This is a genomic window from Pseudoflavonifractor hominis (assembly GCF_014288125.1).
Classification (GTDB): domain Bacteria; phylum Bacillota; class Clostridia; order Oscillospirales; family Oscillospiraceae; genus Pseudoflavonifractor_A; species Pseudoflavonifractor_A gallinarum.
The window spans coordinates 56477-113136 of the sequence record NZ_JACOPR010000003.1 but is presented as its reverse complement, the minus strand read 5'-3'; the positions used below and the strand labels follow the sequence as shown (position 1 = coordinate 113136).

The following is a 56660-nucleotide window of genomic DNA, read 5'->3' as shown; positions in this document are numbered from 1 at the left end:
GGGGGGACAGGGAGGAAGAGAATGCGCCGTAAGAGCCGGAGCCATCCCGCAGATAGCCCGTATTCTGCGCGTCGGTAAAGGCGCTGACCGCCTGGGAGGCCGCCGAGGTCAATCCGCCTCCGTTGCCCCGCAGGTCCATGACCCAGACCCTGGCCTCATCCTGGTAGGCGGAGATCCCCTCCTGGATGTGGGGATAGGTGTCCGTGCCGAAGGTGGTGCACTCCAGATAGCCCACACGTCCCTCCACCAGGCGGGAGGTGGTGGTGGGGACCGTGATGGCGGCCCGCGTCAGGGTGACCGTGTGCTTCTCCTCTCCGCGCTGGTAGGTAACCGTGACCTGAGTGCCGGCCTCTCCCTGGATCCAGGAGGACACCTGTGCGGCATCCACGCCCAGGGTGGAGCGGCCGTCCACCGCCACGATCCGGTCACCCTCCCGCAGCCCGGCAGCCTGGGCGGGAGAGCCCTCCAGCACGGAGGTGATGGTCATTCCGTCGGTGCCGGCGATGGAGACCACGCCGATCCCCACCAGACTGGCATCCTCCATGGAGGAGAGAAAGGCCTGGTATTCTTCTGCCGTAAAATACTGGGTATAGGGGTCCCCCAGCTGTTCCAGCATGGCGGAGATGGAGGTCTGGTCCAATACCTCCTGGGGTACGGGGTCAATATAGGCGTCTGTGAGCAGGGTGCGGGCCTGCTCCAGGGTGAGAGCTTGTGCGGGGAGCGCCAGCAGGGAAGCGAGAAACATACCCGACAGGATACGGGCGCAGCGGCGTCGATTCATCAAAAAGGGCCTCCTTGATTATGTTAACGCTATTTTACAACAAAATGGGAATGAGGACAATGCCTCATTCCCATTTTTTACAGCTTACCTATATTTGGAACTCAGGGGACAAAGTACAGGTTGTGCACGCCCAGAATCTGCTCCACCGGGGCAAAGGAGACGCCGGAGGCGGCATAGGCCTCCTCGCCGTCCAGGGCGAGGGTGTAGAGGGTCTGTCCGTCCTGGCTGACGGTCACCTGGTCCGGGGACTGGGCGTCCCAGGAGACGGTGCAGCCCAGCTCTTCAGCCACTGCGCGGACGGGGAGCATGAGCTTGCCCTCCTGGAGCTGAGGCAGTTCCTGCTCGGAGAGCTCCAGCTCCGCTCCGTTGAGGGAGACCGACTGGAGATCGGCGTGGATCCAGCCGGCATTGCCGCCGTCCAGAAGAATCAGGGTCTCGGGGGTGGTCTGGGCGGGGTAGGACTCGGCTACCATGTCGTACCAGCCCACCACATAGTCGCCGGGGATCAGCTCGTCCAGAGAGAGGCCGGAGACCTTGGTCTCGTCCGAGAGGTGGTAGACCAGATCCTCCGTGCCGATGGAGACCGAATCGCCGTCCCGGGTGACCGAGGTCACCCGGCGGGCCATGGGCACTCCGTAGTCGGCGGGGATGGAGGCCAGGATCAGGGTGGCGCCCGCCTGGGCGGGCTCACTCAGCGTCATGACCGGGGTGGAGTAGATGTAGAGAGACTCCCCATCCCGGAGCTGATCGGCGGTCATGGACTCGCCGGTGACCGCATTGAGGATGACCGTCTGGTCGGAGATGTGATAGAGGATATCCTGCTCGGTCTCGCCGCCGGCGTGGAGGAGCACAGAGTCTCCGGAGAGCTCAGAGGCGGTCCCCCAGCGGTAGATCCAGCCCAGCTGCTCGGGCAGCTGATAGGAGGCGGTCCCGGTAGGGGCCTGGGAAGAAACGCCGCTTTCCGGCTCGGCGGCCAGGGCGGGGGTGAGCAGCAGCGCGCAGCTCAGCGCGGCACAGACGAGAGTTTTCATAGAAATGGCTCCTTTCCTTACTTGGGATGATGTGCTTTAGACGGAAGGAGCGCCGGAAAGGTTCCGCCCAGACGGAGATTTTTTGGGAAAAAGATACGGACCGCCCTCACTCTTCGCCCACGATGCGCACGGCGGTGCCGTAGGAGGTGAGCTCCGCGGCACTCTGCATGAGGGAGGAGCTGGCATAGCGGATGTTGATGACGGCGTCGGCCTCCATCCGCTCGGCCTCGTCCACCATGCGCTTGGTGGCGATCTGGCGGGCCTCATTGAGCAGCTGGGTGTAGCTCTCAATCTCGCCGCCTACCAGGGTCTTCATCCCGGCCATAAAGTCCTTGCCGAAGTTTTTGGACTGGACGACCGAGCCCTTGACCAGGCCCAGGGCCTGGATCTTTTTGCCGGGGATGTAATCAATATTGAGAAGCAGAGAAGCAGCATCTTCTTCTCCTCCTTTGATTTGTTGAATGCGCTGGAACAGTGCCAGCAGTACGCCAATGATAAATACCATGGGGATGGCGGCCAGGATCACGATGAGCCACAGGGGAGGGGCCTCCTCCGGGCTGATGGTAAAGCCCCAGACGATCAGCGCCATGACCCCGGCCATCAGCAGGATAAAGACCAGAGCGGCGGCCACCGGGCCCACGTAGCGGATGCGGGTGTCGTTTTTCCGGATGTTCATAAAACGGGTCCCCTCCTGTTCCATCTGCTCCATTTCGGCAAGCCAGGCCTCGGCGTCCAGGGTGGCAAGCTGGGCCTGGGCGTCGGCCAGGCGCTGGCAGAGCGCACCCATGGTGGCGAGGTTGTGCTCCTCCCGCCGCAGCTGGATCACATGGCGGCGGAGCACGTCGTCCAGCGTCAGAGAGCCGTGCTGGAGCCGGCGGATCTCCTCCAGAGGAACATCCAGCTTGCGCAGGAGCTTGATCTTGCGCAGGACCTCCACCTCCTCCTCGCCGTAATCCCGGTAGCCGTTGTCGCTGTTGCGCTGGGGGGTGAGCAGTCCCTCCTTTTCATAGAAGCGGATGTTGCGCTTGGTGATGCCCACCCGCTCCTCCACTTCATTGATCTTCATGTCCGATCCCTCCTCTGATGAGCGTATGATACACCATACACCGGGTAGAAGGTCAAGTGTTTTTTCCTGGAAAGAAGCGCCCGGAGAACGGAAGCTTGTCTCCGGGCGGAAAGCCTGCTATAATGAGGCAAATCTCAGGATGGGGCGGACCGTGCGCCGATCTGCGCAGGCCAGGATACCCGTCGGAGGAGGGTTTTTGTGCATAAGCCAACCTTACATCGGGTGTATTCGCCTTCCCAGGGGGAGGATCGAGCCCTCTCCCGGATCGGCTGGGCGCTGCTGGCCTATCTGCTCACCGGCATTCTGGTCCAGGCCGGTGTGCTGCTGGCAGCCAGAGTGTGGCTGCCCTGGCTGGCCCGGGATCCGCTCTTTCAGTGGCTGCTGTCGGTATGCAGCTCCTATGGGGTGTCCTTCCCGGTGTTTGTCTGTGTGCTGGGACGGGGCGGGGATGACCCGGAGCGGCAGGGGGAGGTCCTCTCACCCGGAAGGCTGGGGGAGACCTACTGCATCGCGCTGGCGGTGCTCTATGGCGGGAGCGCGGTGGGGGCGATCCTCCGGGGACTGCTGGGTGCTGTGACCGGATGGTGGGGGACGGACCCGGTGGAGAGCATCCTCTCCTATCCGCTTCCCCTGAGCCTGCTGCTGACCGGCGCTCTGGCGCCCATCTTTGAGGAGCTGATGTTCCGGGGGCTGATCCTGGAGCGGCTGCGCTGGTACGGAGACGGCTTTGCAGTGGCCGCGTCGGCGCTGCTCTTCGGCATGGTGCATGGGAATCTCTTTCAGATGCCCTATGCCTGTGCGGTGGGGGTCGTACTGGGTTGGGTGGCCGTGCACAGCGGGCGCCTGTGGCAGTGTATCCTCCTCCACGCGGGGATCAATCTGCTCTCCAGCGGCGTATTTCCCCTGGCAGAGCGGCTGGGCATCGAGGCTCCGGTCTATGCGGGGACCTGGCTTTTGGTGGGCATCGGGGTATGGCGGCTGATTGCCCGGCGGGGCGAACTGGGGCAGCTGGTCCGGACCATGGGGAGCCCGGGGTGGGGAAGGCTGCTGCGCAGTCCCGGCATGCTGGCCTTCAGCGTCTGGACCGTCCTGTCCTGCCTCTTCTATCTGATCGCATAGAGAAAGGTCTGGCCGCAATGCGGCCAGACCTTTGATTTTAGGCGTATGTTATTTTGCCTGCGCAGCCAGCTCGTGGTTGATATCGTCCTTGTGTACGATAAAGGTGCGCCACCAGAAGATGCAGAAGAAGAGGATGGCGGCCACGATGCCCACGGGGTAGGCAATGGAGGTGGACAGGTGCAGGCACTCGGGGGCCTGGAAGAAGTAGGTGATGGAGACCGCGGACATGAAGGTCGCGGGGATGGCGGCCATCAGGCTGGCGATGGGAGGATAGCCGTACTTGTGGATGAACACGCCGCCAGTCCACAGAACGATCATGGCCAGGGTCTGGTTGGACCAGGAGAAGTATCTCCAGATCATGGAGAAGTCCAGCTGGGACAGGATGGCGCCCACGGCCAGCAGAGGCACGGCCAGGAAGAGACGGGTGGTCATCTTGGACTGATCAATCTTGAACCAGTCAGCGATGGTAAGACGGGCAGAACGGAACGCGGTATCGCCGGAGGTGATGGGGCAGGCGATGACGCCGATCATGGCGAGGACCGCGCCCACAGGGCCCAGCAGACCGTGGCAGATCTGGTAGACGATCTCGCCCTGGTTGTTGTTCACCGCGGCCAGAGCACCGGAGAGACCGGCAGCGCCGTTATAGAAGGAGACACCCGCAGCGGCCCAGATCAGGGCGATGATGCCCTCGGCCACCATGGCGCCGTAGAACACGGTGCGGCCCTCCTTCTCGGAGGTGATGCACCGGGCCATCATGGGAGACTGGGTGGCATGGAAGCCGGAGATGGCGCCGCAGGCCACGCTGACGAACATCATGGCCCAGATGGGCTTTCCGTTGGGGTCTTCGTTGGCGAAGTGATCCCACAGCTCGGGCATCTGGTACCCGCCGAAGATGATGCCGCCGGCGACACCCAGAGCCATGATGATCAGGCAGATGCCGAAGATGGGATAGAGCTTGCCGATGATCTTATCGATGGGCAGGAAGGTGGCGCACAGGTAGTAGAGCAGGATGACCACCAGCCAGAACTTGGCGTTGAGCACGGTGGGAGTCAGGCTGGCCAGCAGGCCGGCCGGGCCGGTGGAGAAGGTGGTGCCCACCAGAACCAGCAGGACCACAGAGAAGATGCGCATAATAAAGGTGATGACACGGCCCATGTACTTTCCGACTACCTCGGAGATGGAGGCGCCGTCCTCGCGCTCACTCATCATACCGGAGAGGAAGTCGTGGACGCCGCCGCCCAGGATGGTGCCGAACACGATCCACAGGTAGACCACGGGGCCCCAGCAGGCACCGGCCAGTGCGCCGTAGATGGGGCCGAGACCGGCGATGTTGAGCAGCTGGATCAGGAAGATCCGCCAAGTTTTCATAGGCATGTAGTCCACGCCGTCCGGATGGACCACGGCCGGGGTCTGCCGGTCGTCGATGTGGAACACATGCTCCATCAGCTTGCTGTACGTGAAGAAGCCCACGATCAGCAGGACCAATGCGACCAAGAATGAGATCATGAAAATCCCTCCTTCAAAAGTTCCCGCAGGAGAGAAGCACACACATTCCGCTCCCCCCGCAGATCCAGATGGGCTGCCCTGTGCGGGCCCAGCCTCCGGAAGCGGTTCCCATTATAATCTTTGTGCATATTATTTCAAGAAGCGAAATAAACAGAAATATTCGGTTGATTCTTGTCAATTTTACAAGACGGACCAGTCCGAAAAAAAGCCCTGGAACTTAGGCTGGAAATGTGATGAAAAGTACGGTAGAATAAGAGAAAAGCCCGGCCCGTCTCCTTGTATAAATATTACAGGAAGATGGGTATCTGACCACTTAGAAGGCAGTAAAATGGGTTGATAGGCCGGTAAGAGATCCCGTAGAGGCCGGCCGTGAAATGGAACGAAGGAGGAATTCCCATGAACGTATTTATCAGCGCCGATATCGAGGGTACCTGCGGCATTACGGACTGGAGCGAGACCGAGCGCAGCACCCCCTATGACTATAACTATTTCCGCAAGCAGATGACCATGGAGGTCCGCGCGGCCTGCGAGGGAGCCGTGGCCGGAGGCGCAGACGAGATCTTTGTGCGGGACGCCCACGACTCGGCCCGCAACATCGATCCCTCCCAGCTCCCCGAGCGGGTGCGCATCATGCGGGGCTGGAGCGGGGATCTGCTGAGCATGATGAGCGGCCTGGACCGGGGCAGCTTTGACGCCGTGCTCTTTACGGGGTACCACGCCTGGGCCGCCTGCGGCGGGAATCCCCTCTCCCACACCATGAACCTCCAGAACGAATTTGTGACCCTCAACGGCGTGCGCATGAGCGAGTTTCTGATGAACGCCTATACGGCGGGCTACTACGGCGTACCCGTGCCCTTCCTCTGCGGGGACAAGGCCCTGTGCGACTTCGCCCAGGAGCTCATTCCGGAGATCACCACCGTGGCGGTCAACGAGGGCATCGGCGGCGCAGTGGTGTCCATGCATCCAGACGCGGCGGTCCGGGCCATTCGGGAGGGCGTCAAAAAGGCGGTCAAGAACGCGAAAAAATGCCCCGTGCCCATGCCGGAGCATTTTGAGGCCAAGATCCGTTTCCGGGAGCACAAGCGTGCCTATTCCAAGCACTTCTATCCCGGCGCCTCCCTGGAGGATGAGAAGAACGTCTCCTTTGCCTCGGACGACTGGTATGAGATGCTCCGCTTCTTCCACTTCGTCCTGAGCGACTGATGGGGGCGGGAGAACTGCGTCTGGCCGTCCTCATCGACGCGGATAATGCCCCTCGCACGGCCATCAAGGACGTGATGGCCGAGGTGGCGGTCTACGGGACCCCCACCATCAAACGGATCTACGGGGACTGGACTTCCCCCAACATGTCCACCTGGAAGCCGCTGCTGCTGGAGAATGCCATCACCCCCATCCAGCAGTACGCCTATACCACCGGAAAGAACGCCACCGACTCGGCCATGATCATCGACGCCATGGATATCCTCTACTCCGGCCGGGTGGATGGATTTGTGCTGGTGTCCAGCGACAGCGATTTTACCCGTCTGGCCACCCGTCTGCGGGAGGCCGGGATGAAGGTCTACGGCATGGGGGAGCGGAAGACGCCGGGTCCCTTCATCGTGGCCTGCGATAAATTCGTCTACATCGAGGTCATCCGGGCGGCGGGCGACCGGGCCCGGGCCGCCGCGAAGGAGGCTGCCCGCCAGGCCGCCGAGGAGGAGAAGGCGGAGCAGGCCCGGCTGGAGCGGGAAAAGAAGGAGCGGGAGAAGGCCGAACAGGCCAGGGCCTCTGAGTCTGCCCGGACCGAGAGCGGCAAGAGCACCTCCAGACGGGGTAAGAAGAAGGCGGAACCCGCCAAGCCCGTGGAGCCGGAGCCGAAACCCGCGCCGGTCCCCGCTTCGGCGGAGGGGAGTGAGCCGGCCAATCGCATCCCGCCAGAAGTGGAGGCCCTGCTGGCCGACTCGGTGGAGGACATCGCCGACGAGGACGGATACGCCTTTATGGGGGATCTGGGTAATCTTCTGGTCAAGAAGCAGCCCGATTTTGACCCCCGTAACTTCGGGTTTTCCAAGCTGACCAAGCTGGTCAAGGCCATGGACCGCTTTGAAATCGACGTCCGCTCTACCAATCTGCCCCACGTCAAGCATATTTTTGTGCGGGACAAGGAGCCGAAATAGATCGGGAAGAAAGAAGACGGGCGCAGCTGTTTTTTCAGGAGAAATACGGCTGCGCCCGTTTTTTGTGCAAAAATTGACGGTTTTTAGGCTGGACAGGCAGAAGTGAGGTGTGGTATAATACTGCTACCAGTTAATATCTGTTCTTTTTTTGTAGGGAATAAACGGAATTATATTCCGGACAACGGAAAATAAACAGAGAATGGAGAGACATTATGGAAATCAAGAATATCTTTGTAGTAGGCGCTGGCTTTATGGGCAGCGGTATCGCCCAGACCGCTATCCAGAGCGGATACAACGTGACCATCCATGACCAGAGCGAGGCCGCTCTGGAGCGGGCCAAGACCAACATTGGCAAGAACATGGACCGCCTGGTGAGCAAGGGCCGCATGACCGAAGAGCAGAAGGCGGCCGCGCTGGCTCTGCTCACGACCTCTTCCAGCATCCACACGGCTGCCAATGCCGACCTGGTCATCGAGGCCATTTTTGAGGACCTCAACGCCAAGCGCGCCATCTTTGAGGAGCTGGACAAGATCTGCCCCAAGGATACCATCTTCGCTTCCAACACTTCCTCCATCTCTCTGACCAGCCTGGCTGCGGCCACCAGCCGTGCCGAGCAGGTTGTGGGCATGCACTTCTTCTCCCCCGTGCCTGTGATGCGTCTGCTGGAGGTGGTGCATGGCCTGCGCACCTCCCAGGAGGCCATTGACGCCGCCATGGAAGTGGGCAAGAAGATGGGCAAGACCATGATCCTGGCCAAGGACAAGCCCGGCTTCATCGTCAACCGCATGCTGCTGCCCATGCTCAACGAGGCCGTTGAGATCCTGGACGAGGACATCGGCACCGTGGCCGACACCGACGAGGGCATGAAGATGGGTTGTAACCACCCCATGGGTCCCCTGGAGCTGGCCGACATGGTGGGCCTGGACATCCTGCTGGAGGTTATGGAGACCTTCTACAACGACCTGGGCGACACCAAGTACCGTCCCGCTCACCTGCTGCGCAAGATGGTGGCCGCGGGCTACCTGGGCCAGAAGTCCGGCATGGGCTTCTACCAGTACGAGAACCGCAAGAAGGTGGGCGTCAACCCCATCTTTGACAAGTAAGAACATACCATAAGAAAAGCCGTCCCGGTCCATTTGGACCGGGACGGCTTTTTGCTTTTTACACGGAAAAGGGAGGAAGATCAGCAGGTAGCGCCGCCCTTGAGATGCTTCTGGGCGGCCAGATTCTCCTCCTTGCGGGAGAGAAGGTCGTCCTGGAGCAGCTGCTCCTGCACGTTCTCAAAGCCCAGACGGGCCACGGTGTCGGCGAAGCGCTCACCGGTAATGCCCTGCTCGCGGAAGAGGAGGATGGCCTTCTCGATGGTGGCGAGGACCTCCTCCCGGCTGGTAAAGACCTTCTCCAGGGCGAGACCCTGGGCCACCTTCTTGCCCCAGCGGCCGCCGATGTAGATCCGGTAGCCGTTGGTGGACTGATCCACCGCGTGGAAGGGGCACTTGCCCACGCAGCGGCCGCAGTGGTTGCAGATGTTCGGGTCGATGACCACCTTGCCGTCTACGACCTTGGCCACATGGATGGGACAGACCTGCTCCACCTGGCAGACCTTACAGCCGCGGCACTTGTCCAGCTCCACCTGAGGTACCCGCTGGCCCACCACGCCCAGATCGTTCAGGTCGGGCTTGACGCAGTTGTTGGGGCAGCCGCCCACGGCGATCTTGAACTTGTGGGGGAGCTTGATGCCGTGGTAGCCCTCATAGAACTTCTCGTGGACCTCCTGGGAGAGATCGAAGGTGTCGATGAGGCCGTACTGGCAGGTGGTACCCTTACAGGAGACCACCGGGCGCACCTGGGAGCCGGTTCCGCCGGTCTCCAGCCCGTGCTGGGCCAGGAATTCCCGCATGGGCTCGATGTTCTCGAAGGGCACGCCCTGGATCTCCAGGGTGAGGCGGGTGGTCATGGTGACCTCGCCGGAGCCGAAGCGCTCAGCGGCCTCAGCGATGACCTTCTGCTCCTCGGCGGTGATCTTGCCGTTGCGGGTGATGACGCGGCCGTTGAACTTGTCGGGGGTGCGCTTATCGAAGAGGAAGCCCAGCGCCTTCACCGCGGTGATCTGCTCAGGAGTGACCGAGGCGGCCACGCCCGCGACCCGGACCTGATTGAAGGTGGTGCCGCCCTCCAGTACCCGGGTGTTGGTATAGCCGAAGTATTTCAGGCGGTTCTGGAGGAAATAGCCGCGCTTGCCCTTGGCGCAGACCAGGAGGAGCTTGGCGTCCTTGTCCAGGCCCTCCAGCGGGCCGTTGACGCTGGCCAGGTCGATGCGCACCGCGCCCTGGATGCTGGGCTGAAGGCCCACGTCCAGCACGGTGTAGTCCTTGGCCTCTCCCGCGGCGTACTGGGCGGGGGTAAAGCTCTCCAACGCGCCGGAGAGCTTGTTGAGCAGGATATACGCCGCCTGCACAAAGGGATGGATGGCGGTGGAGAAGGGCGGGGCATAAGCATAGTCCAGATTGGAGAAGTCCTCCAGCTTGGCCCCCATGGAGAGACCGGTGACGGCGATGTCCACCATCTTGTCCACGGCGCCGGGGCCCAGGACCTGGATACCCAGGAGCTTGTGGGTGGGACGGTCGGCCAGGAGCTTGACGATGAAGGAACCGGCCCCGGGATAGTAGTGGGCCTTGTCATCCACCACGCACAGGGCGGTCTCCACGTCGTAGCCCGCCGCCTTGGCGGCTGCCTCGGTGAGACCGGTGCGTCCGGCGTTGAGACCGGGGAGCTTGACCACACCGGTGCCCAGCGCGCCGGGATAGCGGACCTCCGCCCCGCCCAACAGCTGGGCCAGGGTGCGGCCCTCGTAGTTGGCCGAGGAGCCCATGGCGGACCACTGGGGGGCGCCGGTCAGACGGTTTTTCACCAGGGCGCAGTCGCCGGCGGCATAGACGTCGGGGAGGTTGGTACGCAGGTGCTCGTCCACCACCACGGTGCCCTTGAAGAGCTCGATGCCGCTGTCCGCCAGGAAGGCAGTGTTGGGCTTGATGCCGATGGAGAGGACCACCACATCGGCCGAGAGGGTCCCCATGCCGGTCTTGACGGCGTCCACCCGGCCGGAGCCCAGAATGGCCTCCAGGGGATTGCCGGTGAGGACCCGGATGCCCTTGCTCTGGAGGTGACGCTTGACGTACTCAGCCATCTCGGGATCAAAGATATTGGGCATGATCTGGGAGGCCAGATCCACCACCGTGACAGTCAGACCCTGGGCCTGGAGATTCTCCGCCGCCTCCAGACCGATGAAGCCGCCGCCCACCACCACGGCCCGGCGTGCCTGGGTGGACTTCACATAGTCCCGCAGGCCGATGGCGTCGTCCGGGGTGCGCAGCTTGAACACGCCCTCCAGGTCCATGCCGGGCAGGGGAGGAACGATGGGAGAGGCGCCGGTGGCCAGGATACAGGCGTCATAGGTGTAGTGCTCCTCCTCGCCGGTGGCGTGATTGCGGGCAGTCACCGTCTTGGCGGTGCTGTCCAGCTTTACCGCCTCCCGGCCGGTGAGGACCTCCACGCCGGTGAGACCGGCGAATTTGGCGGGGGTGTTGACGATCAGCTCCTCCCGGGTATCAATGAGACCGCCGACATAATAGGGCAGGCCGCATCCCGCATAGGAGATGTCCTGATCCTTGGTGATAAGTGTGACCTGCATCCCGCGGTCCATGCGTTTGAGCTTGGCCGCGGCCTTGGTTCCGGCGGCGACACCGCCGATGATGAGCACCTTCATAATAAACCTCCTTCGCATCCCGACGGAAGACAGAGCTTGCTCTGCGGGCTCTTCCGGGGAACGGTTTGCACCTACCATTATAAGAGCAAACGACCCAAAGGGAAAGTACCAAATTCAAACAAGAACCGCGGACCGCGATACAATCTGTATCACGGCCCGCGGGGAGAAGGGCGATGGGATTTGATTAGAAAATACTTCCAGCTGCCGTCATGCCCTTGTCCAGGTCCTCCCGATAGTCGGGGTCGCCAGGGTTGAGGCTGTTGATGACCACGCCGTCGCTGCCGTTGCGGGCGGTGGAGTGGATGTATTTGCCCTCGCCCAGATAGAGGGCCACATGGCCGGGGAAGAAGAGCAGGTCGCCGGGCCGGATGTCCGAACGGGGGATCTCATGGAGGGGGAAGCCCTCCTTGATGTGGGCGTCCCGGTAGATGGTCACGCCGTTGAGGAGATAGCTCATGGAGGTCAGACCCGAGCAGTCGATGCCCAGAGGGGTCTTTCCGCCCCAGCGGTAGTGGGTGCCCAGATAGGTCATCGCGGTCTCCACAAAGGCGGCGCGGAGGGCGTCCTCCTCCGCGAAGGCGGGAGCTGTGTGATAGGGGGCCAGGAAGCTGGTCTTGGTGAAGCCCTCCCGGCCGTCACACAGGGAGACTCGCTGCCAGCCCCGCTCGTCGGGGGTCCCTTTGACGGCCACCAGGGCGCCCCGGGTCAGGGTCTCCACACACCAGCCCTCCACCATGGGGGCGGAGAGTACGTCACAGACGCCCTTGCGGACGATCTGCTTGGGCAGGGCCTCCCACCGGGCCACGTTGTGCTCGCCGAAGAGCAGTCCCTCCGCGGGGGCATAGCCCTCATAGCGGTAGGGGGTGCGGATGCGGTACCAGCCCGCACAGGTGTCCTCCAGAATCTCCACGGTGGAGCCGTAGAGGACCTCGTCGGCCAGCTCGCTCTGCATATGGGGACGGGACTTCAGGGGACAGATGGGGGAATTGACAAGTGCTTTCATAGGCACACCTCTCAGTGAAAAATATGGATTATCCGTAGATCTCGTAGATCTGCTTGGCCAGTTTGCCGATGAAGCGCTTCTGATCGGGCTGGCCGTCCAGAGCGGGACCGTCCCAGGTGAAGATGCCCAGATAGAAGGGGTGGCTGAAGAGCTCGAAGATGCCGGCGTCGTGGTTCACGTGGTCCAGACCGCCGGTCTTGTGGGCCACCACCACCGGCTGGGGGATGTAGCGCAGGAAGGAGTCGTTGCACCGCTGGCGGCGGAGCATGTCCAGAGCCTTCTCCTGGAGGTCGTGGGTGAGGATGGTGCCCCGGTAGAGGGCCCAGTAGATGCGCTCCTGGTCGGCGGCCGAGGTGTAGTTGTTCTTCCCGGCGGCCACGGCGTCCCAGTCCAGCATCTTGCGCTGGCAGACCGTGTGCTTGAGGCCCAGGGTGTCCTTGAAGTAGGCATTCATTTCATCCCAGTTCAGGAGGTCCAGCACCAGGTTGGTAGCGGTGTTGTCGCTCTCCACGATCATCCAGTAGAGCAGCTCCCACAGGGAATACTCGGGCAGGCCCAGCTCAAAAACCTCCGTGTCCGGGAGGATGGACTCCGCCGGAACAGGAACGGCCTGCTCCAGGGAGAGGCGTTTCTGCCGTACCTGCTCCAGCGCGTAGAGCAGGATGGGAACCTTGATGGTGGAGGCGGACACCACCTGGGTGTCAGGGTCAAAGGAGTGGTAGTGCTTGCCGTTGATGAGGTCGGTCATGAGGAGGGAGACCTTGCCGGGAAAGGCGTCGATCTGTTCCCGGAGCCAGGCGTCCAGTTCGGTCTTTTTCATAGAAAGCGCTCCTTTCAGTTCAGCAGAGTTCCAGCGCGGGGGAATCGGCGTCCATGGAGAGGACGGCCCCCAGCGGAAGGGCCATGGAGGGGAGGGAGTGCCCGCAGGGCAGGTTGGCGATGACAGGCACCCCGGCGGGGAGGATGAGCTCCTCAAAGAGCTGGTGGAGGGTGAGGGTGCGCTCCGGATCCTCCGGGGTGCAGTCGGTCCAGTCCCCCAGGAGGACCCCGGCGCAGTCCCGGAACTTTCCCGCGTTGCGCAGCTGGGTGAGCATGCCGTCGATGCGGTAGATATGCTCTCCGATGTCCTCCAGGAAGAGAATTTTATTCCGGGTGTCGATCTCCCAGGGGGTACCCAGGGAGGCGGCCAGCAGGGAGAGGTTGCCCCCGCAGAGCACACCCGTGGCCCGGCCGCCGGAGAGGGGCTCCAGCGGGTGGTCCGGGTGGATGGGGAGGGGACCGGCGAGGGTTCCGAAGAGGGCGCGGCGCAGATAATCCATGGAGTAGTCGTCCACCGGCTGATAGTACTCGGTGGCGGGCATGATGGTGTGGTAGGTCACCAGGCCGCAGTCCTGATTGAGGGCAGTGTGGAGGGCGGTGACGTCGCTGTATCCGGAGAAATACTTGGGGTGGGCGCGGATGGTCTCCCAGTCCAGCAGAGGGAGGAGCCGGTGGGCGCCGTAGCCGCCCCGGATGCAGAGAATGCCGTGGATGGAGTCATCCGCAAAGGCGGCGTTCAGGTCGGCCGAGCGCTGGCGGTCACTGGCAGCCAGATAGCCGTGGCGGTTTTCCTCCTGACAGGAGGGGAACACGACGGGGGAGAGACCCAGGTCCCGGACGGCCTGCACAGCCAGCGGGAGCCGCTGGGCCGGAACGGCGGAGGAGGCCCCCACCAGGGCCACCCGGGCGCCGGGGAAGAGCGGTTTTGGGGTAATCATGGTAACACCACCAGAAACAAAAATGTGTGGACAAAAAGGCGGGAGAGCACCGGGAATGGTCCTCTCCCGCCTCTCTATTATCGGCAGTCAGAATGTACTTGTCAACGGGAAGGTTCGCGCTGCCACTCCGCCGCCTCCCGCTCGCTGGCCAGGAGGAAGTGGCCGGGGGAGATCTCCTGCCAGAGGGGAGTCTCCTGGTCGTAGTGATGGATGGACGGGTCGTAGACCAGCAGCTTCTTTTTCTTCTCGGCGATGGGGTCGGGCAGAGGGATGGCCGAGAGAAGCGCCCGGGTGTAGGGGTGGAGGGGATGGGCAAAGAGCTCCTCGCTCTCGGCCAGCTCCACCAGACGGCCCTTGTGGATGACGGCGATGCGGTCGCAGATGAAGCGCACCACGCTCAGGTCGTGGGCGATGAAGAGATAGGTGAGGCCGCGCTCCTTCTGGAGCTGGCTCATCAGGTTGAGGACCTGGGCCCGGATGGACACATCCAGGGCGGAGATGGGCTCGTCCGCGATGATGAAGTCGGGGTCCATGATGAGGGAGCGGGCAATGCCGATGCGCTGGCGCTGGCCGCCGGAGAACTCATGGGGGAAGCGGCTGGCAAACTCCGGCAGCAGACCCACGTCGGCCAGAGCCTTGGCCACCTTCTCCTGCCGCTCGGCCTCGCCGATGTGGCGGCCGTACAGGCCCTCGGAGACGATGTAGTCCACCTTGGCCCGCTCGTTGAGGGAGGCCATGGGGTCCTGGAAGATCATCTGGATCTGCCGGGTGACCTTCCGGTCCAGCTCCCGGCTGATGCGTCCGCTAATGCGCTCTCCCCGGTAGAGGACCTGGCCCCCGGAGACCGGATTGATGCGGATGATGGCCCGGCCGATGGTGGTCTTGCCCGAGCCGGACTCGCCCACCAGACCGAAGGTCTCGCCCTCATAGATGTCAAAGGAGACCCCCTTCACCGCGTGAAAGGGATGGCGGTGTGTGCCGAAGGTGACCTGGAGATCCTGAACCTCCAGCAGTTTCTTGCGCTGCTCAGACATGGCGGTTCACCCCCTGTTCCCGAAGATGCTTGATGTGTTCCGGCGGCTCCACCTTGGGGGCCCTGGGGTCCAGGAGCCAGGTGCGGGCCTTGTGGGTGGGGCTCACCTCGAAGTAGGGGGGACGCTCCACAAAGTCGATCTTGAGGGCGTGGGGATTGCGGGGGGCGAAGGCGTCCCCCTTGACCTCCAGGAAGAGGTTGGGGGGCGTGCCCTTGATGGAGTAGAGCTCCTCGCCCTTCACGCCCAGCTGGGGCAGGGAGGAGAGCAGCGCCCAGGTGTAGGGGTGCTTGGGGTCGTAAAAGACCTCCTCACAGGTGCCGATCTCCACGATATCCCCGGCGTACATGACGGCGATGCGGTCGGCCACATTGGCCACCACGCCCAGATCGTGGGTGATGTAGATGGTGGTGAGGTCGTATTTCTTCTGGAGATCCTTGATGAGCTGGAGGATCTGGGCCTGGATGGTCACATCCAGAGCGGTGGTGGGCTCGTCGCAGATGAGGATCTTGGGCCGGCAGGCCACGGCGATGGCGATGACCACCCGCTGGCGCATGCCGCCGGAGAACTCGTGGGGATACTGCTTGGAGCGGCGCTCGGGCTGGTCGATGCCCACCTCCTCCAGTACCTTGAGGACCTGGGCATGTGCCTCGGCCCCCTTGAGGCCCTGGTGGAGGACAATGGCCTCCTCGATCTGGTCGCCAATGGTCTTGAGCGGGTTGAGGGAGGTCATGGGGTCCTGCATGACCATGGCGATCTCCCGGCCGCGGATGGTGCGCCACTGCTGGTCGGTGGTGTACCCGGCCAGGTCCTGGCCGTTGTAGCGGATCTCCCCGGCCGTGACCGAGCCGTTGGAGTCCAGAAGGCCCATAAAGGTCTTGGTAAATACGCTCTTGCCGGAGCCCGACTCGCCCACGATGGCCAGGCTCTCACCCCGGTGGACGTCCAGAGAGATCCCCCGGATGGCGTGGAGCACCTGGCCCCGCAGGGTGAATTTCACGTCCAGGTCCCGGACGGACAGAATGGTCTCGGTTTCCATGATATGTCCTCCTTACTTGACGTGATTCTTGGGATCGGCGGCATCCGCGAAGGAGTTGCCCACGATGTAGAACGAGATGGTGATGATGGACAGGATGATGACGGGGAAGAAGAGCTGGTAGCTCAGGGTGGACTCCATCATCACGGTCTGTCCGGCCTTGATGAGGTTGCCCAGGGTGGGGATCTCCAGGGGCACGCCCAGGCCGATGTAGGTGATAAAGACCTCGTTGCCGATGGCGGCGGGGATGGCCAGGGCCATGCGCAGGGTGAGGATGGACACCAGATAGGGCAGCAGGTTCTTGACCATGATGCGCCAGGTGGCGGTGCCCAGGCAGCGGGAGGCCAGGTTGTAGTCCCGGTCCCGGATGATGAGCACCTGATTGCGCACCAGCCGGGCGGTCTGGAGCCAGGAGGTGAGGCACATGGCGAAGATCATGGTGCTCACGCCCGGGCGCAGGATGTAGGAGATGATGATGACCACCAGGGTCTGGGGGACGTTATCGAAGATGTTGTAGATCTCGGTGAAGAGGAAGTCCAGCTTGCGGACATAGCCCCACAGCACCCCCATGATCACGCCCAGGACGGCCTCCACACAGGCCACGGCCAGGCCGATGAGCAGGGAGGTGCGCACGCCGGACCAGATCTGGCTCCACAGGTCCTGTCCGATGGAGTTGGTGCCGAACCAGTATTCCTTGCAGGGGGCCAGGTTGGTGGCGCCCTTGTAGATGGTGTTGGCCTCGGGGGCATAGGGGAGCATGGGCTCCACCACGGTAAAGGCCAGGATACCCACCATCAGGATGAGAAAGAACATGGCCACCTTATTCTGGGCGAAGGAGCGCAGGGTGGAGCCCCAGTAGGAGTAGTTGGAATAGCCGCCCCGCTCGCCGGCGGTGGGATCATAGGGGGCAAACTCAAAAAATTCGCTCTCGGAATAATTCCGGGAGAGGACCTCTCCCACGCTCTGGCTGAGCTGCTGGGTCTTGTGGTCTTTGAAGCGGAACGAGGGCATCAGCGGCCACCTTCTTTCTTGCCAAAGGTAATGCGGGGATCCACGATCGCCATGAGGATGTCGCCCACCAGCAGGCCCAGGATGCTGATGGCGGCATAGAAGAGCACCAGGCCCTGGACCACGGTGTTGTCCTGCCGCTGGATGACGTTGACCAGCAGGCCGCCCATGCCGGGGATGGAGTAGAGGCTCTCCACATAGAGGGAGCCCATCAGAGTCAGGATCACCGAGGTGGGGATGAACTGGACCAGGGGCACAAAGGCGTTTCGGAACACGTGCTTGCGGGAGATGGCCGAGGCGGGCACGCCCTTGGCCCGGGCCAGCTTCACATAGTCCTTGTTGGACTCATCCACCATATACCGCCGCAGCCACATGGCGTAGTAAGCGATGTTGCCCAGGGCCAGGGAGAGGATGGGGAGGATGTAGGTGACGGGCCGCCCGCTGCTGATCTGCATGGGCAGATCCAGATATTTTGTGCCGTAGAATTGGATGACCAGGTAGTAGACGGCGGCGGGAACGGCCTGGATCAGAACGATGAAGGCGGTGCCCAGCTTGTCGCCGATCTTGTGCTTGGTGCGGGTGGAGCGGGCCATGAGGATGCCCATGGGCAGACCCACTGCCAGGGCGATGCCCAGGGAGGTCAGGCCGATGGCCATGGAGACCGGCACCTTCTCGGCGATGATCTTGGTGACCGGCACATTGCGGCGGTACTTGTTGGACACGCCCAGATCGCCGTGGAGCAGATCACTGTAAAAATCCAGCAGCTGAGCGGGGAGCGGCTTGTCCAGACCCAGCTCCTTGAGGCCCAGTTCCACCTGGACGGCGCTCATCTTCTCAAAGTTCTGGAAGTAGCCCTCAATGGGCATCAGGCGCAGCAGAGAAAAGACGATGGTCACGATGATAAACAGGGTCAGCAGGGAGCGCAGCAGGCGTTTGAATATGTATTTCGCCATGAGACGAGACCTCCTTGAGAGGAAAATGGGGAGACACGGCCGGGGTATATCACGGTCCCACACAGGACCTGGGGCCGTCATATAGGGCGGCTGTGGCAGACCGGGAGAAGGGGCGCCCCGGACTCACGGTCCGGGGCGCCCGCAGAGAGATTACTCGGCGTCCGCGGCGGCAATGGCAGCGGTGCGGTCCTTGAGCCACTGGTCATAGAGGGAGTTGAACTCCTCCAGGCCCATGGGCTCCTCCCGCAGCTTCTGGAACTTGAAGCACTGGAGGGCCATGCCGTAGGGGGCATACTGGGCCTCAAACACGTTGAGGCGGGTGGCCACATAGCCGGAGCTGGAGATGGAGAAGGGAACGACGATGGCGTGCTCGATGAGGAAGGCCTCGGCCTCGGCAAAGGCGGTGTAGCGGGCCTCGTCATCGTTGGTGATGGCCTTGGCCGCGTCGATGAGGGCGTAGTACTCCTCCATCAGAGCCTGGGTCTCGGGGGACTTGTTGGTGCAGGGCTTCTGGCCGATCTCCAGATTGGGATCCTGGGCCATGAAGTTGTAGGAGTTGTCCTGAGACTTGAAGGGATCGGTCCAGGTCTGGGGGTCGGCGTAGTCGGCGCCCCAGTTGCACTTCATGAAGCCGTAGTCGCCGGTGCGGCGGACCATGGAGAGGAAGTTGGTGGAGGGACCGGCCTCGACCACCACGTCGATGTAATCGGTGCCCAGCAGGCCTTCCAGCTGCTGCTCGATGACCTGGCACTCCTTATCCCAGTTGGTGGTGGCGGGGTTATAGCGCATGTACATCTGGATGGGGAAGCTGGCGCCGGCGGCGGTGAGCTCCTCCACCGCCTTGGCCTTGTAGTCCAGCGCGGTGGCCTCGTCAAAGCTGTCGCCGTCCGAGATGGCCTTCAGCGCGGGATACTGGGTGTAATCCAGACCGGCGGCCTCGGTGAAGGTGGCGGGGGTGATGGTGTTGTTGAGGAGGTTTTCGGGGGTGTTGGGCTCCACCACTTCCAAGGCGTTGACCCGGTCCAGCGCGTGGAAGATGGACTGACGGAAGTTCTCATTGTTCACTGCCAGCGTCCAGTTGTCAGGGTCCAGGGACTCGTCGAAGCGGGGCTCAAAGTTGAAGCAGAAGAAATAGGAGAAGGCCACGCTGGGACGGCTGGCCGAGAGCTGATTCTGCTTCTCAGGATCGCTCTGCCAGGCCGAGAGCAGGGAGGCGTCCAGTTCGGCATAGTCCACCTCACCGCGCAGGAAGGACTCGGGGCCCAGGGTGGTGGCGGAGGCATTGTAGCGGAACTCCAGCTTGTCGATGAAGACATTGTCCTTGTCCCAGTAGGTGGGGTTCTTCACCAGGGTGCGGTGGTTCTGGGGCTCAAACTCGGACATGATGTAGGCGCCGTTGTAGAGCACGGACTGATTGTCCACGCCGAACATCTCGCCCTGCTCCTCCAGGAAGGGGCCGTACACCGGCATATAGGTGGTGTAGGACAGCACGGAGGGGAAGTAGGTGCAGGGAGAGGCCATGGTGTAGACCAGAGTATAGTCGTCCACCGCCTTGACGCCCACGTCGTCAAAGCTCACCTCGGGCACGGGCTCGATGGGATTACCGTCGGCGTCGGTGGTCTTGGTGCCGTTCTCGCTCTCCAGCAGATAGGCGGTGTAGTTGAAGTACTCCTGGGCGTTCTTGACGATGCCGTTGTACATGTACTGGTTGGAGGAGTTGTTGGCGGCGTCGTTGACCCACTTGGCCGCGGAGACCCAGTCGTTGGCGGTGACGTCGGCCACCTCCTCGCCCTGGGCGTTGACCCACTTGACGCCCTGGCGGATCTTGAAGGTCCACTCGGTATAGTCCTCATTGTGCTCCCAGCTCTCAGCCAGAGCGGGCTTCATCACACCGTAGGGATCGTATTCCACCAGACAGTCCACCATATTGGCACACATGCGGTAGTCGTTGGTAAAAGAGGTATAGAGGTAGTTGAGGGTCTCCACCTCGCTGGAGTAGAGCTCCCGGTAGACGGACTCGCCGCCGGTGGAGCCGCCCTCGTCGCCGCCGCCGCAGGCTGTGAGACCAGCGGTCATGGACAGGGCCAGGGTCAGAGCAAGCAGTTTTTTCACTCGTTTCACGCGCGTCTCCTTCTTTCCTTTCAAGATCGGTCCCGGAGAGGGACCGTATATCAACAAGGGAAGGAAATCCTTGGACCCTTGAAGATATGGGGTTGGGGCGGACCCGGAGGTCCGCGGTCAGCTCCAGTGCTCGCAGGGGATGGCGGAGAGTCCCACGCCGGGCGCTTCCGACATGGTGACCAGTGCCTCTTCAAAGACGGGACCGCCGGTAAAGGGGTCCACCGAGCACAGGGAGGGGCCGTCCAGATCGGCCTTGGTGATGACGCTCCGGCCGCAGCAGAGATGAGCGGCGGCCGAGACCGAGAGCTTGGACTCCAGCATGCAGCCGATCATACACTCCACGCCGTAGAGCTCTGCCACATCGCAGATCTTGAGGGCCTGGTGGATGCCGCCGGTTTTCATCAGCTTGATGTTGATGAGGTCGGCGGCCCCCTTCTGTATGATATCGATGGCGTCGGCGGGAGAGAACACACTTTCGTCCGCCAGAATGGGGGTATAGACCCGGCTGGTGACGAACTGCATCCCGGCGATGTCGTGGGCCTTCACCGGCTGTTCCACCAGTTCGATGTTCAGATTCCGGTCCTCCATGGCGGAGATAATGGCCACCGACTGCTTGGGGGTCCAGCCCTGGTTGGCGTCCACCCGGAGCTGTACATTGGGACCCACAGCCTCCCGGATGGCGGCGATGCGCTCCACATCGCCGGTGCCGTCCTTTCCTACCTTGATCTTCAGAATGTCATAGCCGCGGGACACGGCGTCCAGCGCGTCGGCCACCATCTCGTCAATGGGATTGACTGAAATGGTGATGTCGGTGCGGAAGGAGGTCCTAGCCCCGCCCAGAAGCTTATAGAGGGGGGCGCCCCAGCGCTTGGCCCACAGATCATAGACCGCCATATCCACCGCCGCCTTGGCAGAGGTGTTTTTCAGGATGCAGCCGTGGAGGCGCTTCATGATACCGTCCAGGTCCTCCACATCCATGCCGATAAGGTTGGGGCGGATGAACTCCCGGATGGCACAGGCCACCGAGCCCTTGGTGTCTCCGGTGATGACCGCGGTGGGAGGAGCCTCACCGTAGCCCACCTCGCCGGTGTCGGCCACCACGCGGACTACGATATCGTCCACATGCTCTACCGTGCGCAGGGCGGTTTTAAACGGACGGGCCAGCGGGAGGGAGATCTCTCCCACCTGGATATCCCGAATGATCATAGCGAAATGCCTCCATTCCCGATCAGATAATCGAATAAAATGAAATTAAAATTGTGTAAAGTTGCATTTTTGAATTGCGGGCAGAGAATTTTATAATTACTGAAATACTAGCATAAATTCTGATATTTGTAAAGTGGAACGGTAAAAAAAGGGAAAAGAAGCGGGCGGGACAGAAGAGACATTTGGGCAGATTGCAATATCGAAATGAAAATATTTCAAAACGGAAAATGGAGACATCTGAGAGGGAAAAAGGGGGAAAGCGGGAAAAGAACTGTATATTTTCTCACTTTATCGAGGGAAAGCGGCACTGCGTAAAGGCGTGGAGAGCCCTTTCCCAAACCGGAAAAAGAAGGTATACTTAAAATGAAAGAATCCCAAAAGAAGGATGAGGTGCCCGCCATGGCCAGACATTTCAACCAGAAGCTGAAGCTGCTCACCCTCCAGGCCCTGCTGCTGGAGCGCTCCGATGAGGAGCATCCCCTGACCACCGAGGAGCTGCGCGCTGCGCTGGCGGAACGGGGGATCGCCGCCGAGCGGAAGAGCCTCTATGACGATATGGAGACCCTGTCCCGCTTTGGACTGGACATCCACCAGCGCCGGGGACGGGGCGGAGGCTGGTTTGTGGGAGAGCGGCTTTTCCAGCTGCCCGAGCTCAAGCTGCTGGTGGACGCAGTGCAGTCCTGTAAGTTCATCACGCCGGACAAGAGCCGGGCCCTCATCCGCAAGCTGGAGGGGCTCTCCAGTGTCTACCAGGCCCGCCAGCTCCAGCGGCAGGTCTATGTGACGGGCCGGGCCAAGACCATGAACGAGAGCGTCTACTATACCATCGACCAGCTCCACACGGCCCTCTCCACCGGGCGGCAGGTCTCCTTCCGGTACTTTGAGTACAATGTGGCCAAGGAGAAGGTCTTCCGCCGGGCGGGAGAGCGCTACCGGGTCTCCCCCTACGGGCTGATCTGGGACAGTGAGAACTACTACCTGGCCGGATTTGACCACGACAAGGGGGAGATACGCCACTACCGGGTGGACAAGATGGACGGCCTCACCGTTCTCTCCCAGCCCAGAGAGGGGGAGGGGACCGGCCGGGCCTTTGACGCGGCCGCCTATGGACAAAAGCACTTCGGTATGTTCGGCGGCCGGGAGGGGCAGGTCCGCCTGCGGTGCGAGAAGAGCCTGGTGGGTGTGGTGCTGGACCGCTTCGGGGCGGAGAGCATCCTGATCCCCGACGGGGAGGACCATTTTACCGTCACCGTGCCGGTGGTGGTGAGCCCGCAGTTCCTGGGCTGGATCTTCGGCCTGGGCACGGGGGTGGAGCTCACCGGACCGGACTGGGCGGTGGAGGCCTACCGGCGCCAGCTGGAGCAGGTGGGGGAGCGCTACCGGTAAAAAAATAGGCCCTGCGCAGCCCTCCGAAGGAGGGGCGCAGGGCCCAAATCGTTATTCCCAGGTTTTCCAAATGTCCGGGCAGTAGCCCACCGTGGCCTGCTTCCCGTTGCGGACAATGGGCGTGCACAGCAGCCGGGGATCCTCCAGCAGCTTCTCCAGCTTGTCGGCGTCGTAGGCCAGATAGGTGAGCAGGGCCGCGTCCGGGTGCTTGGCGTTGATGAGGGCCTCCAGCCCCACGGCGTTTTTCACGCTGGTCAGCTCGCCCTTGCTGATGCCGTATTTGGACAGGTCCACGAACTGGAATTTGACCCGGCGCTCCTTAAAATAGCGCTGGGCCTTCTTGGTGTCAAAGCACTTGGAGGTGCCGAAAATCTGAATGTTCACCGGTTTATTCCTCCTCGATGGGGTGAAAACGCGGACCGGCATAGCCGTCCCGCTCCACCCACTCGCTCCACATGGCGGCCGGGCGGACCCAGATGCCGCGCTCCCCATAGAGTGCCTGGTAGACCACCATGGGCTCCATGGTCTCCGAGTGGCGGGCGGTATAGAGCACCTGATACTCCATCCCCTTGAAGTGGCGGTAACGGCCCGGCTTGATCTCCTGCATGGGAACACATCCTCTTTCTCCGCGCAGACATGCGGTTATTTCATGCAGTCGATTGTACCATATTTTCCCCCGATTGCAAAGGAGAAAGACCGCGGAAAACGGGGAAGGGGACCGGCCCGGCGGCATACGCGGAAAATAGAAGTATACTTTTGTGGGAAAGCATGGTATACTATAACTACCATCGTATCCCATGTGGGTACCTTTTTTATGGCTTTATGTGCGTCGAGCGCACTGAAAATAAGGCAGGACACAGCTTACATCCGATTCCGGGACGGAGAAAACGATCCCCTTTTTTCGGCGAGGCAGGGCCGGAAAGAGCGGGGCGGGCCGCCCTTGGTTTCGTGCGCCCAAAATAAAGTGTCCTTGCGTCCGGCGCGTGTCTTCGAGCTGCGGCGGACGAGATGATATTCGATTATGTGTTATTTCGAAAAGGAGTGTTTGAATCTCAATATGGCAGAAAAACTGAAAATTATTTCCCTGGGTGGTCTCAATGAGATCGGCAAGAATCTGACCGTATATGAATACGGCGGGGATATTATTGTAGTAGATGTGGGCATGGGTTTCCCGGATGACGATATGTACGGCATTGACGTGGTCATCCCGGACTTCACCTATCTCATCAAGAACCAGGACAAGATCCGGGGTATTTTCCTCACCCACGGGCACGAGGACCACATCGGTTCCATCCCCTATCTCCTGCGCAGCATCAACGCGCCCATCTATGCCACCCGCATGACGGCGGGGCTGGTGCGGCTCAAGCTGGAGGAGCACCGCCTGGTGGACAAGACCAAGCTCATCACCTGCGAGGCGGGCGAGGTGGTCAAGGCCGGGAAGTTCTCGGTGGAGTTCATCCATGTGAACCACTCCATTGCCGACGCGGTGGCCTTTGCCATCAAGACGCCGGTGGGCACGGTGGTCCACACGGGCGACTTCAAGATCGATACCACCCCCATCCAGGGCGGCATGACCGATCTGGCCCGCCTGGGCGAGCTGGGGAAGAAGGGCGTTCTGGCCCTGCTGGCCGACTCCACTAATGTGGAGCGCCCCGGCTTTACCAAGAGTGAGCGGAGCGTGGGCGAGTCCTTTGACGCGCTGTTCCGGGGATGCGATAACCGCATCATCGTCACCACCTTTGCCTCCAATGTGGACCGGCTCCAGCAGGTGATCTCGGTGGCGGCCAAGTATGGGCGCAAGGTGGCCGTGACCGGACGGAGCATGGAGAACGCCATGAAGGTGTCGGTGGAGCTGGGATATATGAAGATCCCGGACGGCGTCCTGGTGGACGTCAACCACATCAAGAGCCTGCCTGATAATAAGGTGTGCATCATCACCACCGGAAGCCAGGGCGAGACCATGTCCGCCCTCACCCGCATGGCCTTCAATACCCACAAGCAGGTGGAGATCCGCGCCGGGGACCGGGTGATCCTCTCGGCCTCCGCCATCCCGGGCAATGAGAACGCCATCGGCAGCGTCATCAACGAGCTCTACCGCAAGGACGCCGAGGTCATCAACGAGCGCAGCGGGCCCCTCCATGTGTCGGGCCATGCCTGCCAGGAGGAGCTCAAGATCATCCACGCCCTGGTCAAGCCCAAGTTCTTCATCCCCGTCCACGGAGAGCAGCGGATGCTCAAGACCCACTCCAAGCTGGCCCAGGACATGGGCATGGACCCCCGGCGCATCATCATCAGCGACATTGGCAAGGTCATCGAGCTCACCCCCAACTCCGCCAAGATCAACGGGACCGTGCCTGCAGGCAAGGTCTTTGTGGACGGCTATGGCGTGGGCGACGTGGGCAGCGTAGTCCTGCGGGACCGCAAGCACCTGGCCGAGGACGGCATGATCGTGGTGGTGGTCTCCATGTCCAGCGAAGACGGCTCGGTGGTCTCCGGACCCGACATCATCACCCGCGGCTTTGTCTACGTCAAGGAGTCCGAGGGACTGATGGAAGAGCTGCGCCGGGTAGCGGTGGGCGCGCTGGAGCAGTGCGAGCGGGAGCGGTGCACCGACTGGTCCGCCATCAAGGCCGAGATCAAGACCGATCTCTCCAATTTCCTCTACAAAAAGACCAAGCGCAACCCCATGATCCTGCCCGTTATCATGGAGGTATAACTTCATCCAATCAGAAATGCGGCACGCTCTCAGAGAGCGTGCCGCATTTTTGTACCTTCTTATGGATAGGCGCAGCGGTAGACCTTGCCGGGCTCCAGCGTGATATGCCGGGCCGCAAAGAGTTCCTCCACGGTGACAAAATAAAAGCCACGGGCGTGGAGCTGATCCACGATACGCAGTGCGGCCTCCACGGAAGTGGGGAAGATGTCGTGGAGGAGGATGATGTCCCCGTCTTTGGCCCGGGAGACCACATGCTCCACCACCCGATCCGCGTTCTGATCGTCCCAGTCTTCCGGATCGATGGACCACAGGATGATGGGACAGCCCGCCATAGAGCGCACCGCGGGATCGGTGCTCCCGTAGGGCGGACGGAGCAGAAATCCGTTGTGGCCCAAAATCGATTGAAAGAGCGACCGGGTCTTGTCCACCTGTGCGGAGAAATCAGCGGCATTGAGCCCGGAGAGCATCACGTGGTCGTAGGTATGAATGCCGATCTGATGGCCCTCCGCGTCCATCCGCTGGAGCAGATCCTGGTTATACTCGGCGACCTGCTTTCCGATGAGAAAGAAGGTCGCCTGCACCCCGCGCGCGGCCAGGCCGTCCAGCAGGGCGGTGGTGGTGGAGCGACGGGGGCCGTCGTCAAAGGTGAGGGCAATGAGTCCGCCCGATGGGGTGGAGGAGGGTGCAGGAGTCTCCTCCACCGGAAGAGGGACATCCGCCGGAACGGCGGACGGCGCGGTCAGAAGAGCTGCCGCGCACAGACTCCATGCCAGGACCGGCAGGACAAATAGAAGCCAACGCCGCATACCATCACGCCGCCTTTCCAAATTCACTAAGGGTAGTATGGCGAACGCGTCCATCTTCCATGCGTTCCTTATTTTTGAAAATCGGATCAAACTGCGGAGAGAATGCCGCACAGAACAAAAAAATTCCCCCGCCCATCTGGGCGGGGGAAGGGATACGCAGGATCAGCCGGGCAGACGGCCCACCATGCCGCCGATGTAATCGCTGTCGATGACGTTGAAGCGATCCTCGGGGGGATAGAGGGCGCCGCCGTAATAGATGGCGCGGTTGTTGTTGACGGAGGTGTCGGAGAGGGTCTTGTGGGCGGCCAGATGGATCTGGTCACAGCCGGTCTCAGAGATGATGCGGTCCATGTTGCGGGCGGTGATACCGGCGCCGGGCAGGATCTGAATGCGGCCGGCGGCGTACTGGATCATCTCACGCACGGTGTCGGTGCCCAGGGACACGTCGGGCTCCTGTCCACTGGTGAGGACGCGGGTGATGCCCAGCTCGATGAGCACATCCAGCACTTCCTTCCAGTCGGGGACCACGTCGATGGCCCGGTGGAACACGGTCTCCTTACCGGCCTCCTGAGCCAGCTCGGCCAGGATGCGGGTGCGCTCCTTGTCCAGCGTACCGTCCTGATGGAGGAAACCGAAGACCAGACCGTCGGTGCCGTTGGCCAGGAGCTGCTTGGCGTCCTCGATGGCGGTGGCAAACTCCGCATCGGTGTAGCAGAAGCCGCCCTCACGGGGACGGACCATGGTCATGATCTTCATGCCGGTCTCCCGCTTGGCGACGACCAGCTCGCCAATGGTGGGAGTGAGGCCGCCGTGGAAGAGATTGCTGTTGAGCTCAACCCGGTGGGCGCCCGCCTTGTGGGCCTGGATGACATCGTCTGCGCTGCCGCAGCAGACCTCCAAAATCACGCTACTCATTTTTAACATCACCTTAATAATTTAATTTTGCCTGGTGCATTAATTATAATGAAATTTGTGTTATCTGTCAATAAGAGCTTGCAATTTGCGGAGATATTGAGTATAATACAGAACAGAAAGAGAGAAATTGTACAGCGAGTTAATTAAATCATGTTATAAATGGAAGGGAAGGCGGAATATGGTTGCGGGAAAAAAGGTGGATCGCACACTGATGCACCGAAATAACACCAAACTGGTGCTCGCAGCCATCCGCAACGCAGGGGAGATGTCCCGGGCACAGGCGGCGGAAGCCACTGGTATGAGCATCGTGACGGTGGGACGCATCGTGGACGAGCTGATGGCCCGCGGCGTGCTGCGGGAGCAGGAAAAGGAGAACGGCAACCAGGTGGGACGTCCTCCCCGGGTGCTCTCTCTGGAGCGGGAGCGGCTCTTCTGCACCAGCGTCTGCCTGGAGCGGGAATATCTGCACCTGGGCCTGGTGGACCCCGGGGGAAGCCTTTGGGCCCATGAGATGGAGCCGGTGCCCGAGGGGGAATTCACCCCGGAGGAGATCCTGCCCTGGATGGCGGCACGCCTGGAGGCTTTCCTGGAGAAGCACCGAAACCGGGAGATGCGCTCCACCATCGGTGTGGTAGTCCCCGGAATTGTGGATATCGACCGGGGAGAGCTGGAGTTTTCGGCCAACTTCCGCTGGCGGAATGTGGCGGTCACCCAATATCTCCACAGCCGTCTGCCTGGATATGAATTTGTTCTGGAGAACGACACCAAGGCCATCGCTCTGGCGGAACACCACTTCGGCGCCTGCGCCGGCAGCCGGAGCATGGTGGTGCTGAGCATCGGAGATGGTATCGGCGCGGCGGTGATCCTCAACGGAGAGATCTATCGGGGAAGAGAGAATATGGCCGGGGAGATCGGCCACATCATCCTCAATCCGGCGGGCAAGATCTGTGAGTGCGGCAAAGTGGGCTGCCTCCAGACCCATCTGTCCCAGCGGACCATTCTGGCCGAGGCCCGCACCGTCTATCCCAACATCGACATGAAGGGCCTCTTTGATTATTTTCAGCGGGGAGATCCCTTTGCGGTGGCCCTCATCACCCAGGTCGTAGAGTATACCTCCATTGCCATCAACCTGCTGGCCAATACCTACGCGCCGGAAGTAGTGCTCCTGTGCGGCAGCATGCTGCGTCAGAACCCGATCTTCTCCACGCTGGTGGAGCGGAATTACCGCAGCAAGCTCAATGAATACATGCAGAATACCTTTCAGCTCCGGTTTGAGAGCTTCGGCGTCAGCGGCCATCTCATCGGCGGCGGGGCCCTGGCCCTGCGCCATGTGCTGGACGAGATGTGCCAATAATATAAGGAGGAGGGCACGGGATGGAAGTCCTGATCTGGGGCACCGGAAATATGGCCCGCCTCCACAGCGCGCGGCTGGCCCGGCGGACGGATGTGACCATCACGGCGGTGATCAGCCGGCGGGGCGGGGGAGAACCCCTGCCCGGGGCATCAGACGCCCGTATCCTGGCCGGCCCGGAGGAGCTGGAAACCCTCCCCCACCGCCCGGATCTGGCGGTGATCTGTCTGCCCAGCGATCTGCACCGCTCTGCCGCGGAGGCTCTCATGGGGCGCGTGCCCCATATCCTGTGTGAAAAACCGGCGGCCCTCTCTCTGGAGGACGCCATCGCCATGGCGGACCGGGCAGAACAGACCGGCACCACCCTCTCGGTGGCCCAGGTGCTGCGCTCGTGGGATGCCTATGAGGCCCTCTCCCACCGGCTCACGGCGGGGCGGGAGCGGCTGCACACCCTGACCCTCTGGCGGCGGCAGCCCCGGCCGGATTGGAGTGACGGGGGCTGGCTGGCCGATCCAAAGCGCTCGGGCGGGGTCCTCTTTGATCTGGCCATCCACGATGTGGACTATGTGGTCTCCCTGTTTGGACCGCCCGAGCGGGTGGAGGCCTCCGAAGGACCGGGAGGGGAGAGCGTGACCCTGTTTCTCCGCTATCCCACCTTCTGCGCGGTGCTCTACGCCTCCTGGTGTCTTCCATCCGGCTTTGCCTCCGGACTGGAGGCGGGGGTGGAGGCCGCCTTTACCGATGAACTCATCCGGTTTGACAGCCGCCTGGCCTCCGACCGCTGGCGGCGGTATACGCCCCAGGGAATGGAGGAGGAGTGCTTCCCCACCTGGGACCCCTATGGGCGGCAGATCGACACCTTGCTGGAGGAGCTCCGCGTGGGACGCAGTCCGGGAAGGCTGGATATCCGCACGGTTTTGCCGGCGCTGGCTGTCTGCCAGCAGGCGGAGCAACTGATTTCAGGTTAAGTATGCACATGCATTTTAACAAATCCAAGACAAGAGGAGAATGAAACATGAAGAAAAAGCTCGTTTCTACCGTCCTGGCTTCGGCACTTCTGGTGTCGACGCTGGCGGGCTGCGGGTTCACCGGCGGCGATACCGGAAGCGGTACTCCCACCACCAGCGGTGACCCCGGAACCGCCACCACCACCCGCGACACTCTGGTCTACTATGACAGCAATGAGATCCGTACCCTGGTCCAGTGGGCCGCTTCGGATACTCAGTCCTTCACCATCCTGAACAACACCTTTGAGGGCCTGTTCCGTCTGGACGCCAACCACGAGCCCGAGAAGGCCCTGTGTGAGGATTACACCGTCTCCGAGGACGGCCTCACCTATACCTTTACCCTGCGCGAGGGCCTGGAGTGGTCCAACGGCACTCCCCTGACCGCCAACGACTTTGTGTTTGCCTGGCTCAAGCAGATGAGCGCGGATGCCACCAACGGCTACAACTTCATCATGACCGACTACATCGTCAACGGCGCTGAGTACGGCGAGAACAAGGTCTCCGCCGAGGAAGTGGGCGTCAAGGCGGTGGACGACCGCACCCTGGAAGTCCACCTGAAGAACCCCACCCCCTACTTCCTGTACCTGACCACTCTGAGCATGTACTTCCCCCTGAACGAGGCCTTTGTCACCGAGCAGGGCGACAACTACGGCATCAAGGCCGAGAACATGATCTACTGCGGTCCCTATGTCATCACCAGCTATGACCCCGCCGTGGGCACCACGCTGAAGAAGAACGACAAGTACTGGGACGCTGAGAACGTGGCCATCCCCAACGTGGAAGTCAAGATCATCAAGGACGCCTCCGCTGCCCTGAACGCCTATCAGGCCGGTACTCTGGACAAGGTCAACCTGTCCTCCTCCGACGTGGACAAGTACAAGGACGATCCCGAGTTCCACACCATGACCGAGTTCCGCGTCACCTACCTCCAGTACAACATGGAGGACCCCGCTCTGAGCAACGCCAACATCCGTAAGGCTCTGGGCTACGCCATTGACCGCTCCATCCTGGCTGACACTATCCTGGCCGACGGCTCCGCTGCCTCTGAGGGCCTGGTCTCCTTCGGCGTGTCCGGCAGCGATGAGGGCACCTTCCGTGAGCTCAACGGCAACATCTCTTCCTTCGATCCCGACCTGGCCAAGGAGTACTGGGAGAAGGGCGTGGCCGAGCTGGGTTCCGAGCCCAAGCTCTCCCTGCTCATCGCCGACGACTCCGTGACCAAGAACATCGCTACCTTCGTTCAGAGCCAGTTCCGCGACAACCTGGGCATTGAGGTCGCCATCGACTCCAAGACCAGCAAGGCCCGCAACGAGCTGATGGACAACAACAACTATCAGTTCGCCATCACCGCCTGGGGCGCTGACTACGACGACGCCATGACCTTCCTGGATCTGTGGATCGCCGACGCCAAGACCGGCAAGAGCACTCCCTACCGCGGCAACTATGCCAACCCCGCTTACAGCGAGCTGATCCTCTCCGCCAAGGCTGACGCCAACGCCGAGACCCGCCTGCAGAGCATGCTGGACGCCGAGAAGCTGCTGGTGGAGGAGGACGCCGTGGTGTCCCCCCTGTACTACAAGGGCTTTGCCTACCTGCAGAGCGCGGAGGTCCAGGACCTGATCATGCACCCCCTGGGCAGCCCCGTCGAGTTCAAGTTCGCGCACTTTGCTGACAGCGCGGAGGGCTAATCTGCCTCATCCGCTTCCACTCTCCGGGGCCGGGAATCATCCCGGCTCCGGGGAGACCCACGGCACAGACTCGTATCTGAGCCGTGGCGGGAGGCCGAGCAGGGGTTCGACCTTCTGCCACGGTTCCAGATCCATACCCGGTCCGCAGCGCGGGCCTCAATTCTTTAAACTCCAGAAAGGAACGGGGGAAGCAGAATGTTAAAATACATTGGCAAGCGCCTGGTGTATCTTGTGCTTACGCTCCTTATTATCGTTACAGTTACCTTTTTCCTGATGAAGCAGCTCCCCGGCACGCCGTTTGATACCGAGCGCTTCTCCATGCTGGCGCCTGAGCAGCAGGAGATCATGCTGGAAAAGTACGGACTGAATGATCCGGTGCCGGTGCAGTACATCAAGTACCTGGGCAACCTCATCCGGGGCGACCTGGGCACGTCTTTCCTGTACACCGGCCGTCCGGTGGCCGACGTCATCTTCAGTCGTCTTGGTCCGTCCATGCTCATCGGCATCCAGGCGGTGCTGCTGGGCCTGGCGGTGGGACTCACCCTGGGTATCATTGCCGCCTGGAAGCATAATAGCGGCATTGACTATTTCACCATGGTCATCGCCGTGCTGGGCGTGAGTGTGCCCAACTTCGTTGTGGCTGCCTTGCTGCAGTACTATGTGGGCCTTCAGTGGAAGATCCTGCCGGTGGCCTTCTGGACCAGCTGGGCCTGTTCGGTGCTGCCTTCCATCGCCCTCTCCTTCAGCGCCACGGCCATGTTTGCCCGGTTCATCCGCACCGAGATGCTGGACGTGCTGGAGCAGGACTACATCACCACCGCCCGGGCCAAGGGCCTGAGCCAGTTCAAGGTCCTCATGGTCCATGCCGTGCGCAACTCCATCATCCCGGTGGTCACCATCCTGGGCCCCGTGGTGGTCAACCTGCTTACCGGCTCCCTGGCCGTGGAGAGCATCTACTCGGTCCCCGGCATCGGCTCTCTGTTCGTGGACTGCATCAAGAACAACGACTACTCCACCATCATGGGCATTACGGTGTTTTACAGCGCCTTCTACATCTTTGTCATCATGGTCGTGGATATCCTCTATTCCGTGATCGATCCCCGGATCCGCATCCAGGGCAGTAAGGAGGGATGAGCATGAACCAGGAAAAGAACATGGACTATCAGAACATCCCCCGGGAGCTCTTTACCAAGGTGCAGGTGGATCAGGGCGAGCGCGAGCGGATCGGCCGCCCCAGCCTCACCGCCTGGCAGGACGGCTGGATCCGTCTGAAGCAGAACAAGGCCGCCGTGGTGAGCCTCTTTGTCATCATCGCCATCGTGGCTCTGGCCATCCTGGGCCCTGTGTTCAGCCCCTATAACTTTGCACAGACCGATTACAGCGCCACCTACCAGGGCCCCAGCCTGGTCCATCTCTTCGGCACGGACATGTACGGCCGCGACCAGTTCACCCGTATCTGGTACGGCACCCGCATCTCCCTGCTCATCGGTTTTGTGGCCGCCTGCCTGGACCTCTTCGTGGGCGTGACCTACGGTGCGGTCTCCGCCCTGCTGGGCGGCAAGGTGGACGCCATCATGCAGCGTATCATTGAAATCCTGGTCGGCATCCCCCACCTCATCATCGTGATCCTGCTGATGATGGTGCTGCCCGCCGGCGTGGGCACCATCATCGTGGCTCTGGCCATCACCGGCTGGGTCAACATGGCCCGTCTGGTGCGCGCCCGCATCCTCCAGCTCAAGAACCAGGAGTTCGTCATGGCGGCCGAGGTGCTGGGTACTTCCCAGAAGAACATCATCCTGCGCCACCTGATCCCCAACACCGTGGGCATCATCGTGATCAACGCCATGTTTACCATCCCCAGCGCCATCTTCACCGAGGCCTTCCTCAGCTTCATCGGCATCGGCCTGTCCGAGCCTCAGGCCTCCCTGGGTGTTCTGATCAACAACGGTTATTCCGTGCTTCAGAGCTATCCCTATCTGCTGATCTGCCCCGCCATCGTGATCATTCTGATCATGGTCTGTTTCAGCATCCTGGGCGACGGCCTGCGTGACGCCCTGGATCCCAGAATGAGTAAGTAGGTGAGACACATGGATGATATTTTGAGAGTAGAAGATCTCCATGTGGAGATCAAGACCCACCACGGACTGGTCAAGGCCGTGCGCGGTGTGGACTTTTATCTGAAGAAGGGCGAGACCCTGGCCATCGTGGGCGAGTCGGGCTGCGGCAAGTCCATCAGCGTGAAGGCCACCATGCGCCTGCTCCCCTCCAACGGCCGGATCTCCGGCGGCAGCGTGAAGCTGGAGGGCCGGGAGCTCACCCAGCTCACCGAGCGGGAGATGCTCAAGATCCGGGGCAGCGACATCGCCATGATCTTCCAGGACCCCATGACCAGCCTGAACCCCACCATGACCGTGGGCAAGCAGATCGTGGAGATGCTCAAGGCTCACCGCAAGGACATGAGCAAGGAGCAGATGAAGGCCCGGGCTCTGGAGCTCATCGAGCTGGTGGGCATCTCCAACCCGGAGATGCGCTACAAGCAGTATCCCCATGAGCTCTCCGGCGGTATGCGCCAGCGCATCGTCATCGCCATCGCCCTGGCCTGTGACCCCAAGGTCCTCATCGCCGACGAGCCCACCACCGCCCTGGACGTGACCATCCAGGCCCAGATCCTGGACCTGATGAAGGAGCTTCAGAGCAAGATCGACACCTCCATTATCATCATCACCCACAACCTGGGTGTGGTGGCCAACATCGCCCAGCGGGTGTGCGTCATGTACGGCGGCACCGTGGTGGAGACGGGCAGCGTGGAGGACATCTTCTACCGTCCCCAGCACCCCTACACCAAGGGCCTGCTGGCCGCGGTGCCCAAGCTCCATGAAAAGACGGACAAGCTCCACACCATCCTGGGCACGCCCCCGGATCTGATGAATCCGCCCAAGGGCTGCCCCTTTGCGGCCCGGTGTGCCCACACCATGAAGGTGTGCCAGGAGTACCGTCCCGTCTTTACGGAGTTTGAAGCGGGCCACACCTCCGCCTGCTGGCTCCACGACGCCAGATGTCAACCGGAGGGGGAGAATCAGTGATGAATGACAAGAACGTATTGGTTTCCGTCCAGCACCTGAAGAAGTACTTCCCCGTGGGGAAGAAGCAGACCCTCAAGGCCGTGGATGACGTAACCTTTGACATCTACAAGGGCGAGACCCTGGGCCTCGTGGGTGAGTCGGGCTGCGGCAAGTCCACCCTGGGCCGCACCGTCATCCAGCTCTACAAGCCCACCGACGGCAAGGTCATCTTTGACGGCAAGGAAGTGGTGGGCAAGCAGAGCGCTGCCGAGCACAAGGAGTTCACCCGCCGGGTGCAGATGGTCTTCCAGGACCCCTATGCCTCTCTGAATCAGCGCATGAAGGTCATGGACATCGTGGCCGAGGGCATCGACAACCACGGCCTGGCCAAGGACCGCAAGGAGCGGGAGGAGATGGTCATCCGCCTGCTGGAGACCGTCGGCCTCCAGCGGGAGCACGCCAACCGCTTCCCCCACGAGTTCTCCGGCGGCCAGCGTCAGCGTGTGGGCATCGCCCGCGCCTTGGCGGTGAATCCCGACTTCATCATCGCCGACGAGCCTATCTCCGCTCTGGACGTGTCCATCCAGGCCCAGGTCATCAACCTGTTCCAGGACCTCCAGAAGGAGCGGGGACTCACCTATCTCTTCATCGCCCATGACCTCTCCATGATCAAGCACATCTCCGACCGTGTGGGCGTCATGTATCTGGGCAGCATGGTGGAGCTGACCACCAGCGACGAGATCTTTGAGCATCCCCTCCACCCCTATACCCAGGCCATGTTCTCGGCGATCCCTCTGGCCGACCCCAAGCTGGAGACCAGCCGCAAGCGCATCATGCTCCACGGCAGCATCCCCAGCCCCGTGAACCTGGGCCCCGGCTGCCGCTTTGCCGGCCGCTGCCCCTACGCCACCGACCGGTGCCGTCAGGAGAGCCCGGCCTTCCAGGAAGTGGCCCCCGGTCACTTTGTGGCCTGCCACGAGGTGCAGAAGTAATAGAATCAGCACCGCCCTGTCCGCCTGCGGCGGGCGGGGCGGTTTTGTTTTCCATGTTAAGATCAGGAGGAATTGAACATGATCGAACGCTATCAGGGACAGAACATACCGTGGAAGCTGCGCCTTCAGGCCTGCGGCGGAAAGGCGGGCCAGCAGGTCCAGCCCGGCGAGGGCTGCTGCGTGCTCACCGCGGAGCTGGGCGAGAGCGGCAAGGTGACCGCCGAGCAGATCCGCGTGGCCGCCGCCAAGGGGGTCAAGGCCATCCGGGATCTGGGCGGTTCCGGCATCGTGCTGGACGGGGCCGGAGTCCATGCCGTGCTGGGCGCGGCGGGTGTGGCCGCCATGGTTCAGGGTGCTGAGCTGGCCCTCTACCGCACCGAGTCCTGGAAGGAAGAGGGCCCCGCCGTAGCCCTCTATCTGGACGCCCCCGACGGATGTGAAGCGGCCCTCCGGGAGACCGACATCCTCACCCGGGCCATCTGCTTTGCCCGGGATCTGGTCAACTGCCCGGCCAACAAGCTCACCCCCGACGACATGGCCCGCCGGATGGTGAAGGAGGCCCAGGCCCTGGGCATCGAGACCGAGGTGCTGGATGAGGCCCAGGCCCGTGCTCTGGGGATGGAGGCCTTCCTCACCGTGGGGACCAGCGCCGCCCACGCTCCCCGGCTCATCGTCCTGCGCTACAAGGGCGGCAAGGAGGGGGAGGCCCCAATCGCCCTGGTGGGCAAGGGCGTGACCTGCGACACCGGCGGATACTGCCTCAAGGCCTCCAGCTCCATGAAGGGCATCAAGGGCGACATGGCGGGCGGCGCGGCTGTGTGTGGCGCGCTGCTGGCGCTGGCGGCGAATCAGGTGCCCGTCAACGTCACCGTGGTCATCCCCTCCGTGGAGAACCGGATTTCCCCCGAGAGCTTTATCCCCGGCGATGTGATCGGCTCCATGTCGGGCAAGACCATTGAGGTGGGCAACACCGACGCCGAGGGCCGCCTCATCCTGGCCGACGCCGTGACCTACGCCGTGGAGAAGGAGGGGGCCGCCAAGGTGGTGGACATCGCCACCCTTACCGGGGCCGTGGTGGGCATGTTCGGCTTCACCACCGCCGGCTTCCTCTCCAACGACGAGGACTTCTGCGCCGCCTTCCAGAGCGCCTATGGCCGCAGCGGCGAGCAGTACTGGCGCCTGCCCGCCTTCCCCGAGTACCGGAAGATGATCGAGAGCCCCGTGGCCGATGTGTCCAACGTCTCCACCGACGGCTGCGGCACCATCACCGCCGGTCTCTTCATCGGCGCCTTTGTGGAGGAGCGCCCCTGGATCCACATTGACATCGCGGGTACCGCCTGGGTGGATTCCCCCCGCTGGGCCTATCAGACCAACGGCGCCACCGGCGCGGGCGTGACCACCCTGTATGAGCTGTGCAAGGGCTATGCCCGGGAGGACTGAGATGGAGCGATGGAATGAACGGCTGTGCGCCCTGACGGACGAGCAGCGCCGGGCCATGGAGTTTTTGATGACCCACCTGCCCGAGAGCGATCTGGACCAGTATCCCTTTGACCTCTTCCTGCAATTTGTAGACCACGCCCTCCACCTGCGTGCCCATACCGCCTGGTGCGGGGCGCTGGAGGAGGAGATCTTCTACCACTATGTCCTCTTCCCCCGGGTGAACGACGAGGACCTGTCCTTCCACCGCGCCCTCTTCCACGACGCCCTCCGCGCCCGGATCGAGCCCCTGCCCACCGTGGCGGAGAAGGTGCTGGAGGTCAACCGCTGGTGCCATGAGAACGCCTCCTACCAGTTCCAGGATGACCGCACCGCCTCCCCCCTCACCGTGTTCCGCAGCGGGAGCGGCCGCTGCGGAGAGGAGTCTGCCTTCCTGGTCTCCGCCCTGCGCAGCGTGGGCATCCCCGCCCGGCAGGTGTACTCCCCCCGCTGGGCCCACTGTGACGACAACCACGCCTGGGTGGAGGCCCTGTGCGACGGAGAGTGGCGCTTCCTGGGCGCCTGCGAGCCCGAGCCCATTCTGGACCGGGGCTGGTTCAACACCGCCGCCTCCCGGGCCATTCTGGTCCACTCCCGGCTCTTCGGCGCGGGGAGCTCCCCCCTCCACGGCGCGCCCCTGGGGACCGACGGGGCGGTGACCTGGTACAACCAGACCGAGCGCTATGCCCGCACCCGGACCTATACCTTCCGGGCGGAGCGGGACGGGCTGCCCGCCGCCGGGGCCCGGTTCCAGCTCCAGGTCCTCAATGAGGCCAGCTTCCACACCATCGCCACCCTGACCGCGGACGAGCGGGGAGAGGCCCGGGCCCAGCTGGGCCTTGGCGATCTCCATGTGCTGTGCACCTTGGACGGCCTGCGTGCCGAGGGGGACTGCGTGGACGGCGCCGTGGTCCTGGAGCTGGTCCACCCCGCCATGGAGGAGACCGACTGGGCCGAGTTTGACGTCCACGCCCCCAAGGACGAGCCCATCCATCCCGCCCTCCTGACCGCCGAGCAGAAGGCCGCGCGGGCCGCCGAGCTGGTCCGTGGCGCGGAGCTGCGGGAGGCGCGCATCGCCTCCCACTACCATCCCGGCCAGGGAAAGCCCGAGTGGGAGGACCTGCTCAAGGCCGCCCGGGGGAACGCCCCGGTGCTGCTGGCCTTCCTGGAGCGGGACGGCGATCCCCGCCGGGAGACCATGCTCCGCAGCATCACCGCAAAGGACCTGCGGGATGTCACCGATGAGATCCTGGAGGACCACCTCCGCAACGCTCCGGCCCAGGGGGAGATGCCCGGGGAGCTCTACGGGCCCTATGTACTCTCGCCCCGCATCCAGATCGAGTGCCTCACCCCCTGGCGGGGCGCGCTGCTCCAGGCCCTGAGCGAGGGGGAGAAGGCGGCCTTCCGCGCCTGCCCGGCCGCCCTCTGGACGGCGCTGGAGGAGCGGATGGACCCGGCAGTGGAGAAGGTCTACGCCGGAGAGATCACCGGCCTGGTCTGGACGCCCATGGAGGCGTGGCAGGCCATGCGCTGCGACGGGCGGAGCCTGCGCATCCTCTATGTGGCCATCCTGCGCGCCCTGGGCGTCCCCGCCCGTCTGCGTGCCCTGGACGGCATGCCGGAATTCTGGCAGGACGGGGCCTTCCACACCGTCCGTGCGGAGGCCCTGGGTACCCTGCGGCTGACCCAGAGCGAGGGCCCTGCTCCCCTCTACCGTCAGAACTGGAGCCTCTCCCGCCGGGTGTCGGGCGGGTGGAAGCTCCTCACCCTCTCCGACGAGGGGTGGAGCGATGGGGAATATGCCCTGAAGCTCCCCGCAGGACAGTACCGTCTCATGACCTCGGTGCGCCTGCCCAACGGCAACCAGTTTGCCGCCCGGCGGGAGCTGGTGGTCCGGGCGGGGGAGGAGATCTGCTCCGACCTGCGCCTGCGGCCCTTCGCGCTGGAGGATCTGCTGGGCTGCCAGGACCTGCCCCTCATGACCGGGCGCACCCTGTGCACCGAGGAGTCCGTGACCACCGAGGTCATCCCGGCGGACGGACGGCCCACCCTCCTCTTCTGGCTGGAGGAGGGCAACGAGCCCACCGAGCACGTGCTCAACGAGCTCTCCGCCGGACAGGAGGCCCTGGAGGCCCTGCCGGTGAACGTGGTGTTCCTTCTGCGGGGCGAGGAGAGCCTGAAGCAGCGCACCCTGGCCGGTGTGCTGGCCAAGTGGCCGGGCCTGCGGGTGCTGGAAGATGACTGGGCCTTCGATCTGGAGACCGTGGCCCGGCACCTGACCTGCGATCCGGACCGTCCGCCCCTGGCGGTGGCCTGCAACGGAAAGGGCCAGGCGGTCTACGGCGTGAGCGGCTACCATGTGGGCTCGGTGGAGCTCCTGACCCGCATCGCCGCCCATCTCTGTGAGGAGAAGGCCTGATCCCGGTGTTTCCATAGAAGCAAAAATAGAGCGCCCCCCGGCGCAGCACATGCTGCGTCGGGGGGCGCTTTTTCTCTGTGGAAATTCAGAACTGCTCGACGATGCGGAGAAGGCCGTTCTCCTCGGTACAGAGGTAGCCTCCGCCGTTGGAGACATGGTAGTCGAAATAGGGCCGCTCCGGTCGGGCGAAGGCGGAGAGGATGGCCATGATGGTGCCGCCGTGGACCACCAGAGCGGTGCGTCCCGGGGCGGGATGTTGCAGCAGGGGGGCGAAGGCGGCGCGGCACCGGGCCATAAAGGCGTCCGGGTGTTCCCCCTCCGGGATGGGACCGGCGCAGTTCCCCTCCACCCAGGCACGGTAGCGGGGATCCTGTTCCAGGTCCTGAAAGTTCTTCCCCTCAAAGACGCCGAAGTCGCACTCCCGGAATTCCTCCACGGGGGTGGGGGTGAGGTGGGGGAAGCAGAGAGCGGCGGTCTCCCGGCAGCGGAGCATGGGGCTGACGAAGAGACGCTGGGCAGCAAAGCGCTCCGGACAGGCGTCCCGGGCAGCGCGCAGGGCCTCGATCCCGGCGGGACAGAGGGGTTCGTCGGTCCGGCCGCCCACGTAATTGCTTCTCAGATTGCCCGCCGTCCGGCCGTGGCGCAGGAAGAGAAATTCCGTCATATCACTTCAGCCTCCATCCCAGTCCGCAGACCACCCGCTCCACCCGCTCGGCGCTGGCCGCCAGGCGGCACAGGGCCCGGCCGGTCTCCTCCCGCCAGCGGCGCTCAAAGGGGTCCAGCGGGACCACGCCCAGGCCGATCTCGTCGCACAGGATGACGGCGTCCGGATTCTCGGCCAGCAGACGGTCCACATATGGTCCCAGATCCTCCTCCCGCTCCAGCAGGGTGCGGCAGATGCGGTGGAACTGGTCCACTGCCGGGGCGGAGAGGGCCTCTTCCGGGGTGCAGAGCCGGGGAGAGAGGCCGGTCTGTTCCTTCACATAGGCGGCTTTGCCCTGATGGGCGCCGCCGACATACAGCTTCATACAAACCTCCAGGTGAGGGCGACGGCCAGGGCCATGGACAGCTCGGCCAGCTGCACGAAATACCCGGCCAGATCTCCCGTAATGCCGCCGAACTGGCGGTAGGACATGCGGCGGTAGTGGAGCAGGCACAGGGCCGCCGCCAGGGCCGCGGTGCCCCCGGACACCGGGGAGAGCCAGACCATCCCGGCCACGGACAGGACGAGAAAGACCAGCATGACCGCGGTCACCGCGCTCTTGTGGGAGGCGTCGGCAAAGGCCTGGAGCATCCCGGAGGGCCGTGCCCCCTTCAGATTGGCCAGGGCCAGACCGCTCATGGCCCGGGAGAGCACAAAGCCAAGGGCCAGCACGCCAAAGCTCCGCAGTGCCTCCGGCTGGGTCAGGGCGCCCAGATCCAGCACCAGCCACACGCCGCAGAAGATGACGGCAAAGGCCCCGGTGTGGGAGTCCTTGAGGATTTCCAGCTTGCGCTCCCGGGTCTGGTGGGAGGAGAGGGCGTCCACCGTGTCGCAGAAGCCGTCCATGTGGATGCCCCCAGAGACCAGCAGGGGGAGGACCACGCATCCGGCCGCCCGCAGGAAAGAATTGAGCCCCAGCTGGGCGCACAGCCAGACCCAGAGCAGAAAGAGCCCGCCGATAACCGCCCCGATGAGGGGGAAGAAGCAGATGGCGTATTTCATATTCTTCTCGCTCCACTCCACCTGGGGCATGGGGAGGCGGGAGTAGGTGGAGAAGGCGATCACGAGGGAGTGGAACATGGGATCTCTCCTTTCAGGACCAGCGGCAGTCCGCAGACCACCTCTACCACCAGGTCGGCCCGCCGGGCCAGCTTCCGGTCCAGCTCGCCCAGAAGGGCGAGAAAGGCCTGGGTGGAGGGATCGTATTCGATGCCGTCGGAGGTGATTTCATTGCTGACCACCACCAGGTGGGTACAGCGGTCGGCCAGGGCGGAGAGCTCCGCCCACAGCACCTCCCCGCAGTGCTCCGGACACTGGGGAGAAAAGAGCCGGTTGGCCACCAGATTGGACAGGTCCTCCAGCAGGACCGTGTCCGAGGGGGAGATGGGCAGGCCGTCCAGCCCGTCGGGGCACTCCAGCGTGTCAAAGCCCTTGTGGGCGCGCATGGCACGGTGCCGGGCGATGCGGCGCTGGGCCTCCTCCCCGAAGGGGCGCATGGTGGCGAGGTAGCGCTTGGGACCCGGACACAGGGTGCAGGAGAGCCCCTCCGCCCAGGCGGATTTTCCGCTCCCGCTCCCGCCGGTTACGAGGGCCACCACGGCGCTCACCGGGCGGGGACGGCGGAGCCGTCCAGATAGCGGGTGTCGTTGAGCTCCAGGGCCTGAAAGCCGTCATCCGCAAAGCGGAAGCGGCACACGCTTGCGTTGTGGAGCATGGCGGCCTCCTCCATACGATCGGGGCAGAGCAGGTGGATGAGGAGCTTGATGGACAGGGCGTGGGAGACCACCAGCACATTCCCGCCCCCCTGCCCGGCGGTCTCCCGGGCGATGGAGGAAAGGCCCTCCAGCAGGCGGGCGCGCAGGGTATCATAGGACTCGCTCATACCGGTGGAGTCCAGGTGGGTGTGGATGCTCTCCACCGCCTCGGGGAGCCGGGCATTGAGCTCCCGAATGGAGATGGGGCGGCCGTCCCGCCCCAGGAGGGAGGAGAGAAACTGCCGGTTGGGCAGGCCCTCCATATCGCCCAGGCACCACTCCCGCAGGCGGCGGTCGGTGTACAGGGGAAGGGCCTGCTGGCCCATATGGTCCAGGAGGATGCGTCCGGTGTCCCGGGCCCGTCCGCTGTCGCTGGACCAGGCCGCGGAAAAGACCACGCCGGAGCGGGAGAGCCCAAGGCCCAGCTGGGCGGCGGCCTCCTCCCCGGCGGGGGTGAGGGGGGAGTCGGCCCATCCCTGGGCCCGGTCCAGGAGATTGAACATGGTCTGTCCGTGGCGCACCACGTAGAGCATGGTTTCTTGCGTCAAATTTGTCACCTTCTGTCCGTGAATGTTCAACAGACCCTATTATAGCATACTGGGGGGAGGCCTGGGAGAAAAAATGGATGCCGGTCCAAAAAAGAGAACGAGCGGGGCGCTTCCGAAAAAGGGAAGCGCCCCGCTCGAAGAGCTTTTGGGCGGATTCTGCGCTCAGCCGTCCAGGGCGGCGCGGTTTGCATTTGCCGTTTCCAGACCGGCGTCCCGGTCGTACCCGTAGACATAGCGCAGCTCATAGGGGGAGGAAATCTCGATGGCAGTCACCGTGCCGTCCTTGAGGTAGAAGGTGATGTCCCGGCAGTCGTTGTTCTCCTGGGTATAGGGCTGCCAGGTGTAGGCGCAGTCAAAGGAGGGGGAGAGGTCAGATTCGGGCTCCAGAGACCAGATGCCGGGGCTGGCCTCCTGGGCGGTGAGATAGTAGAGCTGCTCGGGATAGGCCCGGAGCAGGTCGGCCTCGCTGCTGCCCACCGTCACCTCACGGACGGTTTTCATCCCGGGGATGTCGGTCCAGAGGTAGGAGAGATACTCCAACTGGTCGGGCTCATAGTAGTGGGTGCCCACCAGAAGGGTGCCGCTCTCCAGCGTGGCGCGGTACTGCCGGAGGCGGTAGGGGGTCATGCCGTCCCCGTCGGCGGTGGTCTCCACCGCGCCCTCCAGCTGGTTCACATAGGGCTCATAGAGGAGGAACATGCCCCGCCCGGGCAATTCCCGGCCGGTGAGGGAGAATTCATCCGATACCTGCCGGTCATACCGCTCGGAGAAGAAGAAGTCATAGAGGTAGGCCATGTCCTGAGGCAGGTCCTCCGGCATGGTGGGGCGGTCCCCCTTCCCGTCGTCGAGGATGAGCGGGGCGGACGGGGACGGACTGGGGAGGAGAGAGGGGGTGGGGGTAGGCTCTTCCACGCCGGGGGAAGTACAGGCGGCCAGGGAGAAGAGCAGGGACAGCGCGATGGGAACGGCAGATCGTTTCATCTTGACACCCTCCTTACCATAAGTTCCTGGGTTGAGCTGGTCGGGACCGGGCATTCCTCTTTCTACTTTCATCATACCAGCCGCTGGGGCCAGATGCAAGGAGAAAGGGGCGTTTTTGCGCTCAGGAGGGCTCAGAGGGGGAGTGAAGGGCACGCATGGAGTTGAGAATGGCGATGACCGAGACTCCCACATCGGCAAAGACGGCCTCCCACATGTTGGCAAGGCCAAAGGCCCCCAGGCCCAGTACCAGGAATTTTACCCCAAGGGCAAAGACGATATTCTGCCGGACGATGGAGCGGGTCTTGCGGGCGATCCGGATGGCCAAAGCGATCTTGGAGGGCTTGTCGTCCATGAGGACCACGTCGGCGGCCTCGATGGCGGCGTCTGAGCCCAGTGCGCCCATGGCGATGCCGATATCGGCCCGGGAGAGGACGGGGGCGTCATTGATGCCGTCCCCCACGAAGGCCAGGGCCCCTCTGGGGGAGGTCTGACGGAGCAGGTCCTCCACCCGGTCCACCTTGTCAGCCGGGAGGAGCTGGGCGTGGACCTCGTCCAGTCCCAGCCGGCGGGCCACGTCCTCGCCCACGGCCTGGGCGTCTCCCGTGAGCATGACGGTCTTGCGCACGCCGCAGGCACGGAGGGCGCGGATGGCATCGGCGGCGTCCTCCTTGACCTGATCTGAGATGACCAGATGGCCCATATAGACGCCGTCCACCGCCACGTGGACGGTGGTGCCCACCTGGTGGCAGGGATGCCAGGCGATGCCGATCTCCTCCATCAGGGTGTCATTGCCCACGCAGACGGTCCGGCCGTCCACCTGGACCTGGACGCCCCGGCCGGAGCGCTCCTCCACGCCGGTGACCCGGCTGGTGTCCAGTTCGGCCCCGTAGGCCTCCCGGATGGAGTGGGCGATGGGGTGGTCGGACCAGGATTCCGCCAGGGCGGCCAGCTCCAGCAGATCGGCCTCGCGCTCCTGCTCCGGGTGGATGGCGGTGACGTTGAACACGCCCCGGGTGAGGGTACCGGTCTTGTCAAAGACCACGGTCTCGGTGTTGGCCAGGGCCTCCAGATAGTTGCCGCCCTTGATCAGGATACCGGCCCGGGAGGCCCCGCCGATGCCGCCGAAAAAGGCCAGGGGGACCGAGATGACCAGGGCGCAGGGGCAGGAGATGACCAGGAAGGAGCAGGCCCGGCCCAGCCAGTCACCCCACCCGCCCTGGAAGAAGAGAGGAGGGATCAGAGCCAGCAGGACGGCAGCCACCACCACGGCAGGGGTGTAGTACCGGGCGAACTTGGTGATGAAGGCCTCGGCCCGGGCTTTGCGTCCGGAGGCGTTCTCCACCAGCTCCAGGATGCGGGCCACAGTGGACTCCTCAAAGGGCTTGGTCACCTGGACCCGGAGCAATCCGGTCAGGTTGATGCACCCGCTGATCACGTCGGCGCCCGGCGAGACGCTCCGGGGGAGAGACTCGCCGGTGAGGGCGGCGGTATCCAGGGCGGAGGAACCCTCCAGAATGACTCCGTCCAGGGGGACGCGCTCCCCGGGCTTGATGACAAGAATGTCACCGGAGGAGACCTCTTCCGGGTCCACCTCCTCCAGTGCGCCGTTCCGCTCCACCCGGGCCACGTCCGGGCGAATGTCCATCAGCGCGGCGATGGACCGGCGGGACCGCCCCACCGCGCAGGACTGGAAGAGCTCTCCCACCTGGTAGAAGAGCAGGACGAACACGGCCTCGGGGTATTCTCCGATGGCCAGGGCGCCCACTGTGGCCAGGGACATGAGAAAATGCTCGTCAAAGATCTGACCCCGGGTCAGGTTGCGCACCGCCCGCCAGAGGACGTCCCAGCCGATGACCCCGTAGGGGATCAGAAAGAGCAGAAGGCGGGGCAATCCCTGGGCCGGGATCAGAAGGGCGATGAGAAACAGCACTCCGGCGGCGAGGATCCGCCAGAGCATCTTTTTTTGTCTGGAATCCATGGTTGACCTCCTGTCGGGAAATCATTCCCGTCTTTGCAAACTGGATCGAGAACGCGGCTCAGATGTGGAGCACACAGTCGGGCTCAATCTTTTTGCAGATCTTGGCCGCCTCCTGAAGGATGGCGTCGAACCGCTCATCGTCGGCATCCAGAGTCATTTTCTGGGAGAAGAAGCTGACCGACACGCTGTGGACGCCGTCGAGCTTGGCGATGGCCGCCTCCATTTTGGCGGCGCAGTTGGCACAGTCCAGATTGGTAAAGGAAAAACGTTTTTTCATGGTGAGATCTCCTTTCTGAATGGGGGCTTACTCGGCTACGTGCTCCATGCCCTGGTCCAGGATGGTGCGCACATGGGAATCGGCCAGGGAGTAAAAGACGGTCTTCCCCTCCCGGCGATACTTGACCAGCTTGCTCTGCTTGAGGGAGCGGAGCTGGTGGGAGATGGCGGATTGGGACATGCCCAGCAGTGAGGCGATGTCGCACACGCACATCTCGGCCTCAAAGAGGACATAGAGGATCTTGATGCGGGTGGAGTCTCCAAAGATCTTAAAGAGCTCAGCCAGATCGTAGAGGATCTCCTCATCGGGCATGGTCTCGTTGACCTGTGCGACAATGTCCTCGTGTACATGCATATAGTCGCAGTGGTCCAGATCCTGGGCTTGGGACGGGGAATCGGGGAGGGACATGGTGCATACTCCTTTCTTTCTCTAAATATATGAGCTATTGTTCATATGTAATTATATACGGCATTGGGGAAATGTCAAGGGGAAATCTTGCGCGGGTGAGCGGGATGAGATATAGTAGACACAAGAAAAAGATGGGAGGAAAAGATATGCGGCGAAAAGACCGTGCATTGGAGCGGGAAGCGGCGCTCCGGATTTTGGATCAGACGGAGTGGATGACCCTCTCTATGACACAACCGGATGGAACGCCATATGCCGTACCGGTCAACATGACCCGGGCGGGGGAGTGGCTCTATTTTCACTGTGCGAGGGAGGGCAAGAAGATGGACTGTCTGCGCGCCTGTCCCCAGGTCTGCGTCACGGCGGTGGGCCATGCCCGGGTAATCCCCGAGCAGTACACCACCGAATATGAGAGCGCAGTGGTCTTTGGAACGGCGGAAGAGGTGCTGGAGGAAGCGGCGCGCTGGGAGGGACTGCGGGTGTTCAGCCAGAAGTTTCGTCCCGAGCCGGAGGAGGAGTTCCGGGCACAGAACCGGGGTTGTTTTTCACAGACCGCCCTGTTCCGGATCCGTATTCAGGAGATCTGGGGGAAGGGCTGGAGAGCGCCCGCCAGGCCAGAACCGTGAGAAAAAGAGAACGGCCCCTGCTGCGCTGGAGCAGGGGCCAAAAAAAGAGAAAGAAAATGCTTGACAAATGTGGAAGAGGCGGGTATAATATCCTACGTTGAGTCGCCGGTCCGGCGGCACGGCAAGTGAATATGGGGGTATAGCTCAGCTGGGAGAGCGCTTGAATGGCATTCAAGAGGTCAGCGGTTCGATCCCGCTTATCTCCACCAATTTGAAAGAACAAAAAACTCGTTTCTGAAAAGAAACGAGTTTTTTGCTATACTCCGAACATAAACTACGGGAGACCAAATTGGAAAAGGAGAAGCGCATATGGACCATATGTATTCGGTAACGGTGGACGGCGTCCAACGCCAGTATCCCGCCGGGACTTCCTACCAGACCATTGCCCGGGAGGTACAGGGGGGATACCACAGCGACATTCTGCTGGTGCAGCGGGATGGAAAGCTGTGTGAGCTGCAAAAGAAGCTGGACCGGGACTGCACGCTGCGCATGCTGACTATCCAGGACAAGCCAGGGATGCAGACCTATGAGCGCAGCGTCATTTTCCTGATGCTCAAGGCCTTCTATGATATTGTGGGACGGGATCAGATCGAGCGCATCTGCGTGGAGTACTCCCTGAGCCATGCGCTCTTCATCCGGGCCAAAGGGGCCTTCCAGCTGGACCAGGCCCTGCTGAATCGGGTGGAGGAGCGTATGCGCGAGCTGGCGGAGCAGGCCATCCCCATCCAAAAGCACTCCATTCCCACCGACGACGCCATCGCGCTCTTTGAGGCGCGGAAGCTCCAGGACAAGGCCAAGCTGCTCAGCTGCCGGATCAGCTCCCGGGTCAACTACTATTCGCTGGGGGAGTTTGCGGACTATTTCTATGGCTATATGGTCCCGGACACCGGATATGTGCGGTGCTTTGGGCTGGAGCTGTTTGACTGCGGCTTTGTCCTGCGCCTGCCGGACGTCCAGAAGCCGGATCAGCTGGCCCCCTTTGAGCCCTCGGTCAAGGTGTTCCAGACCATGTACGACGGTGAGCGCAAGGCCGAGGCCCTGCACATCTCCAATGTGGCCGATCTCAACGAGGCCATCTGCCAGGGAGATGCGGCCCCGATCATCCTGACCAGCGAGGCCATGATGGAGAAGAAGATCGGCGACATCGCCGAGACCATTGCACGGCGCAAGGATGTCCGCTTCGTCATGATCGCGGGGCCCTCTTCCTCTGGAAAGACCACCTTCTCCCACCGCCTGTGCACCCAGCTGATGGCCTGCGGACTGCGGCCCCATGCCATTGCCACGGACAACTACTTCAAAAACCGCGAGGAGACCCCCCGGGACGAGCACGGCCAGTATGACTTTGAGAGCCTGGGCGCCATGGATGTGGAGCAGTTCAACACGGATATGTCCCGGCTTTTGCAGGGCGAGACGGTGGAGATGCCCCAGTTCAATTTCAAAAAAGGCATCCGGGAGTACAACGGAAATACCCTGACCCTGGGCGAGAAGGACATTCTGGTCATCGAGGGGATCCATTGCCTGAATGACGTATTTTCTCACTCCCTGCCCAAGGAGAGTAAATTCAAGATCTATATCAGCTGTCTCACCACACTGAATGTCGATGACCACAACCGCATCCCCACCACGGATGCCCGCCTGCTCCGGCGGATCGAGCGGGATGCCAGGACCCGCGGCTATGGGGCACGGGCGACCATCCAGATGTGGCCCTCAGTCCGGCGGGGAGAGGAGGCCAACATCTTCCCCTTCCAGGACAGCGCGGACGTGGTGTTCAATTCGGCCCTGATCTATGAGATCGCCCTGCTCAAGCCCTATATTGAGCCTCTGCTGTTCGGCGTCCCCAAGGACTGCCCGGAATACCTGGAGGCCAAACGGCTGCTGAAGTTTTTGAGCTATTTCCTCCCCCTGCCCGCGGACGATGTGCCCAAGACCTCGCTGCTGCGGGAGTTCATCGGCGGGGGATGCTACCAGGTGTGAGCATACCGGAGAGCACGAAAATACAGATAATAAAGGAGCGGTTCCGTTTTGTGCGGAACCGCTCCTTTGCGTGTGGATCGAAAAAATAAAAGGACATCCGAAAGGATGTCCTTTTATTTTGGTGCACGAGGCGGGACTTGAACCCGCACGTGCGTAATGCACACTAGAACCTGAATCTAGCGAGTCTGCCAATTCCACCACTCGTGCATATCTGCGCCGTGCACCGCTCAGCGCAGGTAATATATTACCACGAGATATTCCGTCTGTCAACCTTTTTTTATTTTTTTCTTTCTGTTTTGAAAACGAGCCCTGGCAGAGGGGAAAACGGCGCGACGTCAATCGAGGTTGGCGGGCTTTTTGCGGCTCTTCCAGAGAGAAAAAGCTCCGCAGCAGAGAAGCGCAATCAGGATCAGCCCCCAGATAAAACAGGTGGTTCCAAAGGCCGGAAAGCGCAACAGAAGACCGGCTACGCCCCAGAGCGCGGCCTTACACAGCAGGAGGATCCCCTCCGCCCGCCGGGCCGATGGGGCGCTCCGCGCAAAGCTGCCGATCAGCAGGCACCCGAAAAAGAGCACGATCAACAGAATATTCAGCGCGCACTGCATGCACTGCCCGACAAAATAGCTTTCCCATTGGGAAGCGTTGAGAAATCCAATCTCCAAAAGGTGCCTGTACTCCGGAAATTCCCGCACATTCAGGAACAGACACAGGAGTTGGATTACTCCGGCCAAGAAAAGCAGCCATTTTTGATATGGATGTTTCCAATAGGAGAATTCCTTCGGCTCCTTCATGGTACCCCTCCTATTTTTCGCTCCGCAGTTTGGTGTTCACTGTATGATCGCAAGGACCTGAGCGGCCCAGCGCTCCGGTTCAGGAACCCGGTAAATGTGCGTCTCTCCGTCGAAAAATAGTTCAAAGGTACCGTACCAATAGGTAAAATGCAGCATCGTGCCGGAGCCGGTGCTTCCGTCGGGAAATGCAATGTCCTCAAAGAGAACATCGACCGTCCATTGAAAATCATCCTCTTCGGTCCGATGGATCCTCGTACCCCTGGGCAGAAGATCCTTGAGACTGCGGCGATAGCTCTGGTCATAGAACAGATCCCAAAGCTGTTCAAATTCTGCACTGTCCTTCGTGATCGTGAAATTGGATTGCTCCGGCTGCATTCCAATTTCATAATACCCCTGGATCTGTGTGCACTGCTCAGGTTTTAACATGGGATAAAGTGCCGGGAGCGTCACGGGTCTTGTGTACCAGGCGTAGGCACTCAGCAGGAATAAGACGAGTAACGCGGTGAGTGCGAATGAAAGCTTCTTTTTGCTTGGCTTTTTCATCTCAGATACCTCCCCGCACCTGGGACGCACACTTCACGACGTTTTCTTTCATTTTACCATGACCAAATCCATTTGGAAAGGAGGAGCAGTGTTGGGAGCGGGCGGATGACGTCTTTTTTGCTATGGGCATAAAAAGACGTGGTCGCAAAGGAAACTTTGCGACCACGTGGAATATTGCAACAGTATAGATGCCGCAGCTTTCAGGTTCGCACCCAATGCCAAATCGAAGAGCAGCAGAATGAGCGCGCGATGAGCTTTGCAATGAAATGAAAAAGCTCATCGCAAGCGATATGTCGCTTGCGACGAGCTGGTGCCGGTAGTCGGACTCGAACCGACACGATGTCGCCACCAACGGATTTTGAGTCCGTCACGTCTACCAATTCCATCATACCGGCGGATCGATTTTATATTATACAGGAAACCATATCGTTTGACAAGAGAAAATTTGCGTCAGAGCAGAAGAAGGGCGGTTGGAAGAGGGGGTAAAATTACAATTAGGCATACCATTCGACCGGAAACTATGCTACAATATTCTGTACTGAATGACTGGTCCGGCATGTAAAATGGGGGAAATGCAGATTTCTCCGGCCGTGGCTTGGATTTTTACGTGAGAGGTCACGCACTATGAAAGAACACAAGATCAGGAGGCGGTGCCTCCTGCCTGCGGCGCTGTGTCTGCTGCTGGCAGGGTGCGCCCAGCAGTCAGACGATAACCTGTACCGACTGCCGGAACTTCCCCGGGAGTTCAAGAACCTGACCAGCGAGATCAACGAGGTGCTCAGTCAAGGAGCGGAGTACTGCGCACCGCTGGGCGGGGAAAATATTCAGAATATCCAGCTTCAGGATATGGATGGAGACGGCGTGGTGGATTCCGCCATTGCCTTTTTTCGTATGACGGGCGAGGAGAGCCAGCCCAAGATCTATATCTACCGCCAGATGGGGGAGACCTATGAGCTGGAGGCCGTCATCGAGGGCCCGGGGACCGGGATCAATTACATCGACTATGTCAATCTGGATGACTTGCCGGATAAAGAGGTAGTGGTGAGCTGGCAGCTGAGCGATCAGCTCCATTTCCTCTCGGCCTACTCGGTGTCCAGCGAACAGGTGGTGGAGCTGCTGCGGACCGACTACACCGCTTTCAAGCTCTACGACATGGACCGGGATGACAATGAGGAGGTCCTCATCCTCAACACCAAGCCGGAGGGAGGCAGCGAGGTAGAGCTGTATGATTTCCGGGATGGCCTGATGGAGCCGGATTCTGCCGCGCCGCTGTCCAAAAATATCGGTGCGGTACAGGATGAGGGTATGCGCAAGGGCTATCTGCGGGATGCCGTCCCCGCTCTTTTTGTGACCAGCGAGCTGTCCAATGGAATCAACGAGACCAGCAGCGGACAGGTCACCGATATTCTGGTCTGGGAACAGAAGGAGCCGAATGCGCGCAAGCAGCTGCGCAATATCACGCTCCAGCCGGAGAGCAATACCAGCGAGGGGACCCTCAATATCTACGCGGCCCTCAAACCCACCGACATCAATCAGGACGGCATTCTGGAGCTGGCCACCTCCGCCGCGGTGGAGGAGTACCGCCCCAGCGGCAGTGCCCCGAATTTCTGGCTCAACCGGTGGAGCCAGTATGACATCAGCGGCACTCCATATTATGTGTGCACGACCTATTACAACAAGCAGGACGGATGGTACCTGATCCTGCCGGACGAGTGGGAGGGGAAGATCACCCTCTCCCGCAGCGATGCGGCGGGCGGGGGAGAGCGGGCCGTCATCTTCTCCTACTGGGATAAGGAGAGCGGCGCGGAGCCCATCCCGTTTCTGACCATCTACCGCCTTTCGGGCAGCAACCGGGTGAGCCGGGGCAGCCTGCCCGGCCGGTTCCGGCTGGGAGACAGCGGAGAGGACAATCCCACCGTGATCTATGCCGCCGAGCTGATGGACGGCTGGGATTGCGGCCTGGACGAGGCCGGCGTGCGGGAGCACTTCCGGATCATTCAGACCGACTGGGACTCCTTTGACTGAGGAAGCGCGGAAGGAAGTAAGGAGGAACAAGACATGAAAAAAGTACTGGTCCTGGAGGATGAGGCCAATATCCGCAGCTTTGTGGTCATCAACCTGAAACGGGCTGGATATGAGACCATCGAGGCGGGGACCGGCGAAGAGGCCCTGGAGCTGCTCCAGCAGAATCCGGACATCAAGGTGGCCCTGCTGGACATCATGCTCCCCGGCATCGACGGCTTTGAGGTCTGCCGCCGCATCCGGGCCAGCAACAGCCAGATCGGCATCATCATGCTGACCGCCCGGACCCAGGAGATGGACAAGGTGACGGGGCTGATGACCGGGGCGGACGACTATGTGACCAAACCCTTCTCCCCGGCGGAGCTCACCGCCCGGGTGGACGCCCTCTACCGCCGGGCCGGCGGCGTGGTGCTGGAGAACACCGATGAGATTAACCAGCCGCCCTTCCTGCTCAATACCCGCAACCGCACCCTGGAGAAAAATGGCCAGCGGGTCAAGCTGACCCAGGTGGAGTACTCCATTGTCAAGCTCTTTATGGACAACCCCGGCAAGGCCCTCTCCCGGGAGGAGATCCTGGATACGGTGTGGGGCCGGGACTATTTCGGTGAGCTGAAGATCGTGGACGTGAATATCCGCCGTCTGCGCATCAAGATCGAGGACGATCCCACGAATCCGACCTACATCAATACGGTGTGGGGGTACGGCTACAAGTGGGGCGCCTGAGGCTGCTATCTTTTATCCGGGTGGTGCATCCATGAAGAGAATGAAGGGCATTCGAAAGCGCTGGATGATGAACAGCATCAGCGCGGCCCTGCTGGTGGTATTGCTGGCGGTCACGTCCTTTTCCGTGGCCATGGTCAGCTACTATTATTCCAATCTGCGCACAGGACTTCAGAGCAAGATCACCGTGGCGGCCAATATGTTCAGCGGCTATAAGACCGAGGCCGACTATTACCAGAACGCCTCTGCCTTCGTAACGGGGCAGTTTGAGGACAGCGACCGGCTCAACTTTCAGATCCTGGACAGTGAGGGCGTGGTGCATTTCTCCAGCCTGATCCAGATCTCCGGCTACAAGCCGGATACGCCGGACATCCATGACGCCCTGAGCGGCCAGCCCATGGGGGTCTGGACCGGGGCCGACCCCAATACGGAGGAGCACATCATGGCGGTCTCCTGCCCCCTGAAGGTCAACGGAGAGGTGGTCTCGGTCATCCGGATCGTCACGTCCCTGGCCCTGGTGGACCGGCAGATCTTCATCGTGGTAGGCGTGGCCCTCACGGTGGGCCTGCTGGTGCTGGCGCTGCTCTATTTCTCGGGACTGTTTTTCGTGCGCTCCATCGTGGAGCCGGTGGTGCAGGTCACCCGGACGGCGGAGCACATTGCCGCCGGGAGCTACGGCGTGCAGATGGAAAAACAGTTTGATGACGAGGTGGGCGATCTCATCGACGCCATCAACGACATGTCCCTGAAAATCAAGCAGTCGGAGAAGATGAAAAACGAGTTCATCTCCTCGGTCTCCCACGAGCTGCGTACCCCCCTCACCGCCATCAACGGCTGGGCTGAGACCATCATGAACGGCGAGGTGCGGGACGCTCAGGACGTGAAGAAGGGCATGGGCATCATCGTCAGTGAGGCCCGGCGTCTGACCAACATGGTGGAGGAGCTGCTGGAGTTCTCCCGCATCCAGGACGGACGCTTTACGCTCTCCATCGAGCCGGTGGACATCAAGGCGGAGCTGGAGGACGCGGTCTACACCTACAAGGAGTTTTTCCGCCGGGACGGGATCGAGCTGCACCATACCGACTGTGAGGAGGAGTTCCCCCTCATGAATGTGGACTCGGAGCGGCTGCGGCAGGTGCTGTGCAACCTGCTGGACAACGCTGCCAAGCACGGCGGGAGCGGGAAGCGCATCGACACCGCTATCCGGCGGGAGGAGGACGAGGCCGTCATCACCATCCGGGACTACGGCCCGGGCATCCCGGAGGAGGAGCTGCCCCATGTGAAGACCAAGTTCTACAAGGGAAGCTCCAAGGCCCGGGGCAGCGGCATCGGTCTGGCCGTGTGTGAGGAGATCGTGGTGCGCCATCAGGGCACCCTGGAGATCGGAAATGCGGAGGGCGGCGGCTGCCTGGTGACCGTCCGACTGCCAATTGGAACGTAAGTTCGAATTGAGTCTTGCAAAAGCCGGGCTGATTTGGTAGGATAACAGAGGAATCCCTGAGGGAGGGGCGACCCTCCTCCGGGGGAAGAATAAAGGAGAACCACATGGCAGAAGAGAAACAGCACAGCTCCTGCGGGAGCACGTTCAAGACCATGATCGGCGGTCAGGCTCTGATCGAGGGGATCATGATGATGGGGCCGGAGAAAAAGGCCGTCGTGGTGCGCAAGCCGGATGGAACGCTGGAGGAACAGGTCAGCGACCGGGTGCTCATCAAGGATAAGTATCCCATTCTGGGCCTTCCTCTGCTGCGGGGGGTCTTTAACTTTGGCTCCTCCATGGCCAACGGGGTCAAGGCCCTGATGTTTTCAGCGGAATTCTACGGGGACGAGGAAGAGGAGGAAGAGCCCTCCAAATTCGAACAGTGGCTGGAGCGCCGGCTGGGCAGTGAGGCCATGTACTCCATGATCGTGACGTTGGCCGTGATCCTGGGCATGGCCTTCTCGGTGGGCCTCTTCATCCTGCTGCCCACCGCGGTGGTGGGCGGGCTGGGCCTTCTGGTCCAGGACATGCCCATGTGGGTGCGCAACGTGCTGGAGGGCGTGGTGCGCGTCATCATCTTTGTGGGCTATCTGGTGCTGTGCTCCAAGACCAAGGATATCCACCGGGTGTTCCAGTACCACGGCGCCGAGCACAAGACCATCTTCTGCTATGAGGCCGGCCTCCCCCTGACGGTGGAGAACGTGCGCAAGCAGCCCCGCCACCATCCCCGGTGCGGGACCAGCTTCCTCTTTGTGGTCATCGTGGTGGCCATTCTGCTCTCCAGCTTTGTGTTCTCCTTTGTGGAGGTGACCAATGTCTTTGCGCGGATGGGGATTCATCTGCTCCTGCTGCCGGTGGTGGTGAGTCTGACCTATGAGATCAACCGCCTGGTGGGCCGGTATGACAACGCCCTGACCCGGGTCATGACCGCCCCCGGGCTGTGGCTCCAGAACTACACCACCTTTGAGCCGGATGACAGTATGATCGAGGTGGGCATCCGCTCGCTGGAGCTGGTGCTGCCCAGCGAAAAGGGAAAGGACGCCTGGTAAGGCGTCCTGCCAAAGTCCGGGCACTGGGTGCCCGAGAAAATGTGTGTTGTAAAATTTGATCGTGTGAGGGTGATTTGATGGCGACCACCTATAATAATCTATACCTGGACGCCAGACATCAGTTGAAGAGCGCGGGCGTGGAATCGGCCCAGCTGGAGGCCCGGGAGATCGTCTGCGCTGCGGCGGGAAAAAGCCGGGACCAGTTCTACCGGGACCTGATGCTCTACGCCTCTGACCAGGTGGAGGAGAAAACGGCCGAGCTGCTGCGCCGCCGCCTGGCGGGGGAGCCGGTGGCCTATCTGGTGGGGGAGTGGGAGTTCTACGGCCTGCCTATGGAGGTCTCTCCGGAGGTGCTCATCCCCCGGATGGACACCGAGGTGCTGGCCGAGCAGGCCATTCTGCGTGCCCGGGCCGCCGGAGAGGGGGCGCGGGTCCTGGACCTGTGCGCCGGAAGCGGCTGTGTGGGGCTGGCGGTAGCCGCCAACGTGCCCGGATGCCGGGCGGTTTTGGCGGATGTGTCCGAGGGGGCACTGCGCATCTGCAAGCAGAACGTGCGCCGCAACGACCTCAACGCCCGGGTGACCTGCATCCAGGCCGATGCCCGGGAGGTTCCGCCCCCTGCCCTCTGGGACTTTGACGTGATTGCCAGCAATCCGCCCTACATCCCCAGCTGGGAGATCGAGGGCCTGGACCCGTCCGTGCGGGACTACGAGCCCCGGCTGGCCCTGGACGGAGGCGCGGATGGATTGGATTTCTACCGCCTCATCGCCCGCAACTGGAAGAGCGCCCTGCGCCTGGGCGGCACCCTGCTCTTTGAGGTGGGGATGGGTCAGGACACCCAGGTGGCCGCCATCCTGGCCCAGGAGGGCTATCAGGATATTTGCACCTATCCGGATACCCAGGGGATCCAGCGTGTGGTGGGCGGCGTGGTCCCACTGTTGGATGAGTCCGGTTTATTGGACTGAGACTGTGGGATAATGGAACCAGAACAGGGGGAGAGAAACCCCGCAAATCTGGTGAAGGAGGCCGGCGTGTCCCGCCGGCTGGAAAGGATGATACAAAACCATGGCAGATAAGAAGAAACCCATCGAGTCGGCCGCGCCGGCTTCCGATAAGAAGAAGGCCCTGGAGACCTGTCTGGCCAATATTGAGAAGACCTACGGAAAGGGCACCGTCATGCGTCTGGGGGAGAACTCCCACGTGGTGGTGGAGGCCATTCCCACCGGCTCCCTGGCGCTGGACCTGGCCCTGGGCATCGGCGGCGTGCCCAAGGGGCGCATCATCGAGGTGTACGGCCCCGAGTCCTCCGGTAAGACCACCCTGGCCCTGCACATCGTGGCCGAGGCCCAGAAGCAGGGCGGCGAGGTGGCCTTTATCGACGCCGAGCATGCCCTGGATCCCACCTATGCCCGGGCTCTGGGCGTGGACATCGACTCCATGCTCATCTCCCA

At 62.1% G+C, this 56660-nt stretch carries 52 protein-coding genes, 3 tRNA genes and 1 pseudogene (2 of these 56 running past the window's edge); 24 read left to right on the top strand and 32 right to left on the bottom strand.

What is annotated here, in order from left to right; genetic code table 11:
* From H8S34_RS05860 to H8S34_RS15100, 4 genes and pseudogenes are all read right to left on the bottom strand, one after another.
* Positions 1-781: the start of a S41 family peptidase gene (locus H8S34_RS05860; RefSeq protein WP_186963302.1), read on the bottom strand. Its footprint begins 1133 nt before the window's first position; 781 of the gene's 1914 nt are visible here — the first part of the coding sequence; it begins with the start codon at positions 779-781; its stop codon lies beyond the left edge, outside the window.
* A gap of 101 nt (positions 782-882) precedes the next feature.
* Positions 883-1812, bottom strand: a complete 930-nt coding sequence (locus H8S34_RS05855) for a stalk domain-containing protein (RefSeq protein ID WP_186963301.1) — start codon at positions 1810-1812, stop codon at positions 883-885.
* A gap of 106 nt (positions 1813-1918) precedes the next feature.
* Positions 1919-2236, bottom strand: a complete 318-nt coding sequence (locus H8S34_RS15105) for a YbjQ family protein (RefSeq protein ID WP_243207950.1) — start codon at positions 2234-2236, stop codon at positions 1919-1921.
* Positions 2237-2689: 453 nt separating this feature from the next.
* Positions 2690-2878: pseudogene (locus H8S34_RS15100) on the bottom strand (MerR family transcriptional regulator); the annotation flags it as partial.
* 198 nt (positions 2879-3076) lie between these two features.
* Between H8S34_RS15100 and H8S34_RS15455 the strand changes: the two are divergent.
* Entirely contained in the window at positions 3077-3997 is a 921-nt protein-coding gene (locus H8S34_RS15455) for a CPBP family intramembrane glutamic endopeptidase (protein ID WP_186963300.1), read from the top strand.
* A 48-nt stretch (positions 3998-4045) separates the two neighbouring features.
* Here H8S34_RS15455 and H8S34_RS05840 read toward each other — a convergent pair whose 3' ends face one another.
* On the bottom strand, positions 4046-5503 hold the full coding sequence (locus tag H8S34_RS05840) for a carbon starvation CstA family protein (protein WP_101691189.1): 1458 nt from the start codon (positions 5501-5503) through the stop codon (positions 4046-4048).
* 396 nt (positions 5504-5899) lie between these two features.
* On the opposite strand from H8S34_RS05840, the gene H8S34_RS05835 reads away from it, so the two are divergent.
* The 3 genes from H8S34_RS05835 (at position 5900) to H8S34_RS05825 (ending at position 8762) form a co-directional block, all read left to right on the top strand.
* Entirely contained in the window at positions 5900-6706 is an 807-nt protein-coding gene (locus H8S34_RS05835; RefSeq protein ID WP_101691190.1) for a M55 family metallopeptidase, read from the top strand.
* On the top strand, positions 6706-7659 hold the full coding sequence (locus tag H8S34_RS05830; RefSeq protein ID WP_186963299.1) for an NYN domain-containing protein: 954 nt from the start codon (positions 6706-6708) through the stop codon (positions 7657-7659). Before H8S34_RS05835 ends, H8S34_RS05830 begins: the two co-directional genes overlap by 1 nt.
* A gap of 212 nt (positions 7660-7871) precedes the next feature.
* Positions 7872-8762: a 3-hydroxyacyl-CoA dehydrogenase family protein gene (locus H8S34_RS05825; protein WP_101691192.1), complete on the top strand. Its 891-nt coding sequence runs from the start codon at positions 7872-7874 to the stop codon at positions 8760-8762.
* A gap of 80 nt (positions 8763-8842) precedes the next feature.
* Here H8S34_RS05825 and H8S34_RS05820 read toward each other — a convergent pair whose 3' ends face one another.
* From H8S34_RS05820 to H8S34_RS05775, 10 genes are all read right to left on the bottom strand, one after another.
* Entirely contained in the window at positions 8843-11425 is a 2583-nt protein-coding gene (locus H8S34_RS05820) for an FAD-dependent oxidoreductase (RefSeq protein ID WP_186963298.1), read from the bottom strand.
* Positions 11426-11609: 184 nt separating this feature from the next.
* A complete protein-coding gene (locus tag H8S34_RS05815; protein WP_101691194.1) occupies positions 11610-12428 on the bottom strand; it encodes a C40 family peptidase in 819 nt (272 codons plus the stop codon).
* Between the two features lie 28 nt (positions 12429-12456).
* Positions 12457-13248, bottom strand: coding sequence for a serine hydrolase (locus tag H8S34_RS05810; RefSeq protein ID WP_186963297.1), 792 nt, complete (start codon positions 13246-13248; stop codon positions 12457-12459).
* Between the two features lie 19 nt (positions 13249-13267).
* The gene (locus tag H8S34_RS05805) at positions 13268-14185 is read right to left on the bottom strand and encodes a S66 peptidase family protein (RefSeq protein WP_101691196.1); all 918 of its coding nucleotides are present in this window, start codon (positions 14183-14185) and stop codon (positions 13268-13270) included.
* 101 nt (positions 14186-14286) lie between these two features.
* A complete protein-coding gene (locus tag H8S34_RS05800) occupies positions 14287-15219 on the bottom strand; it encodes an ATP-binding cassette domain-containing protein (protein WP_101691197.1) in 933 nt (310 codons plus the stop codon).
* Positions 15212-16255, bottom strand: a complete 1044-nt coding sequence (locus H8S34_RS05795; protein WP_180956688.1) for an ABC transporter ATP-binding protein — start codon at positions 16253-16255, stop codon at positions 15212-15214. The genes H8S34_RS05800 and H8S34_RS05795 overlap by 8 nt, the downstream gene beginning before the upstream one ends.
* Positions 16256-16267: 12 nt before the next feature.
* On the bottom strand, positions 16268-17263 hold the full coding sequence (locus tag H8S34_RS05790; RefSeq protein WP_101691199.1) for an ABC transporter permease: 996 nt from the start codon (positions 17261-17263) through the stop codon (positions 16268-16270).
* Positions 17263-18213 (bottom strand): ABC transporter permease, encoded by a 951-nt coding sequence (locus H8S34_RS05785; protein ID WP_101691200.1) that lies wholly within the window; start codon positions 18211-18213, stop codon positions 17263-17265. Before H8S34_RS05785 ends, H8S34_RS05790 begins: the two co-directional genes overlap by 1 nt.
* Positions 18214-18363: 150 nt before the next feature.
* Positions 18364-20334, bottom strand: a complete 1971-nt coding sequence (locus H8S34_RS05780; protein ID WP_328821040.1) for a peptide ABC transporter substrate-binding protein — start codon at positions 20332-20334, stop codon at positions 18364-18366.
* A 117-nt stretch (positions 20335-20451) separates the two neighbouring features.
* Complete coding sequence (locus tag H8S34_RS05775; protein WP_186963296.1) at positions 20452-21540, bottom strand: dipeptide epimerase; 1089 nt, start codon at positions 21538-21540, stop codon at positions 20452-20454.
* A gap of 363 nt (positions 21541-21903) precedes the next feature.
* Here H8S34_RS05775 and H8S34_RS05770 point away from each other — a divergent pair, with 363 nt between their 5' ends.
* On the top strand, positions 21904-22926 hold the full coding sequence (locus H8S34_RS05770) for a helix-turn-helix transcriptional regulator (RefSeq protein ID WP_243207928.1): 1023 nt from the start codon (positions 21904-21906) through the stop codon (positions 22924-22926).
* Between the two features lie 51 nt (positions 22927-22977).
* Here H8S34_RS05770 and H8S34_RS05765 read toward each other — a convergent pair whose 3' ends face one another.
* Both H8S34_RS05765 and H8S34_RS05760 read right to left on the bottom strand, forming a co-directional pair.
* The gene (locus tag H8S34_RS05765) at positions 22978-23310 is read right to left on the bottom strand and encodes an arsenate reductase family protein (protein ID WP_101691204.1); all 333 of its coding nucleotides are present in this window, start codon (positions 23308-23310) and stop codon (positions 22978-22980) included.
* Between the two features lie 4 nt (positions 23311-23314).
* Positions 23315-23533 carry a DUF1653 domain-containing protein gene (locus H8S34_RS05760; RefSeq protein ID WP_101691205.1) on the bottom strand — a complete coding sequence of 73 codons (219 nt, stop codon included), beginning with the start codon at positions 23531-23533 and terminating at the stop codon, positions 23315-23317.
* A gap of 450 nt (positions 23534-23983) precedes the next feature.
* Here H8S34_RS05760 and H8S34_RS05755 point away from each other — a divergent pair, with 450 nt between their 5' ends.
* Positions 23984-25642, top strand: coding sequence for a ribonuclease J (locus H8S34_RS05755; protein ID WP_101691206.1), 1659 nt, complete (start codon positions 23984-23986; stop codon positions 25640-25642).
* Positions 25643-25701: 59 nt separating this feature from the next.
* Here the strand turns inward: H8S34_RS05755 and H8S34_RS05750 are convergent, their stop codons facing one another.
* Both H8S34_RS05750 and H8S34_RS05745 read right to left on the bottom strand, forming a co-directional pair.
* Positions 25702-26448, bottom strand: a complete 747-nt coding sequence (locus tag H8S34_RS05750; protein WP_186963295.1) for a polysaccharide deacetylase family protein — start codon at positions 26446-26448, stop codon at positions 25702-25704.
* A 162-nt stretch (positions 26449-26610) separates the two neighbouring features.
* A complete protein-coding gene (locus H8S34_RS05745) occupies positions 26611-27363 on the bottom strand; it encodes a copper homeostasis protein CutC (RefSeq protein ID WP_101691208.1) in 753 nt (250 codons plus the stop codon).
* Between the two features lie 211 nt (positions 27364-27574).
* Between H8S34_RS05745 and H8S34_RS05740 the strand changes: the two genes are divergently transcribed.
* The 9 genes from H8S34_RS05740 (at position 27575) to H8S34_RS05700 (ending at position 39358) form a co-directional block, all read left to right on the top strand.
* The gene (locus H8S34_RS05740) at positions 27575-28717 is read left to right on the top strand and encodes an ROK family transcriptional regulator (protein ID WP_207724910.1); all 1143 of its coding nucleotides are present in this window, start codon (positions 27575-27577) and stop codon (positions 28715-28717) included.
* 20 nt (positions 28718-28737) lie between these two features.
* The gene (locus H8S34_RS05735) at positions 28738-29682 is read left to right on the top strand and encodes a Gfo/Idh/MocA family oxidoreductase (protein WP_186963293.1); all 945 of its coding nucleotides are present in this window, start codon (positions 28738-28740) and stop codon (positions 29680-29682) included.
* 47 nt (positions 29683-29729) lie between these two features.
* On the top strand, positions 29730-31409 hold the full coding sequence (locus H8S34_RS05730) for a peptide ABC transporter substrate-binding protein (protein WP_186963292.1): 1680 nt from the start codon (positions 29730-29732) through the stop codon (positions 31407-31409).
* Between the two features lie 195 nt (positions 31410-31604).
* Entirely contained in the window at positions 31605-32543 is a 939-nt protein-coding gene (locus tag H8S34_RS05725) for an ABC transporter permease (RefSeq protein ID WP_101691212.1), read from the top strand.
* Between the two features lie 2 nt (positions 32544-32545).
* Positions 32546-33487: an ABC transporter permease gene (locus tag H8S34_RS05720; protein ID WP_186963291.1), complete on the top strand. Its 942-nt coding sequence runs from the start codon at positions 32546-32548 to the stop codon at positions 33485-33487.
* Positions 33488-33496: 9 nt separating this feature from the next.
* The gene (locus H8S34_RS05715) at positions 33497-34492 is read left to right on the top strand and encodes an ABC transporter ATP-binding protein (RefSeq protein WP_101691214.1); all 996 of its coding nucleotides are present in this window, start codon (positions 33497-33499) and stop codon (positions 34490-34492) included.
* Positions 34492-35463: an ABC transporter ATP-binding protein gene (locus H8S34_RS05710; RefSeq protein ID WP_101691215.1), complete on the top strand. Its 972-nt coding sequence runs from the start codon at positions 34492-34494 to the stop codon at positions 35461-35463. The genes H8S34_RS05715 and H8S34_RS05710 overlap by 1 nt, the downstream gene beginning before the upstream one ends.
* A 78-nt stretch (positions 35464-35541) precedes the next feature.
* Positions 35542-36903 (top strand): leucyl aminopeptidase family protein, encoded by a 1362-nt coding sequence (locus H8S34_RS05705; protein ID WP_235964233.1) that lies wholly within the window; start codon positions 35542-35544, stop codon positions 36901-36903.
* 1 nt (position 36904) lies between these two features.
* Positions 36905-39358: a transglutaminase-like domain-containing protein gene (locus H8S34_RS05700; RefSeq protein ID WP_186963290.1), complete on the top strand. Its 2454-nt coding sequence runs from the start codon at positions 36905-36907 to the stop codon at positions 39356-39358.
* Positions 39359-39443: 85 nt separating this feature from the next.
* Here H8S34_RS05700 and H8S34_RS05695 read toward each other — a convergent pair whose 3' ends face one another.
* The 9 genes from H8S34_RS05695 to H8S34_RS05655 all read right to left on the bottom strand — a co-directional run bounded on the left by H8S34_RS05695 (position 39444) and on the right by H8S34_RS05655 (position 46007).
* Complete coding sequence (locus H8S34_RS05695) at positions 39444-40022, bottom strand: histidine phosphatase family protein (protein ID WP_186963289.1); 579 nt, start codon at positions 40020-40022, stop codon at positions 39444-39446.
* Position 40023: 1 nt separating this feature from the next.
* A complete protein-coding gene (locus H8S34_RS05690) occupies positions 40024-40386 on the bottom strand; it encodes a bifunctional adenosylcobinamide kinase/adenosylcobinamide-phosphate guanylyltransferase (RefSeq protein WP_101691219.1) in 363 nt (120 codons plus the stop codon).
* Positions 40383-41141, bottom strand: a complete 759-nt coding sequence (locus H8S34_RS05685; RefSeq protein WP_186963288.1) for an adenosylcobinamide-GDP ribazoletransferase — start codon at positions 41139-41141, stop codon at positions 40383-40385. The genes H8S34_RS05690 and H8S34_RS05685 overlap by 4 nt, the downstream gene beginning before the upstream one ends.
* A complete protein-coding gene (locus tag H8S34_RS05680) occupies positions 41123-41656 on the bottom strand; it encodes a bifunctional adenosylcobinamide kinase/adenosylcobinamide-phosphate guanylyltransferase (protein WP_353654810.1) in 534 nt (177 codons plus the stop codon). Before H8S34_RS05680 ends, H8S34_RS05685 begins: the two co-directional genes overlap by 19 nt.
* A gap of 8 nt (positions 41657-41664) precedes the next feature.
* On the bottom strand, positions 41665-42363 hold the full coding sequence (locus tag H8S34_RS05675) for a histidine phosphatase family protein (protein ID WP_186963287.1): 699 nt from the start codon (positions 42361-42363) through the stop codon (positions 41665-41667).
* Between the two features lie 162 nt (positions 42364-42525).
* A complete protein-coding gene (locus H8S34_RS05670; RefSeq protein ID WP_186963286.1) occupies positions 42526-43344 on the bottom strand; it encodes a hypothetical protein in 819 nt (272 codons plus the stop codon).
* A gap of 121 nt (positions 43345-43465) precedes the next feature.
* Entirely contained in the window at positions 43466-45322 is a 1857-nt protein-coding gene (locus tag H8S34_RS05665) for a heavy metal translocating P-type ATPase (protein WP_186963285.1), read from the bottom strand.
* Positions 45323-45380: 58 nt separating this feature from the next.
* Complete coding sequence (locus H8S34_RS05660; protein ID WP_101691224.1) at positions 45381-45599, bottom strand: heavy-metal-associated domain-containing protein; 219 nt, start codon at positions 45597-45599, stop codon at positions 45381-45383.
* A gap of 27 nt (positions 45600-45626) precedes the next feature.
* Positions 45627-46007, bottom strand: coding sequence for an ArsR/SmtB family transcription factor (locus H8S34_RS05655; RefSeq protein ID WP_101691225.1), 381 nt, complete (start codon positions 46005-46007; stop codon positions 45627-45629).
* 146 nt (positions 46008-46153) lie between these two features.
* Between H8S34_RS05655 and H8S34_RS05650 the strand changes: the two genes are divergently transcribed.
* The 3 genes from H8S34_RS05650 to H8S34_RS05640 all read left to right on the top strand — a co-directional run bounded on the left by H8S34_RS05650 (position 46154) and on the right by H8S34_RS05640 (position 48604).
* Positions 46154-46630 carry a pyridoxamine 5'-phosphate oxidase family protein gene (locus H8S34_RS05650; protein WP_186963284.1) on the top strand — a complete coding sequence of 159 codons (477 nt, stop codon included), beginning with the start codon at positions 46154-46156 and terminating at the stop codon, positions 46628-46630.
* A gap of 133 nt (positions 46631-46763) precedes the next feature.
* Positions 46764-46839: transfer RNA gene (locus tag H8S34_RS05645), tRNA-Ala, on the top strand.
* Between the two features lie 100 nt (positions 46840-46939).
* Positions 46940-48604 (top strand): nucleoside kinase, encoded by a 1665-nt coding sequence (locus H8S34_RS05640; protein ID WP_366485695.1) that lies wholly within the window; start codon positions 46940-46942, stop codon positions 48602-48604.
* A 119-nt stretch (positions 48605-48723) separates the two neighbouring features.
* Here H8S34_RS05640 and H8S34_RS05635 read toward each other — a convergent pair.
* The 4 genes from H8S34_RS05635 to H8S34_RS05620 all read right to left on the bottom strand — a co-directional run bounded on the left by H8S34_RS05635 (position 48724) and on the right by H8S34_RS05620 (position 50333).
* A tRNA-Leu gene (locus H8S34_RS05635) sits at positions 48724-48811 on the bottom strand.
* A 128-nt stretch (positions 48812-48939) separates the two neighbouring features.
* Positions 48940-49209 carry a hypothetical protein gene (locus H8S34_RS05630; protein WP_186963283.1) on the bottom strand — a complete coding sequence of 90 codons (270 nt, stop codon included), beginning with the start codon at positions 49207-49209 and terminating at the stop codon, positions 48940-48942.
* 222 nt (positions 49210-49431) lie between these two features.
* On the bottom strand, positions 49432-49938 hold the full coding sequence (locus H8S34_RS05625; protein WP_101691228.1) for a hypothetical protein: 507 nt from the start codon (positions 49936-49938) through the stop codon (positions 49432-49434).
* A 308-nt stretch (positions 49939-50246) separates the two neighbouring features.
* Positions 50247-50333, bottom strand: a tRNA-Leu gene (locus H8S34_RS05620).
* 229 nt (positions 50334-50562) lie between these two features.
* Here H8S34_RS05620 and H8S34_RS05615 point away from each other — a divergent pair.
* The 6 genes from H8S34_RS05615 to recA all read left to right on the top strand — a co-directional run.
* Positions 50563-51963, top strand: a complete 1401-nt coding sequence (locus H8S34_RS05615; protein ID WP_186963282.1) for a hypothetical protein — start codon at positions 50563-50565, stop codon at positions 51961-51963.
* Between the two features lie 33 nt (positions 51964-51996).
* The gene (locus H8S34_RS05610) at positions 51997-52683 is read left to right on the top strand and encodes a response regulator transcription factor (protein ID WP_101691230.1); all 687 of its coding nucleotides are present in this window, start codon (positions 51997-51999) and stop codon (positions 52681-52683) included.
* A gap of 31 nt (positions 52684-52714) precedes the next feature.
* Positions 52715-54121 carry a sensor histidine kinase gene (locus H8S34_RS05605; protein ID WP_101691231.1) on the top strand — a complete coding sequence of 469 codons (1407 nt, stop codon included), beginning with the start codon at positions 52715-52717 and terminating at the stop codon, positions 54119-54121.
* A gap of 104 nt (positions 54122-54225) precedes the next feature.
* Complete coding sequence (locus H8S34_RS05600) at positions 54226-55209, top strand: DUF1385 domain-containing protein (RefSeq protein WP_180956691.1); 984 nt, start codon at positions 54226-54228, stop codon at positions 55207-55209.
* 77 nt (positions 55210-55286) lie between these two features.
* Positions 55287-56174 carry a peptide chain release factor N(5)-glutamine methyltransferase gene (gene prmC / locus H8S34_RS05595; RefSeq protein WP_101691232.1) on the top strand — a complete coding sequence of 296 codons (888 nt, stop codon included), beginning with the start codon at positions 55287-55289 and terminating at the stop codon, positions 56172-56174.
* A 100-nt stretch (positions 56175-56274) separates the two neighbouring features.
* On the top strand, positions 56275-56660 hold the 5' portion of the coding sequence (gene recA, locus H8S34_RS05590; RefSeq protein WP_186963281.1) for a recombinase RecA. It continues 739 nt past the right edge of the window; only the first 386 of its 1125 coding nucleotides appear in the window; its start codon is at positions 56275-56277; its stop codon lies off the right edge, out of view.

Bases quoted from the DNA above. Each gene is read 5' to 3' on its own strand.
- H8S34_RS05625 (WP_101691228.1), bottom strand. From the start codon at position 49,938: ATGAAAAAGCCAAGCAAAAAGAAGCTTTCATTCGCACTCACCGCGTTA.
- H8S34_RS05810 (WP_186963297.1), bottom strand. From the start codon at position 13,248: ATGAAAAAGACCGAACTGGACGCCTGGCTCCGGGAACAGATCGACGCC.
- H8S34_RS05655 (WP_101691225.1), bottom strand. From the start codon at position 46,007: ATGTCCCTCCCCGATTCCCCGTCCCAAGCCCAGGATCTGGACCACTGC.
- H8S34_RS05665 (WP_186963285.1), bottom strand. From the start codon at position 45,322: ATGGATTCCAGACAAAAAAAGATGCTCTGGCGGATCCTCGCCGCCGGA.
- H8S34_RS05745 (WP_101691208.1), bottom strand. From the start codon at position 27,363: ATGAGTAGCGTGATTTTGGAGGTCTGCTGCGGCAGCGCAGACGATGTC.
- H8S34_RS05785 (WP_101691200.1), bottom strand. From the start codon at position 18,213: ATGGCGAAATACATATTCAAACGCCTGCTGCGCTCCCTGCTGACCCTG.
- H8S34_RS05605 (WP_101691231.1), top strand. From the start codon at position 52,715: ATGAAGAGAATGAAGGGCATTCGAAAGCGCTGGATGATGAACAGCATC.
- H8S34_RS05710 (WP_101691215.1), top strand. From the start codon at position 34,492: ATGAATGACAAGAACGTATTGGTTTCCGTCCAGCACCTGAAGAAGTAC.
- H8S34_RS05800 (WP_101691197.1), bottom strand. From the start codon at position 15,219: ATGTCTGAGCAGCGCAAGAAACTGCTGGAGGTTCAGGATCTCCAGGTC.
- H8S34_RS05630 (WP_186963283.1), bottom strand. From the start codon at position 49,209: ATGCAGTGCGCGCTGAATATTCTGTTGATCGTGCTCTTTTTCGGGTGC.
- H8S34_RS05750 (WP_186963295.1), bottom strand. From the start codon at position 26,448: ATGCGGCGTTGGCTTCTATTTGTCCTGCCGGTCCTGGCATGGAGTCTG.
- H8S34_RS05760 (WP_101691205.1), bottom strand. From the start codon at position 23,533: ATGCAGGAGATCAAGCCGGGCCGTTACCGCCACTTCAAGGGGATGGAG.
- H8S34_RS05840 (WP_101691189.1), bottom strand. From the start codon at position 5,503: ATGATCTCATTCTTGGTCGCATTGGTCCTGCTGATCGTGGGCTTCTTC.
- H8S34_RS05735 (WP_186963293.1), top strand. From the start codon at position 28,738: ATGGAAGTCCTGATCTGGGGCACCGGAAATATGGCCCGCCTCCACAGC.
- H8S34_RS05790 (WP_101691199.1), bottom strand. From the start codon at position 17,263: ATGCCCTCGTTCCGCTTCAAAGACCACAAGACCCAGCAGCTCAGCCAG.
- H8S34_RS05705 (WP_235964233.1), top strand. From the start codon at position 35,542: ATGATCGAACGCTATCAGGGACAGAACATACCGTGGAAGCTGCGCCTT.
- H8S34_RS05855 (WP_186963301.1), bottom strand. From the start codon at position 1,812: ATGAAAACTCTCGTCTGTGCCGCGCTGAGCTGCGCGCTGCTGCTCACC.
- H8S34_RS05600 (WP_180956691.1), top strand. From the start codon at position 54,226: ATGGCAGAAGAGAAACAGCACAGCTCCTGCGGGAGCACGTTCAAGACC.
- H8S34_RS05795 (WP_180956688.1), bottom strand. From the start codon at position 16,255: ATGGAAACCGAGACCATTCTGTCCGTCCGGGACCTGGACGTGAAATTC.
- H8S34_RS05695 (WP_186963289.1), bottom strand. From the start codon at position 40,022: ATGACGGAATTTCTCTTCCTGCGCCACGGCCGGACGGCGGGCAATCTG.
- H8S34_RS05775 (WP_186963296.1), bottom strand. From the start codon at position 21,540: ATGATCATTCGGGATATCCAGGTGGGAGAGATCTCCCTCCCGCTGGCC.
- H8S34_RS05660 (WP_101691224.1), bottom strand. From the start codon at position 45,599: ATGAAAAAACGTTTTTCCTTTACCAATCTGGACTGTGCCAACTGCGCC.
- H8S34_RS05815 (WP_101691194.1), bottom strand. From the start codon at position 12,428: ATGAAAGCACTTGTCAATTCCCCCATCTGTCCCCTGAAGTCCCGTCCC.
- H8S34_RS05720 (WP_186963291.1), top strand. From the start codon at position 32,546: ATGAACCAGGAAAAGAACATGGACTATCAGAACATCCCCCGGGAGCTC.
- H8S34_RS05755 (WP_101691206.1), top strand. From the start codon at position 23,984: ATGGCAGAAAAACTGAAAATTATTTCCCTGGGTGGTCTCAATGAGATC.
- H8S34_RS05610 (WP_101691230.1), top strand. From the start codon at position 51,997: ATGAAAAAAGTACTGGTCCTGGAGGATGAGGCCAATATCCGCAGCTTT.
- H8S34_RS05700 (WP_186963290.1), top strand. From the start codon at position 36,905: ATGGAGCGATGGAATGAACGGCTGTGCGCCCTGACGGACGAGCAGCGC.
- H8S34_RS05640 (WP_366485695.1), top strand. From the start codon at position 46,940: ATGGACCATATGTATTCGGTAACGGTGGACGGCGTCCAACGCCAGTAT.
- H8S34_RS05670 (WP_186963286.1), bottom strand. From the start codon at position 43,344: ATGAAACGATCTGCCGTTCCCATCGCGCTGTCCCTGCTCTTCTCCCTG.
- H8S34_RS05725 (WP_101691212.1), top strand. From the start codon at position 31,605: ATGTTAAAATACATTGGCAAGCGCCTGGTGTATCTTGTGCTTACGCTC.
- H8S34_RS05650 (WP_186963284.1), top strand. From the start codon at position 46,154: ATGCGGCGAAAAGACCGTGCATTGGAGCGGGAAGCGGCGCTCCGGATT.
- H8S34_RS05615 (WP_186963282.1), top strand. From the start codon at position 50,563: ATGAAAGAACACAAGATCAGGAGGCGGTGCCTCCTGCCTGCGGCGCTG.
- H8S34_RS05690 (WP_101691219.1), bottom strand. From the start codon at position 40,386: ATGAAGCTGTATGTCGGCGGCGCCCATCAGGGCAAAGCCGCCTATGTG.
- H8S34_RS05715 (WP_101691214.1), top strand. From the start codon at position 33,497: ATGGATGATATTTTGAGAGTAGAAGATCTCCATGTGGAGATCAAGACC.
- H8S34_RS05830 (WP_186963299.1), top strand. From the start codon at position 6,706: ATGGGGGCGGGAGAACTGCGTCTGGCCGTCCTCATCGACGCGGATAAT.
- H8S34_RS05825 (WP_101691192.1), top strand. From the start codon at position 7,872: ATGGAAATCAAGAATATCTTTGTAGTAGGCGCTGGCTTTATGGGCAGC.
- H8S34_RS05805 (WP_101691196.1), bottom strand. From the start codon at position 14,185: ATGATTACCCCAAAACCGCTCTTCCCCGGCGCCCGGGTGGCCCTGGTG.
- H8S34_RS05835 (WP_101691190.1), top strand. From the start codon at position 5,900: ATGAACGTATTTATCAGCGCCGATATCGAGGGTACCTGCGGCATTACG.
- H8S34_RS05730 (WP_186963292.1), top strand. From the start codon at position 29,730: ATGAAGAAAAAGCTCGTTTCTACCGTCCTGGCTTCGGCACTTCTGGTG.
- H8S34_RS05770 (WP_243207928.1), top strand. From the start codon at position 21,904: ATGAAAGAATCCCAAAAGAAGGATGAGGTGCCCGCCATGGCCAGACAT.
- H8S34_RS05740 (WP_207724910.1), top strand. From the start codon at position 27,575: ATGCACCGAAATAACACCAAACTGGTGCTCGCAGCCATCCGCAACGCA.
- prmC (WP_101691232.1), top strand. From the start codon at position 55,287: ATGGCGACCACCTATAATAATCTATACCTGGACGCCAGACATCAGTTG.
- H8S34_RS05685 (WP_186963288.1), bottom strand. From the start codon at position 41,141: ATGTTCCACTCCCTCGTGATCGCCTTCTCCACCTACTCCCGCCTCCCC.
- H8S34_RS05820 (WP_186963298.1), bottom strand. From the start codon at position 11,425: ATGAAGGTGCTCATCATCGGCGGTGTCGCCGCCGGAACCAAGGCCGCG.